The following is a 57,198-nucleotide window of genomic DNA, read 5'->3' as shown; positions in this document are numbered from 1 at the left end:
GGTTCAGACCGTCCAGGTCTTCGACACCGAGGAGGAGGCAGTGACCCTGGCGAACGGCACCAAGTACGGGCTGTCGGCGTCGGTCTACAGCCGCGACGTCGACCGGCCGGCGCGCCTGGCACGGCAGCTCGACGCGGGCCTGATCTCGGTCAATTCCTGGGCCAATCTGACCATCGAGTTCGAAGAGGGCGGCTACAAGGCCAGCGGCCTCGGCCGGCTCGGCGGCACGGCCAGCATGGAGGACTTCCTCGAGTACAAGCAGATCGTGCAGGACTACGTGCCGGCTCAGCACTGATCGCCAGGCGGCACGCCGTACCCGGCCCCTTGAGACCGGGCACCCCGAACAGCGGAAAAAGGAGCAGTCCATGAGCAGCCCGTCCACCCACGCCGACCGCGTCGCCGTCGTCACCGGCGCGGCAGGCGGGTTCGGTACCGCCATCTCCACCGAACTCGCCCGCCGGGGCGCCGACATCATCGCGGTCGACCTGAACCCCGCGGACAAGACGGTCTCGGCAGTGCAGGAGACCGGCCGGAAGGCGCTCGCGTTGCAGGCGGACCTCACCGACCCTCAGCAGGTCGAAGCCATCACCGCCGACATGCTCGGATTCGCCGGGCACGTCGACATCCTCGTCAACAACGCCGGCGCCTTCCCCTTCCGGGACATCTGGGAGCTGGACTTCGCGGAGTGGAAGCGCATCCAGGGCATCAACCTGGACTCCCAGTTCCTCATGGCGAAGGCCGTGATGGGCTCGATGCGCGACGGGTCCTGGGGGCGGATCGTCAACATCGCCTCGAACTCGCTCGGCCTCGCGGTGCCCGACATGGTCTCCTACATGGCCGCCAAGGGCGGGGTCATCGGCTTCACCCGGGCCCTGGCCACCGACCTGGCTCCGCACGGCATCACCGTCAACGCCGTCTGTCCCACGGCGTCGAGCACCCCGGGCGGCCAGGCTTTCATCGGTGACGAGGTGCTGGAGATGGTCGCCGGCATGCAGGCGATCAAGCGGGTCGGGACGGCCGCCGACATCGTGGGCACCGTCTGCTTCCTCTCCAGCGACGATTCGGCCTTCGTGACGGGTCAGACCATCGTCGCCGACGGTGGCTTGATGCGGGTGTGAGTGGTCTTCTACATCGGCGAGGAGCGGTCATGAACGACACCACCGAGATCACGCAGGTGATCCTCAAAGAGCGCCAGGGGCGCGACCGCGGCTGGTTCGACCAGGAAGGGTCCTGCTTCCACCCGCATTCGCGGGTCCGCATCACCTGGTTCGACGGATCCGGGGCCGAGTTCGTCGAGCTGTCCCGGGCGAGCTTCGCGGAGGGGCTCCGGCCCAGCCACCGGCTGTCCCCGCCCGTGGTGCACACGGCGGCCGACCGCGCGGTGGCGGAGGTTCCGGCCGAGATCTCGATCGTCCAGAGCTTCGGCGGCGTCGACGCCTACGTCATCTCCTCCACCCGGCTGCTGTACCGGCTGGAACGCATCGAGGACAGCTGGAAGATCTCCCGCCTCGACTGCATCTACGACCGCGACACCCTCGTACCCGTGGTGTACGGGACGTCGCCGAAGATCGACCCCGAGGTCCTGACGCGATTCCGCAGGCCGTTCATGTACCTCGCCTACCACCTGCACGAGATCGGCAAGCCGCTTCGGGACGATCTGTACGGAAGCGATCGCCCGGAGCAGGTGGACGAGCTCTACGAGGCCGCCTTCGGCTGGCTGCACCAGGTGCCCGCCACCCGGTGAGACAGCCGGCCCCGCACGCGACACCCTCTGACAACGTCGAAGGAAGAAGGACATGAAGGCTGCCGTACTGCACGAGCTGGGTTCCGCGCCCGCGTACGACGAGTTCCCGCCGCCGACGGGCGGTGGCGGGAACTCGGTGCTGCGGGTCACCGCCGCTGGAGTGCACCATTTCGTGCTCCTGCGCGCGTCCGGTCGGTTCTACGGCGAAGTGCCCCCCGTTCCGCACGTGGTGGGAACCGACGGGGTCGGCTTCACCGACGACGGGGAACGGGTCTTCTTCGACGAGACCGTGGGACCCTACGGCGCCTGGGCTGAACAGACCCTCGTACCCACCGACCGGCTGATGCCGGTGGCGCCCGGCATCGACGACCTCGCCGCCGCCGCGCTGGGCAACACCGGGCTGGTGGCCTGGACCGCCCTGACCTGGCGCGCGCGGCTTCAGCCGGGTGAGACGGTACTGGTCCTGGGTGCCACCGGAGCGCTGGGACGCATCGCCCATCAGGCGGCCCGCGCGCTGGGCGCCGGTGCGGTGGTGGCCGCCGACCTGCCGGGACCGGCTCTCGACCGGCTCGCGGCCGAGCCCGGCCTGTCTGCCGTTCCCCTCACCGACGATCCGGACAACTTCGCGCGGACGGTGATCGACCGGGCCGGCCCCGCCGACGTGATCATCGATCCGCTGTGGGGCCTCCCCGCACTGGGGGCGATCAAGGCGGCACGGCACGGCGCCCGGTTGATCCAGATGGGGCAGGTCGCCGCTCCTTCGCTCGATCTTCCGGCCGCCGAGCTGCGGGCCCGGGCGATGGACCTGCGCAGCTATGCGCTTTTCCACTGCCCGTTCGAGGAGCGCCGCGCCGCCTACCTGGACCTCACCCGGAGTGTCGCGGCCGGCCAGGTGGAGGTCGACGTCGAGGCCGTACCACTACGAGAGGTCGAGGCCGCCTGGGCGCGGCAGGCCGCCGGAGCGCGCCGAAAGCTCGTGCTCGTCCCCGGATAGCGTGGCTGACCGCGGTCGGCAGCACGCCTTCGCCGGCGACCCTCGTCGGTCGATGACCTCGCGACTTTTGTCAGTGAATAGAGTGAGGACGTGACCGCCTCGCAGCTGCCGCCCGACCCGAGTGACGAGCCCGGGACGTCGCCCGCGCGACAGGGCATCCAGTCCGTCGAACTCGCCATGACGGTGCTGCAGGCGCTGGAGCAGGGGCTCGGCCCCATGACGCTCAGCCAGATCGCCGTCGCGAGCGGGATGCAGCCGAGCAAGGCGCACCGCTACCTGGTGAGCCTGGGGCGCGCCGGGCTCGTAGCCCAGTCGGCCCGGTCGGGACGCTACGACCTCGGGCCCGCCCTGCGCAGGCTGGGCATCGAGGCGCTGCGCCGGATGGACGAAGTCTCCTTGGTTTCCGAGCACCTGCCGGCCGTGCGCGACCGGACCGGTCACGCGGTCAATCTTGCCGTCTGGGGCGACCACGGACCGGTCGTCGTCCGCTGGGAGTACGGGTCGTACGCGCTGCCCATCACCGTCCGGGTCGGCGCCACGATGTCGCTGCTGACGTCGTCCATCGGCCAGGTCTATCTGGCCCACCTGCCGAAGACGCTCACCGGACCGCTTCTTCGCGGTCAGCTCCGGACGCCCGGTGCCCCCAGCCGGGACGAGGTCGAGGGGTTCACCGCCGAGGTCCTGCGCACCGGCGTCGCGGTCACCTCCGGTGGCGTCGTTCCCGGGGTGGTCTCGGTCGCTGCGCCGGTGTTCTCCGCGGCGGATTCGCTGCCGCTGGTGGTTGCCGTCGTCCTGCCCGCCCAGCAGGCCACCGATGCCGAGCTGACTTCCGTTACGGCGGAACTGCTGAGCTCGGCCCGGCTGATGTCGCAGGAGCTCGGGCACTCCTAGCCAGAGCGGCCCTCGCGCTGCCGGGCGGGCCGCTCCGGCTCATCCGGCTGGCTCGAAGCCGGCACCGTGGTCGCCGGTCGTGCGCCCGTGCCACCCGTGACCGGCCAGGACGTCGGCCAGCTCGTCGAGCACGTCCGGCAGGTCGGTCACCGAGCGCGCGGTACCGAAGACGTATCCGTCGGGTCGCTGCACGAAGGCCCGGGCGTCGTTGGCCTGGAACCACTGGTCGTACTCGGCGTCGAGGTCGAGGTAGTAGCCGGGGCCGGGGCCCCGCGACACGTGTGCGATGTCCATGTCCAGCCTGGCGATGAGGTCCCGCTGCCGATGGTCGAACAACTCGGGCGGAACGGCGTGCCGGGCTATGATGCGCCACCCGGACCCGGAACCGAACTCGTCGAACCGGTCGACCCTGCGATCGAGCGCCACCCGGGCCTGGGGGGAGAGCCGGCCGACGGCGCTCCCGAGTTCGTCCTCGGAGCCCCTGGCCACGATGCCGGGTCCCAGCCGGGGAAAGATCGGCGGGGTGGGGACTTTCCCGGCGCGCAGCATCTCGTCGCGCTGCCGGGCGGCCTCGGGATCGCGCATGAGCACGAGCTCGCCGAAGGCCATCGAAATCTCGGTCAGCCGGCGTACGTGCGGCGCCCGCTCCGACTCGTAGGTGTCCAGCAGGGTCTGGTCCGCCTCGCCGCGGAAGACCGCGTCGAGCTTCCACGACAGGTTCAACGCGTCGCGGATTCCGGAGCACATGCCCTGGCCCATGAACGGGGGCATCGTGTGGGCAGCGTCGCCGGCGAGCAGCACCCGCCCCTGTCGCCAGGGGGTCGTCAGGGAGCTTTCGAAGGTGTAGACGCCTCGCCGTTCGATCCGGCCGATTTCGGGAGTGATGTCCCAGTGCTTCAGCAGCTCCCAGCAGCGCTGCTCGTCCATCAGCTCGGTGCGGCTCTCGCCCTCGTTCAGGGCGAATTCGAACCGGGAGTGGCGCGGACCCGACCAGCGGCCCGCCAGCAGCGGCCGGTTGATGTCGAGCACCTGGTACACCTCGGGCAACTGGGGCAGGTGGACGTCGGGGTCGGTGTGCTCGATGTCGATGACGAGCTGGTCGAGGGCCGGGAACCCCAGGTCCGTCCGTTCGCTGCCGATGCAGGAACGCACCCAGCTGCGCGCTCCGTCGGCGCCGATGACGTAGCCGGCGCGGACGGTACCCGGCTCGGCGCCCGGCCGTGGTTCGGCTTCCGGGCCGTGGCTGGGGACGACGGTGAGCGTGACCGCGTCGTCATCCTGCACGAGCCCGGTCGCCACGGTCCCCATGCGCACCTCGACCCCCAAGGCGCGAACCCGGGCATCGAAGATCGCCTCGATTTCCGGCTGGTAGGAGAGGTAACTTTCCTTCCAGCCCGCGCCCCCCTTGCCCAGCATGACGGTCGCCAGGATGTCCATGTCCGCCGAGGTCAGGCTCCACTCCACCATGGGGCGGGCCACCAGCTCGACGTCTTCCGCCACGCCCAGCTTCTGGAAGGTGCGCATCGTCTCGCTGTCGAGGTGGCCCGCCCGGGACAGCGAGTACCGCTGGGGCCAGCGCTCGAGGACGACCACGTCCAGTCCGCGCTGGGCGAGCAGCCCGGCGGTGATCATGCCGACCGGCCCGTAGCCCACGATGGCGACGTCGCAGTCGGTGTGCGGAGCCGGCGTCCGCTCGGTGGCCTTGCTGGCAGGGGTCACGTCGTCTCCTGGTGGATGCTCTCGATGACCGGACCGTCGGTTCGCGGCTCGTCAAAGGAAACGAACCGCGGCGCAGCCCGTGCGACGCGGTCGTCCAGTTCCGTAAGGAACGTTCTAGTTAATTCGGTCACGGTAAATGGGCGCGCGTCGTCACGTCAAGCCGGGCGGCGGGGCAAGAAGCACGTTCACCTATATGCAGTCGATTCACTCCAGTGGTACGTTGCTGGCAAGACGACCCCCCGTTGTTGAGGAGTTGGCATGGGTGTCCACCGCGTGATCAGCCTGGTCCGGGAGGTGCCGAACCTCCCGTTGACCCGCGCCTTCTACACCGAGTTCGGCCTACGGGAGACCTCACCCGGCGCCTTCGCCACCGAGGTGGGCGGCGAGCAGTTGTTCCTGCGCAGCGGCGACGTGCCGCGCATCGCCGAGCTCAACATCGCCGCGGACGCGGAGGCCGACCTCGATGCGATCGCGCAGCGGTTCGAGGGGCTCGGCATCGCTTCGGTGCGCTCCGCTGCCGGTCTGGAGGCGACGGAGCCGGTGAGCGGCGTCCTGGTCCGGGTTTCGGTGGCGGATCGCCTGCCGAAGGACCCCGCTCCGAGCGTGCCGACGTCGGTGGACCGGACCGATCTCGTCCAGCGGGAGCCGGTCCGGCCACTGCGGCTCGGTCACGTGGTCATCGGCTGCACCGACGTGGAGGAGGCGAAGCGCTTCTTCCTCGACGGCATCGGCATGCGGCTCAGCGACTACGTCATCGGCGGCCCGTTCATGCGCTTCGAAACCGACCACCACAACATCGTCCTCCTGCCGGCTCCGATGACGCTGCTGCACCACACGGCGTGGAAGGTGCGCGGTGTCGACGAGATCGGCTACGGCGGTTCGCGGATGATCGAGAACCACCCCGAGCGGCACGCCTGGGGGCTCGGCCGGCACGCCGCGTCGGCGAACTACTTCTGGTACCTCAAGGACCCCGCGGGGGCCTTCTCCGAGTACTACTACTCGGAGATGGACGGGCTGGCGGACTCGCCGTACTTCTGGGACCCCGATCCGGACAGCGAAGAGCTGCCCGTCGCCGCGTGGGCGTCCCCGGCCCTGCAGGACCAGCCGCTGGTCCCGGAGGCCATGCGGGCACCGATCCTGACCGCGGACCAGTGAGCGGGCCGGCGAGCCGGCCGGCGGAGGACTACGACGTCCTGGTCGTCGGCTACGGCCCGGCGGGCATGGCGCTCAGCGCGCTGCTGGGCAGACAGGGACACCGGGTTGCGGTCATCGAGCGGTACGCCGGGCTCTACAACCTGCCCAGAGCCGCGACGTTCGACGACGACGTCATGAGGTTGCTGCAGAAGCTCGGCATCGCCGGACGAGTCGCCGTCGGCACTCGGGTGCAACGCAGGTACGACTGGTGCAACGCCGAAGGGGAAACCCTGATCGGCAACGAGTTCTCCGACTTCGGCCGTTCCGGCTGGCCGGAGTTCAACATGATGTTCCAGCCGGTACTGGAACGCGAACTCGACGCCCTGTGCCGACGCACCCCCGGCGTCGAAATCATCCGGGGCCTCGTGGCCACCGACTTCCGGCAGACCGGCGACGCGGTGGAGGTCGCCGCCCGGCCGGCCGACGAACTGGGAAGAGCCGCAACCGGATCGGAGGACCGGGCACGGAAGTTCACCGCCCGGTTCGCCGTCGGGTGCGACGGTGGGAACAGCTCGCTCAGGTCGAGCCTCGGCATCGAGATCGACGACTACGGCTTCCAGGAGCCGTGGCTGGTCTGCGACTTCCGCCTCACCCGCGAGGTCGACCTGCCCATGGCGCTGCAGTACGGCGATCCCGAACAACCGACCTCCATCATCTCCATCGGGCCGCACCACCACCGCTTCTCCTTCATGCTCGACGAAGCCGTCCCCTCGGCCGAGGCCGTTGACCCCGCGCAGGTGTGGCACCGGGTCAAGCGCTGGATCGCCCCCGAGGACGCCGAACTCATCCGGGTCGCGCCCTACACCTTCCGCTCGACGGTCGCCCGGGAGTGGAAACGGGGCCGGTTCCTGCTGGCCGGCGACGCCGCCCACCAGATGCCCCCGTTCCTGGGCCAGGGCATGTGTTCCGGCTTCCGGGACGCTCACAACCTCGCCTGGAAACTCGATCTCGTCCTGCGGGGAGCGGACGACGAGCTCCTGGAAACCTACGCAGCCGAACGCTCGCCGCACGTCCGGGCCATCACCGAAAAGGCGGTCGAACTCGGGCGGCTCCAGACCATCCGCGACAAACGGGCGGCCAGACTGCGGGACGAGGAACTGCTCCGGCGCCGGCGCTCTGGCCAGCTCCCCGAAGGCTTCCGCTTCCCCGGCTACCGCACGGGCTTTCTCGCGGCGGCCGCACCGGGCGACACGGCCCGCGGACAGCTGTTCCCGCAGGCGTGGGTCGCGCAGCCGCCAGGCCGCAGGCAGCGCTTCGACGACGTGTCCGGCGGCGGGTGGCTGCTCGTCGCCTGGGACGCATCGGCGATCGCCGGCCGCGACGACGACCTGGCAGCGTGGCGCACCGTGGGCGGCTCGGTACTCGTCCTCGGCGCCCCGGCGAACGGCGAGCCCGGAGCCGTAACAGCGATCGACGACGTCGACGGCGTGTACCGGCGGTGGCTCGACGAACACGCCTGCGCGGCGGTCGTGGTCCGGCCCGACTGGTACGTCTACGGCTCCGCCGTGTCTGCCGGCTCGCTCGGCTCACTCCTGCGCGCGTGCGTGTCGGGCCTGTACCGGCGCCCCGGGGCTGGGACGTCGCAGGCGTAGCGCGAGTTGTCCACTGTGGCCGGGCTGAAGCCAGCCACCCCGTCACCTACCCACCCGAACGAGCGGAGCAAAAGCTATGCGGATCGCCAATGTCGCCGGGCGCACCGTCCTGGCCCACGACAAGGAGCCGGTCGACGTCTTCGAGGCGAGCGGAGGCCGATTCGGCCCCAGTCCCTCAGCGGTTTTCGAGCGATGGGCCGAGTTCCGGGCCTGGGCCGACACCGAGTACGGGACGGTCCCCGCCGTGCACGATGCGGACTGGCCGGCCGCCGAGCACGTCGGGGCGCCCAGCCCGCATCCACGGCAGGTGTTCGCCATCGGGCTGAACTATGCGGAGCACGCGCGAGAGTCCGGCTACGACTTGCCGACGACTCCGGTGGTCTTCACCAAGTTCCCCTCGTGCATCGTCGGGCCGCAGCACGAGTTGTCCCTGCCACACGGCAATGTCGACTGGGAGGTCGAGCTGGTCGTCGTGATCGGTGCGAACGCCTACCGGATCGACGAGGAGCAGGCGTGGGCGGTGGTCGCCGGCCTCACGGTCGGACAGGACCTGTCCGAGCGAGTCCTCCAGCGTTCCGGCCCGGCTCCTCAGTTCAGCGTGGCCAAGTCGTTCCCGGGCTTCGGGCCCACCGGCCCGGTCCTGGTCACCCCCGACGAGTTCGCCGACCCGGACGACCTCGAGATCGGCACCCGTCTGGGCGATGAGGTCCTGCAGCTGGACCGAACCTCCGGGATGGTGTTCGGAGTGCCGGCCCTGGTCGCCTGGCTTTCCCACATCACCCCGCTCTTCCCCGGCGATCTCATCTTCACCGGCACACCGTCCGGCATCGGGATGAGCCGGACGCCGCCGCGCTTCCTCCAGCTCGGTGACGAGCTCATCAGCCACATCGAGGGCATCGGCCAGATCAGGCAGCGGGTCGTCGGTACCTACGCCGTCCCCGCCCCGCCCCACAAGACGGCGGCCGCCCTCGCCGCCGGAGGGTGAGGCTCCTGGATGCGCCCAGCCGCCGGCTCCGTTCTTGCAGCCGGTGGCCGGGCGCAGGCCGCTTTGATCTCCGGCTGCCGGCAACGGAGATCGCGGGAGACCGGCGTGCCGATCCGGTATGCTTGCCGGCTTGACCACCGCAGCCATCGCGAGGTCAGGCCGAGGTCAGCTCGATGCCGCCGCACCAGGTACGGACGATGTTCCGGGTCGCCGTGATGTCGGTGGTGGGGTCGCCGTCGACCAGGACGAGGTCGGCGCGCAGTCCCGGGGCGATGGCACCGCGATCGTCGAGCCGGAAGTACCGGGCGGGCAAGGCGGTGACCGCGCGGAGGGCGTCGATCGCCGGCAGTCCGGCCTGAACCAGGAGTTCCAGTTCGTGGTGGAGGCTGCTGCCGTGCTCGACATGAGCGGGCGCGCCCGGCGCGGCGTTGGCGTCGGTGCCGGCGAGGACGGGCACACCGGCGGCGTGCAGCGTGGCGACGCTCAGGGAGGCACCGGCGAAAGCCTCGGGGCGGCCGACGTTGCCCGCGATGGTCTCCATCATCGACAGCGTGGGAACGATGACCGTCTTCGCGGACACCATCCGCCCGACGATGTCCGCGCCCAGCGGAGCGCCCAGCGGGACGTGGGTGAGGACGTCGGCGCCGATGTCCAAGCCGAGTTCGAAGGCCCCGGGCGTGGCTGCGTGCGCGACGACCAGCTTCTTCCGCCGGTGTGCGGCCTCGACGTAGGCCCGCGCGGCCGCTTCGCCCGGGCCGCCCTCGCCGGGGGCCTCGAGCACGATCTTGAGGTAGTCGGAACCGTGGGCGATTCGGGTGTCCACGAAGGTCTGCGCTTGGTCGGCGGTGCGCAGAACGGAGTCCGCGGGCCGGCCTGGCATCCGTGCGTGCGGGCCGCCTGGGCCGATCGCGGGGGTGCCGGCGCTGCGGATGTCGGTCAGCCCGGGTGCGTCGCGCAGCGCGGCAAGCCGGCTGGCGGGCCAAGTCGCCATGTCGAGCCCGGTGGTCACCCCCCAGCGAGCCAGCTGCTCCAGCGTTTCCCGGCTCTGCAGGTGGATGTGGGCGTCGATCAGACCGGGCAGCAGGACTGCGCCGCCACCGTCGACGACCCGTGCCCCGGCCGGGTCGCTGCCGATGGTGGGGCCGTCGATGACGACGGTGGACGGCTCCCGCAGCGTCCGGCCGTCGAAGACCCGGACATCACGGACGGCGATCTTCTCGGTCATGCGGCCTCCGTGGGCAGTCGGACGAGTCACGGTCACGCGGTGGCCGCGACGGCACGCTCGTAGGCTTTCCGGACCGCGGGGACCAGGGCGGTGGCCGCGGCCGGGTCGACCAGGTCGGGTACGAGTTTGAGGATGTCGCCGGAGCGGCGGTGCGGCGGGACGTCTTCGCCTCGTGCGGTGACGACTACGTGGAAGTGCGGATGGTTCTCACCGAACACGAGCAGATAGGTGGCCGGTGCCCCGGTGACTTCGGTGACCGCGGCGACGAGGTCGCGGGCTCGCCGGGCGAAAGTGTCCAGCTCGTCATCGTCGAGCCCAGTGATCCGCTCGGCGTGCCGCCGGGTACGCAAGATGAACCAGCCCGGCACGGCGAAGGGGGGCACGACCTCGGCGGCCCACAGCTCGTCTCGGAAGACGACAGACGCCCCATCGATGTCGTCAAGACGGCACATCAGGCACTCGGGCGTGGCGGGATTCGTCACCATCGGGCTCGTTCCTGCTCAAGGAGCGCCGACGAGCACGGACATCGGGTTGGGCAAGTCCGCCTTCGCCGACCAAGTCCGGTTCGTGAGCTCGCCGACCTCCGCCCCGTCACGGCGGGCTTCGAGCATCGCCTGCGGGTCGAACGCCGGACCCACGGAGTCGGCCGCGTACTCGGGACCGTTCATGTAAGCGGTGGCGTCGTCGGGTTCGGCGAAGTTGTCGACCTGCATCTCGACGAAGTTGCCGTCCGGGTCCTGGTAGTACATCGACGTGGTCACCCCGTGGGCGATGCACACGGCCGGGGAAACGCCCTTGTCCCGCAGCGACTCGTAGCGGGAGAGCAGGTCGTCGAGGTGGTCGAAGGTGTAGGCGACGTGGTGCATCGCGGCGGTCGCGGGAGTCTTGCGTTCCAGCGGAGCGGGCGAGTTGAGCAGCGCGATGCGGTGGTGTTCCTCGTCGAAGGTGATGAAGGTCAGGTTGTCGTCCTCGTAAACGACGTGGGCGTCGAGGACGGTGCAGTACCAATCCCGCATCTGCGGGGCCTGGCTGGTCTGGAACACCACGTGGGCGAACTTGGGGGTGGTGGACATCGTGCTTCCTTTCTCGGCATTGAGCGAAGGTGATGCGCGGCGGTCGGGTCTACAGCGGTGAGGTGAACCGGGTGCGCATCGAGCCGATGACTTCGGCGAAGGTGACCAGCTCGTCGCCCGGACGCAGGAACCGGGCGGGGTCGCGGGCCATGCCGATGCCCGCCGGGGTACCGGTGAAGATGACGTCTCCGGTGTACAGGCGGACAACCGAGGACAGGTAGGCGATGATCTCCGACACCGGGAAGATCATGTCGCTGGTGCGCGACTTCTGCATCTGCTCGCCGTTGAGCCGGCAGCCGGGACCGATGTCGTCGCGGTCGGGGAACTCGTCGGGGGTGACCAGTTCCGGTCCCATCGGGGCGAAGCCCGGGTAGGACTTGCCGAGGTTGAACTGCGGTACCGGGGGCTTCAGTTGCAGTCCCCGCTCCGACAGGTCCTGCCCGAGTGTAAGCCCGGCGACGTGGTCCCATGCGCGGGAGGCGGGGATGCGGTAGGTGTCCCGGCTCAGCACGACGACCAGTTCGGTCTCGAAGTCGACGGAGCCACGGGGAAGCTCCACGACGGCGGACGGGCCGGTGATCGACGCGGGGAACTTCGTGAACACCACCGGGGAGTCCGGGACGTCCATGCCGGACTCGGCGGCGTGTCGCGGTAGTTCAGCCCGATCGCGAACACCTGCCGCGGCCGGGGCGCCGGCGCGTCGAACTCGTGAACGTCCGAGGGTGCCGTCGGGCCGCCGTTGTAGCCGATCGCCCATGAGCGGAGGTCGTCCCAGTGATGGTAGAGGGCTTGCAGGTCGGCGGGGAAGGCGCCGCCGGAGGCGGACTCGATGTCGATCAGCGCGTCGTCGGCGACGATGCTCGCGCGCCCGGCCGCGTTGACGATGCGCATGGTGGCTCCTTACCCGTGCAGGACGATGGTCTCGCACCCTAGTCTTTATATGTGATAACAGCAACGGGTGAGCATGTCGACGTCCGGCTGGTCGTCTCTATAGTTGATGCACTCGGGGCAGGCGCCCGGACGACAGACGAGGGAGTTCACGTGGCATCACCGTCGACCGGCGTGCGCCCGATCGAGTCGCGTTCGGTGGCCGAGCAGGTCACCGTGGAACTGCGGCGGTCGATCCTGTGCGGAGACCTCGAGCCCGGACGCGAATTCTCGCTGCGGGAGATCGCCGGGATGCTCAACGTCAGCTTCATCCCGGTCCGGGACGCTCTGCGCAACCTTGAAAGCGAAGGGCTCGTCATCACCCGGCCCGGCCGCAGCGCGCTGGTCGCTCCGCTGGACCTCGACGACCTGCATGCCATCTACCGCCTCCGGCGCACGATCGAGCCGGAAATAGCCAGCCGTGCCTGTCTGCTGCTGGCCGATGGTGAGCTCGACCGCCTCGAGCAGCTGGCCGCGGGATTCGGGGACGAACAGCTGGGGATGGATGCGATCTACGATGCCCACCACGAGTTCCACATGGCGTTGCTGGCGCCCGCCGCCAGCGCATGGGATGTCCGGCTGTTGAGCACGCTCTGGCGTGCGGCCGAGCGCTACATCCGCATTGGTTTCGGGGCTCTTGACCCCGATCCGCAGGAGCATCATCGCCGCGAAGAGGCTCACGAAGCCCTGATCGACGTCTTCCGGCGGCGCGATCCGGATGCGGCAGCTCGCGCTGTGCGCGACCATCTCGAACGCAACGAGCGGATCGCGCTGCGGGCGCTCGGTGACGGCGAACCCGCCGACGCGCCGGCGCCTCAGCGTGATCGAACGGCCAAGGACGGGCGTCGCCCGCGGCGCTGAACCACCGCGACCTCGGTGCGGCGATTCCGCAGCATCGTCCCTCGACTCTTGCCGTTATCACATATAGCGCTTAAGGTCGCCTGATTCCTTCACCGTGGCAGGAGGTCGACGATGGCCAAGCAGCGCATCGATCTGACGTTCGACGTCGAGGGGCACAAGATCACAGCCGTGGCAGCCAAGCCTGCCGAGCCGACGGGCAAGCCGCTGATCATCGCCTTGCACGGCGGGACCTACACCGCTCACTACTTCGACGTCGCAGGATCGCCCGACGGTTCGTTCCTCGACGTCGCCGTCGCCAACGGGCACGAGGTCGTGGCATTCGACCGCCCCGGCTACGGAGGCAGCACCCCGCTCGCCCCAGCCGCCAACACCTTCGCCCGGCACGCGGAACTGCTGACCGGCGCCGTCATCGCGGTCACGAAGGAGCTCGGCAGTGACGACGTCTTCCTGGTCGGCCACTCGATCGGGGGGATGATCGCGTTGATGATCGCCGCGAACCGTCCTCCCTTCCGGCTCATCGGCGTGTCGGCCACCGGCATGGGGGCAGTCATCCCGGCGGGCGGCGCGGCCGAGGCGCTGGGATCGCTTCCGCCGGACGATACTGTCGACCTTCCCCACGACCAGCGTGACCAGGTGATGTTCGGTCCGGTGGGGACCTACGCCGCGGCCGGCCTCGACCAGGCGCACGACGCCTACGCACCCGTGCCGGTCCGGGAACTGGTGCAGGCGCCCGCGTGGCCTCGGGAGCATCTCGGCGCCGTAGCGCCGAACGTCCACGTGCCGGTGCACAACGCGCTCGCCGAATTCGACGCGCTGTGGGACAGCAGCCCCGAGAACGTCGCCGGGTTCGCCGCCATGTTCACCGCCGCGCCGTTCGTCGACGCCGGTGTGGCCCGGGGCACCGGGCACAGCATCGACCACCACCTCCTCGGCCATGCGCTGCACCTGCGTCAGCTGGCGTTCGCCGACGAGTGCGCCGCCTGGGCCGAGCGCGCCGCGGTGAGCGCGCGGTGACGTCGGCCGGAAGGCTCGGCGCACTGCCCGACACGATCGAGGTACTGATCGCCGGCGGCGGGCCGGTCGGCCTGGCGGCCGCGGTCGAGCTCGGCAACCGCGGCATCGACTGCATCGTGATCGAACCTCGCGACACGGTGTCGACGGCTCGTCCGCGATGCAAGACGCTCAACGTCCGCACCATGGAACACCTCCGCCGGTGGGGGCTGGCCGACCGCCTCCGAAAGCGTGCGCCGCTCCCGGTCTCGTGGTCCCAGGACGTCGTGTTCTGCACCTCGCTGGCCGGACGCGAGTTGTCGCGGTTCACCGGCGTGCTCGGGCTCGCCCCTGATGGCGACCGGTTCGCCGAACTCGGCCAGCAGGCCCCGCAGTACGTTCTGGAGGAGGTGCTGCGCGAGGCCGCCGGACAACTCGCCCCGTGCCGCCTGGAACTCGGGACGCGGGTGGTCACCCTCGATCAGACCGAGGACTTCGTCGACGTCACCGTGGAAACCGCGGCCGGCGAGCGGAAAATCATCCGAGCGTCCTACGTCATCGGAAGTGATGGTCCCCGCAGCGTGGTGCGCGCTCAGCTCGGTGCCGCCTATCGCGGAGGCCAGGCCCTGCGTCCCAACTTCGGCATGGTCTTCTCCTGCCCGGAACTGTGGGACCACGTGCGGCACGGCCCGGCGGTGCAGTACTGGATCGTCAACCGGTCGGCGCCCGCGCTGGTCGGACCGCTCGATCGCCACGGGACGTGGTGGGCCATCGCGTTCGGCGTCGACCGGCGGACGGGCGAGCGCGCGGCACGACGCCTGATCGACGACGTCGCCGGGGTGCCGGTCGAGGCCACCGTGCTGTCGACCGATCCGTGGACCGCCCGCATGCAGATCGTCGACCGGATGCGCGACCGCCGCGTCTTCCTCGCCGGCGACGCCGCTCACCTCAACCCGCCGTTCGGCGGCCACGGCCTCAACACCGGCCTGGCCGACGCCGTCGATCTCGGCTGGAAGCTCGCGGCCGTCCTCGCCGGATGGGGTGGACCGGCCCTGCTCGACAGCTACGAGGCCGAGCGGCGTCCGGTCCAACGGCGCGTCATCGACGAGGCGACGGCCAATATGCGCGTGCTCTCGACCGACCTGCTCGCCGATGATCTCGACGACGATGACGAGGCCGGAGCCGCCGCACGCCGAGCGGCTGACGCCCACATCCAGGAGACCAAGAAGCCGGAGTTCCATGCGCTCGAGCTCGTTCTCGGCTTGCGGATCACGGAGTCGCCCGTCGTTCCGCCCGGCGACCGCGCGGACGACGGCCTCGTCGGGGCGCGGCTGCCCCATGTGTTCCTGGACGACGGCCGGTCACTCTACGACGTTCTGGGACCGGGCCTCACGTTGCTGGTGCTGGGTGACGTAACCGGCGGGCAGGCGATCGAAGGCGCCGCTCGCGCCCGAGGTGTTCCGTTCGATCGCGTCGACCTCACCGGGTCCGATGTCGCCGCCCGCTACGCCGAACGGGTGGGCGCAGAGCTGATCCTTACGCGTCCCGACCAGGTGGTCGTGTGGTCAGGACGCGCGGGCCCGGCCGACGCGCCGGCCCTGATCGACGCGGTGCGGGGATGCGGGCCCGGCTCGGCGGCGCGACGATCATGAAGCGTCGCGTACGGATGTCTCGGAAGAGGAGGACGATGCCGTGAAGATCATCACCCTGGAGGAGCACTACCTCGACGTCGACGTGGCCCGGGCGAGTGCGCCCGCGGCTCGGGCACTGAGCCCGCACTTCTCCGCGAGCTTCGATCCGGACAGCGGCCTGCCCTATTCGCCGAGCGCGGCGGTGTTGCGCGACCTCGACGAGGGTCGCCTGGCGGACATGGACCGCCACGGCATCACGATGCAAGTCCTCTCGAGCCTCTCGACGCAGCAGCTTCCCGCCGACGTCGCGGTCGATCTGGTGCGGACGACGAACGACACCCTCGCCGCCGCCGTGCGCCGGCATCCGACCCGGTTCGCCGCGTTCGCCGCGCTGCCGACGTCCGTGCCCGACGCCGCGGCCAAGGAGCTTGAGCGCTGCGTCGGCGAGCTGGGGTGCGTCGGCACCATGATCATGGGGCGCACCGACGACGAATTCCTTTCCGCGCCCCGTTTCGACCCCATCCTGCGCAGGGCCGCTGAGCTGCGGGTCCCGGTCTACCTGCACCCCGGGGTGCCGCCGCGGGCGACGAGCGCCTCGAACTACGAGGGGCTCGATCCGCTGGTCACTGCCCGGTTCCAGACCGCGGCCTGGGGGTGGCACCAGGAGACCGCGGTGCACTTCCTGCAACTCGTGCTGACGGGGGTGTTCGATCGGTATCCGGATCTGCAGGTGATCCTCGGGCACTGGGGCGAGATGGTGCCGTTCTACCTCGACCGCCTCGACGAGGCGCTGCCGCCGCGCGTCACGAAGCTGGAGCGGACGATCGGTGACTACGTGCGGCAGAACGTGTACATCACGCCCAGCGGGATGTTCAGCCAGGCGCAGCTGCGGTATTGCGTGGAGCTCCTCGGAACCGAGCGGATCATGTATTCGGTCGACTACCCGTTCATCGGCAACGAGGACGCGCTGTCCTTTCTCGAGCAAGCCGACCTGCCGGTTGCGGCGAAGGAGGACATCGCGCACGGAACAGCGGAGCGTCTGCTGAATCTGCGGATCGTTTGAGGTGCAGGAGCCCGCTAACCCAGTGCGACGTGGAAGATCTTTTCATTGCTGTTGTCGGGAATGCTGTCCTTATCGCCGTTGTTGGTCGTGGTCAGCCACAGGGCACCGTCGGGCGCTGGTTCCACGGTGCGCAGCCGCCCGTAGGTGCCGTTGAAGTACGCTTGGACGTTCGTCAGGTCGCTGCCGCTGATCACCTCGCGGTACATCCGGGTGCCGCGTTCGCAGGCGACGTAGAGCACGTCGCGGACGATGGCGATGCCGGAGCAGGAACCGTCCGCTGTGGGGTACGTCCGCTTCGGGGCGATGAAGCCAGCGGTGCCGCAGGTCCCGGAGGTGCCTTCGCACGCGGGCCAGCCGTAGTTGCCGCCCTTGGTGATCAGGTTGGTCTCGTCCATGATCGCGTTGCCGAACTCCTGCTCCCACAACCGGCCCTGGGAGTCGAACGCGAGCCCTTGCGGGTTGCGGTGGCCGTAGCTCCAGACGTAGTTGCCGAAGGGGTTGTCCGAGGGCACGCTGCCGTCCGGGTTCAGGCGCAGGATCTTGCCGTTGAGGCTGGCTTTGTTCTGCGCGTTGTCGCCGTTCTGGGCGTCGCCGGTGCTGGCGTAGAGCTTGCCGTCGGGGCCGAAGCGCAGCCGGCCGCCGTTGTGGAACTTGTTGCGCAGCAACCCGCTGAGCAGCACCTGCTCGGTGCTGGTGCTCAGCTTGTCGTTCTCCAGCTTGATCCGCACGATCCGGTTGTCCGACGGCGAAGTGTGCATGATGTAGAGCCAGTGGTCGCTGGAGAACGTCGTCGAGACGACCAAGCCGAGCAGTCCGCCTTCGCCGTCGGTGTTGTCGACGCCGGGGACCGTGCCGACGCTGGTTTTGGCGCCGGTGGCGGGGTTCAGGTGGACGATGTCGTGGGCGTCGCGCCGGGTGTAGAGGATGGTGCCGTCGGGCAGGGTCACCAGGCCCCACGGGATGTCGGTGTCGGTGGCGATCTGCGTCACCGCGCACACGGAGTCGCCGCAGGCCGCGCCGGTGGTCACGGTCGTCGACGCGCTGGGCGGCGATACGTTCGCCTGGGCGTCGCGCGCGACGACGTAGTACGAGTAGGTCGTGTTCGCCGTCAGCCCGCTGTCGACGAAGGTGGTAGCGGGTGGCGCGGTGGCCGTGCCGGTGACGGTGCCAGCCTTGGCGCCGCCACGGTAGACGTCGTAGGCCCGAACGGCAATGTTGTCCGTGGCGGCGGTCCAGTTCAGGGTGACGGTCGTGCCGGAGGCGCTGCCGGTGAGCTTCGTGGGCGCGCTCGGTGCCTGGGTGTCGGGCTGGCACTGCGGCGGGGTGACCGGCACGGTGGCGCTGGCTTGCGAGACGTTGCCTGCGGCGTCGCGGGCGTTGACGTACAGGCCCCAGGTCACGCCGCCGACGACGGTGAGGCTCGTCGACAGGGTGCTTCCGCTCACCGACTTCATCAGCTGGCCGTCGTGGTAGACGTCGTAGAACGCGACGCCCACGTTGTCGGTGGAGGCGTTCCACGAGAACGTCACGGCGTCGCAGACCAGGTCGCTGATCCGGGGGTTGCCCGGCACGCTCGGCGGCTGGGTGTCGCCGAGGGAGGTCCGCCACTTCTGGTTGTCCCCGCCGGTGCAGGTGTACAGCCCGACCAGGGTGCTGTTGGCGGTGGCCGCCCCGGTGACGTCGAGGCAGAGGCCCGACTGCGCGCCGGTGATGGTGCCGTCGGCGTTGATCCGCCACTTCTGGTTGGCGCCGCCGTTGCAGGGGTAGATCTGCGCGTCGGCGGGGGAGGTGGTGCTCTGCCCGGCGACGTCGAGGCACATCGCGCCGTTGTACACCCGTAGCTCGCCGGCCGCCGTGAACGTCCACGCCTGGTTGGTTTGGCCGTTGCAGTCGTAGATGTTGACGCGCGTCTTCGCCGCGGTGCTGTTGCCGACCACATCCAGGCACCGCCCGGAGGCCACGCCGACTACGGTCGAGCCGACGGCGGCGGTCGCGGTGGTGGCGGCAGGTGCGATGACTGCGGCGGCGGCGATCACCGCGGTCAGGACACCGAACCGCAGGCGGCGGACGTTCGAGGAGAACATTCTCCTACCTTTCGCGAGGCATCGGCTGGAGTCATCGGAAGGGGCGGAGTGCCGCACCACTGTCCTGGGCTCGCGGCCCGAACGTCAAGACTTGTCCGGCTGCTTGTCCGCTTGGTCGGCCTCCGTCATTGTACGGTGTGTCATATATTAGATCGGATCCAGGAGGACTGGTGGACGTCACTCGTCGTCAGGTTTTGGCGATCGGCGCGGCCGGTGTGGCCGCCGCGGGATTGCCGACACCGGAAGTTGCTTCGGCCGCCGGATCCGGTACGGCGCTCGCGGGTCCCGTGACCGAAACCATGCTCCTCACCGGCGCCGATGCCGACCACACGGTCGACTGGGACTTCCAGGTCACGGCAGGCCGGCGCGCGGGGGAGTGGGCCACGATCCCGACGCCGTCGAACTGGGAGTGCCACGGCTTCGGCAGCTACCACTATGGCGGGGACCTCGTCCCGGCGGAGAAGGGCCACTACCGGCACTGGTTCACGCCGCCGGCGTCCTGGGCCGGGCGGCGGATCTTCCTGGTGTTCGAGGCGGCCATGACGGATGCCGACGTGCGGGTCAACGGCGTTTCGGCGGGGCCGGTGCACCAGGGCGGCTTCTACCGCTTCCGCTACGACGTGACGTCCCTTCTGCGGCTCGGCGAGGCGAATCTGCTCGAGGCGACCGTGAGCAAGGAATCGGCCGACAACTCGGTGAACGACGCCGAGCGCCGCGGCGACTTCTGGAACTTCGGGGGAATCTTCCGGCCGGTGTCGCTACAGGCGTACCCGGCGGCCCGGATCGACCGCGTCGCGATCGACGCCCGCGCGGACGGGACCTTCGCCGCCCACGTCACGCTCGCCGGGGTGACCACGGCGGCCCGGCTGACCGCGCAACTGCGCCGGCTCGACGGCACGGCCGTCGGCGGCGCGTTCTCGGTCGCCGTGGCGAGCGGGGCCACGGACGCGACCCTGACGACCACCGCGGCCCGGCCGGCGCTGTGGACGGCCGAAACGCCGAACCTCCACCAGGTCGAGCTGACGCTCGCGAGCGCCGCCGGGGGGCCGCTGCACAGCACCGTCGAGCGCTTCGGCTTCCGCACGATCGAGGTTCGGACCGGCGACGGCATCTACGTCAACGGGAAGCGGATCGTCCTCAAAGGAGCGAACCGGCACACGTTCTGGCCGACCTCCGGCCGGGCGTCGAGCCCACGGCTGGCCCGGCTGGACATCGGGCTGATGAAGGACATGAACATGAACGCGGTCCGGATGTCGCACTACCCGCCGGACGTCTACTTCCTCGACCTCTGCGACGAGCTCGGGCTCTACGTCCTGGACGAACTGACCGGCTGGCAGCGCCACTACGACGAGGGTGTCGGAGCGCCGCTGGTCAAGGCCCTCGTCGAGCGCGACGTCAACCACCCGTCGATCCTGTTCTGGGACAACGGGAACGAAGGCGGCTGGAACACCGCGCTGGACGACGACTTCGCCCGGTACGACCCGCAGCGGCGGCCGGTGCTGCACCCGTGGACGACGTTCGGCGGCGTCGACACCAGCCACTACCAGTCCTACAGCAGCACCGCGAGCAAAGCCGCGGGCACCACGGTCTTCCTGCCGACGGAATTCCTGCATGGGCTCTACGACGGCGGCGCCGGGGCCGGCCTGAACGACTACTGGAAGCTCATGGGCGGCGCCCAGCGCTCGGCAGGCGGGTTCATCTGGGCGCTCGTCGACGAAAGCGTCGCGCGCGACGACCGCGGCGGCACCCTCGACACCAACGGCAGCCGCGCCCCCGACGGCATCCTCGGCCCGTACCGGGAGAAGGAAGGCAGCTTCTTCACGATCAAGGACATCTGGTCTCCGGTCCAGCTCGCCAATCCCGCCTACTACGACTCGGTCTTCCCGGCGTCGTTCGACAAGACCGTGAAACTGGTCAACCGGTACGACTTCACGAACCTGCGAGCGTGCCGGTTCACCTGGCAAATGCTGGCTTTCCCCCTGCCGGGTGCGGGAACCGGCCACCAGGTGCTGTCTCAGGGCCAGGCCGCCGCGCCGGACGTCGCCCCAGGCGCCACCGGCGCGGCGACGCTCGGCCTACCCGCCGACTGGACCGGCGCCGACGCGCTGCGGCTGAGCGTGACCGACCCGACCGGCAGAGACGTCGGCGGCTGGACGTGGCGCATCCGCAAGGCGCCGGACTTCGCGGCGAGCCTGGTCAAACCGGCGACCACGGGCAGCGTCACCGCGACCGAGACCGCCGACGGCGTCACGCTCGTCGCCGGAGCCACCCGGGTCACCATCGGCAAGTCCGACGGGCGGCTGACCGGCGTGCGCCGCGGCAGTACGCCGGTGTCGCTGGCCAACGGTCCCGCGCCGGCCGGCGGGGCGGCGACGCTCACCGGGTTCGGCCACTTCCGCGACGGCACCGGCTGGGTCGTGCAATGCGACTACAGCGGCGACCTGACGTCGGTGCGCTGGCGCCTGGACGCGAACGGCTGGCTGCGGCTGGAGTACCGCTACCGCGCCACCGGCGACCACGACCACCTCGGCGTGAACTTCGACTACCCGGAGGCGAACGTCCGGGGCCTGACGTGGCTCGGGGACGGGCCGTACCGCGTCTACAAGAACCGGCTGCGCGGCGTGTCTCCAGACGTCTGGAGCAAGCCCTACAACGACACCGCGACCGGGGCGAAGGGCTTCGTATACCCGGAGTTCAAGGGGTACCACGCGCGGACCTGCTGGGCGGTGCTGGACACCATCGAAGGCGCGCTCACGTTGGTAGCTGCTGAAGAGGGCCTGTTCCTGCGATTGTTCACCCCAGCCTCGGGACCCGATCCCCAGAACGCGGTAGCCACCTACCTCGCGGGAAACATTTCGTTCCTGGACGGCATCGCGCCGATCGGGAACAAGTTCCACGGCGTCGCGGCGCTGGGCCCGGAGAGCCGGCCGAACGCCGGCGCCGGCGACTACCACCGCACCATCTACCTCCGCTTCGACGCTTGACCAATTCTCGCCGATCGACCCTTATCGATTCTGTACGGGCAGCTGCAGGTACGAGGCGTGTTCGCCGCCGGTGTGGATGATGTGCTGTCCGTTGTTGGCGGGGGTGTACTCGACCAGCCTGGGCATCATCGGGCCCAGGAGGTGCCGGCCGCTGATGACGAAGCGGAGTTGTTCGCCGGGGTGGAAGGAGAGGCCGATCGGGAGCAGGTCGATCTCGACCTCGGCTATCTCGCCCGGTGCGAGCTTCTAAACGCGGTCGAAGCTGTGCACAGGCACGGCGTCGGTCGAGAGCGTCTCGTCGAGACGGCGTAGCGAGACGCGCAGGCGTCCGTCGGATCCCTTGTAAAGCAGGATCGACGCTCCGCGTTCGGTGAGGTCGTGCACCATCGCGCTCTGGTTCGGCACGGTGAACTGCTGCAGCGGCGTGCCGTACGTGTCGAGCTTCTGGACGAGGACGAACAGGTCGATGTCGTCGGCGCCCTGCGCTTCGACCCACAGGTGTGCCTTGGGGTAGCCGACCAGCACGGTCTCCTCGTCGAACCGTGTCACGAACGACACCGCGTCCGGATTGGACGCGACGTCGTAGGCTGCCGTCGTTTCGTCGGTCGGTGCCGTCGTGGTCAGGGCGCGCGAACGGCCGTCGAGGTAGTACTTAGTCAGGGTGACGTCGTTCGGCGGGAACTCGTCGGCTGCGACGTCGACCAGGTCACCGCCTTCGAGGTCGAGGACCGAGTAGCGGACGCGGGGCGTCTGCTCCCAGCCGTTGTCCTCGTCCTTGAGGTAGCGGTCGAAGAACCGGCGCAGGTCCTCCCGGTTCGCCTCGTCGTAGTAGTCGGGCCACTCCTGGGTGTTGTGGATGCGGAGCCACTTCTCCTCGGACGCGATCCGCCGCCAGGCGCGGAACTGCCCGCGGTGTGCAGGGTGTTCGAGTAGCTGGCCACGACATAGGCGGGCACGGTGATCCGGTCGAACTGAGGGATCTTGTTCTCCCACAGCTCGGTCATCAGCGGATAGCGCTCGGCCTCCGCGAGGACGTCCTCCTTTTGACCTCTGCCCCAGAAGCTGAAGTCCCGCAGCTGCCGGGCGAACCCGGTGTCCGGCATGCCGCCGCGCAGCACCAGGTCGCGGTAGACGTCGCTGACGCCCTCCCAGGGGTTGATCGCCGCCAGGTGCGGGGGTTGTTCGGCCGCGGTGAACCACTGCGAGACCGCGAGGTAGGAGGTTCAGCTCATCGCGACCTTGCCGGTGCACGACTCCTGGGTGGCCAGCCATTCGACCAGGTCGTGGCAGTCCCGGCCGTCTGGGCGGTTCCACAGGACGCTGTCACCGTCCGAATTGGCCACCCCGCGGATGTCGGGATTGCAGATCGCGTAGCCGCGTGCGCACCAGTAGGCCGGGTCCGGGCCCTCGAACTTCGCCAGGCCGGAGAGGATTCCGTTGTCCAGACCGACCAGGCCGAACACGCCCATCACGCTGGGGGAAGTGCCCTGCCCTTTGCCGTACGGGCTGTAGGCCACGATGACGGGGACTTTCTCGGTTCCCGCAGGGCGGAAGACGTCGACGTAGGTCGTCACGCCGTCTCGCAGGGTGACCTCGACATCCTTCTCGAACACGATGTCGACCGGCAACGGCCGGAACGGCGGCGCGATCTGAAAGCCCGCCGACAAGGTGCGCGTGCCGGGGCGAATTCACTCAGCACCCCGTACCGGTCGTTGCCGTCTACCCGACTCCATCCGCGAAGCGGTGGTCCTCTACCCCGACAAGCGCGACACCGCAATCCCGGCCAGCCGGGAGGTCTTCGGCGACGAACTGCACCTCGGTGGCATGTTCCAGGACAACCACGTCATCCCCTACGAAGGAGTCTGCGCTGCCAATTTTCCGCCTTGCAGCCGGGATCTGCTCTGCCGGCTCGCCGGGACCTTCCTCGAGCACCTTCCGCCCGGCCCCGATCACGCGCGGCTCAACGACATCCGCGCGCACCTCGACGAGACCTGGTGGTGCTGGATCGGGGGATCCGGACCGGACAGCCCGTTCTACTTCCGCATCCAAAGCCCGGGGGTGCTCATCGAGTACGAACCCCACGCCGGGATCATGCTGACCAACGAGCACCCGGCGAAGTTCCACACCCACACGATCACCCGCACCCCGAACGGCAACGACTACGGAGTCGCACTCGTCGCGCAAGAAAATGGAAAGCAGCTGACGCTTACCGACGGAGCCTGATCGGTGCGTGTGTCCCACGAACGCCGCAATCGATCGCGGGTTAGGCGGTGAATGCGTCGATCGCGGCGTAGCCGCTGATGGCGTCGGGCGCGACGACCTCCGCCGGGGCGCGGCCCTGGAGGATCTGCTTGATCGGTTTCTCCAGCTTCTTGCCCGTCAATGTCCGCGGGATCGCGGGGACGGCGTCGATCCGGTCGGGGACGTGCCGCGGGGAGAGCTGCTCGCGCAGGGTCTGCCGGATCCGCTGCCGCAAGGTGTCGTCGAGCTCGGTGCCGGGTGCCGTGGCGACGAACAGCAGCAGCCGGCCGGGGCCGCCGTCCGGGTCCTCGAGGTGCACGACCAGCGAGTCCGCGACACCGGGCAGCTCCTCGACGACCGCGTAGAACTCGGCGGTGCCGAGGCGGACGCCGCCGCGGTTGAGGGTGGCGTCCGAACGGCCGGAGATGACGAAGCTCCGTTCCGGGGACATGGTCACCCAGTCGCCGTGGCGCCAGACACCGGGGTAACTGTCGAAGTAGGCGGCGCGGTACCGGTGGCCGCCCGGGTCGTTCAAGAAGCCGATCGGCATCGACGGCATCGGCTGCCGGACGACCAGCTCGCCGACCTCTCCGGTTACTTCGTTCCCGGCGGGGTCGAACGCGGTGACGTCGACCCCTAGGCAGGGCGCGGTCAGCTCGCCGCGGCGGGGGGGCAGCCACGGGTTGCCCGCGATCAAGGCGGAGCAGATGTCGGTGCCACCCGACATCGAGTTGATGTGGACCGGGTCGCCGAGATGCTTGGCGGCCCAGTCGAAGACGTCGCCCGGTAGCGGCGAACCGGTGACGCCGAGGGTGCGCAGGGCAGGAAGCTCGCCGGGCTCGATGCCGGCCGTACGGCAGGCGGCGAGGTAGGACGGGCTGGTCCCGAACAACGACACCCGAGCGTCGGCGGCGAGCCGCCACTGCGCCGCGAGGTCCGGGTACTGCGGGTTTCCGTCGGTCAGCACGACGGTGGCCCGCCGCAGCAGCGCCGAGACCAGGATATTCCACATCATCCACGCCGTGGTGGTGTGCCAGAGGAACCGGTCGCCGGGGCGGGTGTCGAGGTGCAGTGCGTGTGCTTTGAGGTGTTCGAGCAGGATGCCGCCGTGGCCGTGCACGATCGCCTTGGGCAGCCCGGTCGTCCCGGAGGAGAACAGAACGTAGAGCGGATGGCCGAACGGGACCCGGTCGAACTCCGGCAGCGCGGGCTCGTTCAGCAGGTCCGGCCAAGAGAGCGTGCCGTCCACTTCATACTGTCCATAAGGGACGGAGACAGTGTGGCGCACAGTCGATAGGCCCGCACGGATCGTCGCCACGTCGGCTCTCTTGTCGATCTGCTTCTCGCCGTAGGTGTAGCCGCCGACGGTCAGCAGCACGGTGGGTTCCACTTGGGCGAAGCGGTCCAGGACGCTGCGGGCCCCGAACTCCGGCGCGCACGCTGCCCAGACGGCGCCGAGCGACGCGCAGGCCAGGAACGCGACGAGGGTCTCGGGGATGTTCGGCAGGTAGGCGACCACGCGGTCGCCGCGCCCGACGCCGAGGCGTTGCAGGCCGGCGCGGGCGCGGCCGACCTGGTCGGCCAGCTCGGCGAAGGTCAGCGAGGTCGGGGCCCGGGTCTGGGAGTACGCGAGCACGGCGAGCCGCTCGGCGTCGCCGGGTTCGCCGAGCATGTGCTCGGCGTAGTTCAGCTCCGCGCCCGGGAACCACTCCGCTCCCGGCATGTCCGTCGAGCCGAGCACGCGGTCGTAGGCTCCGCCCACCTCGAAGTGATTCCAGATCGACGTCCAAAATCCGGCGAGGTCGTCGACCGACCAGCGCCACAGCTCGCCGTAGCTGGTGAATTCCTTTCCCTGTGCCGCCAGCCAGCTGGTGTAGTCGTCCAGTCCGGTCACCGTCACGCTCCGTCGTGCGCGTCGGTCATGAGGTCCGCCAGGTCCTCCGGCGCGAGGAACGAGGGCGGGGGCGGCGGGCCCCAGGCGTAGAGGCTCTTCTCGCCGGCGACGACGCGGGGTTCCCAGAGCTGGTCTTCGAGGATGCAGTCGATGTCGGAGTAGTACTCGGAGAAGTTGCCGGCGGGGTCGCGCAGGTACCAGAAGAAGTTCGAGCCGATGTAGTGCCGGCCGAGGCCCCAGGTGTGGCGTTCCGGGTGGTTTTCGAGCATGGCGGTGGCGCCGCGGCCGACCTCGTCGACGTCGTCGACCTCCCAGGACGTGTGGTGCAGGAAGCTGACCGGCGCCTGCTGGACAAGCACGTTGTGGTGGTCGGTGGAGCAGCGCATGAAGGAGGCGAAGCCGGGGGCCTCGTCGCTGACCTTGAACCCGAGGCCCTCGGTGAAGAACCGCTGGGTCGCGGCCTGGTCGGTCGAGCCGAACACGACGTGCCCGAGCTTGCGCGGCCGGACCACCGGTTCCCGGTCGATGCCGGGCGCGCGGGTGTTCGCGCGCTCGATCCGGCCGGGTCCGTTATAGGCCACCGGTTCCGGCGGCTCCTGCGTCAGTCGGGGTGAGACCGACACGACGACGTCGAGCCCGGTGATCGGGTCCTTGGTGTGCAGCGAATCGCCGTTGATACGGCTCTCGACGTCGAGGTGGGCCAGGGAGGCGGTGATGCGGCCGAGGTCGTCCGGGTCGTCGGCGCCGATGCCGAGGGTGAGCAGCCGGCGGTGCGGGGTCCGGCGGAGTTCGAGCTGTTCGCCGCCGTCGGCGGTGGCGAACCCGGTGGCGGTTGGTGTCAGGCCGAATTCCGTGTAGTACTTGGCGGTTTCGTCGAGGTTCGGGACGCCGATGGTGATCTTGGTGAGGCGGTGCAGGCTCATGGCGAGGTCCTCCGGGTCAGATGAGCGGGGTGATCTGGTCGTCGCGCCCGAGCAGCGCCTTGCCGTAGACCTCGTAGTTGACCGCGGGCAGCACGATCGCGTGCCTCGCGGCGACGGCGGAGTCGCGCCAGATCCGCTGCAGCGGGTTGACCTCGGCGAAGCTGCCCGCACCGTGTGCGAAGAGCAGGATGTCGATGGCACGCGTGATGTTTTCGACGGCCCAGCCGGTGTCGGCGCGGGTACGGGCCCGCGCTTCGACGCCGGGGTAGCTGCGGTTCGCGGCGGCGGTGTCGATGTCGTCGGCGGCGCGGTAGGCGTGCAGGTGGGCGGTGTCGATCCGCATCGCGGCTTCGGCGAGCTGCAGCTGGAAACCGACGGAATCGGCCTGCGCCACATAGCTGGTGTAGGAGATCGCCTTGCGCGCGGCCTTGTCCCGGACGATCTGCAGTGCTTTGCGGCCGAGGCCGAGCTGGGGGCCGGCCAGCACGAGGGTGAACACCGGGACGAGCGCGGCGCGGTAAAGGTCTTCCTCGGGTTCCTCCACGGCGTACTGGCCGCCGATGGCCGGGGGCACCGACATCACGCGGTGCTCGGGCACGAAAACGTCGTCGGCGATCAGGCAATTGGACCCCGACGAGCGCATCCCGGCGACGAACCACGTCTCCTCGAAGCCGAGGTCGGTGCGGGGGATGAGGGCCAGGCCCTGGTCGACGACCTCGCCGCGCTCGTCGGTCAGCGGGACACCGAGACCGGCCCAGTCGGCGTGCCAGGAGCCGGAGTTGTAGTACCAGCGGCCGGTAACGCGCCAGCCACCGTCCACTTTGGTCGTCTCGGCGGTCGGGGCGAGGACGCCGGAGACCTTCGCGTCGGGGTTCGCGCCCCAGATGTCGTCCTGGGCCTGCCGGCTGAACAGCCCGGCCATCCAGGCACAGACGTTACTCAGGGCGACGACCCAGGCGGTGCCGCCGTCGGCCTCGGCCACCGCGGCGGAGACGTCGAGCATCGCGCGGACCGGCAGCCCGTAGCCGCCGTAGCGGCGGGGCTGGGCGATCTTGAACACGCCGGCCTCGGTCAGCGCGGTGATGCTCTCCTCGACGACCCGTCGGTCGGCTTCACCTTGGGCGGCGTTGCGTTCCAGCAGCGGCCGGATGTCGGCGATGCGGGCGAGAATCTTTTCGGTGGTGACCGCAGGTTGTTCGGTGGTGAGGGTCATGACGTCGTTGTCCTTTCCGGGCGGGTCAGCGGGCGCAAGCGGCGATCTGGTCGGTGATGGGCGGGCGGGGCCGCTCGGTGAAGCGGGAGTGGGTGCCGAAGGTGCGGCGGGCGTAAACCAGCGGCGGCTGCTCCGTGCCGCTCAGGCCGGTGACCAGGCCGAACAGCAGCAGGTGGTCACCTGCGTCGACGGTGCGCTCCAGCGCGCACGCGACCCAGCCCGTCGCGTCCGCCAGCCTGGGTAGCCCAGCGTCGGTGAACCACGTGGTGTCGGCGGTGAAGCGGTCGGCGCCGCGGGTGGCGAACCGGACGGCGAGGTCGTCCTGGCCGTGGCCGAGCAGGTTCACGCCGAATCTCCCGGCGGCCAGGATGTCGGCCAGCAGGGCCGAGCGCCGGTCGAAGGCGACGCCGACCAGCGGCGGTTCCAGGGACAGCGAGGTGAACGAGCTGACGGTCGCACCGCGCGGGCCGCCATCGGCGCTGATGGTGGTGACGATGGTGACCGGTGCGCAGACCGCGCCCATCACCGCCCGGAACCGGTTCGGGTCCACAGTGCTCACGACGCCTCCACGAACCGGTGGCGCATGACGCCGATGCCTTCGATGGAGCTGACGAGTTCGTCGCCGGCGGCGAGGAACCGCTGCGGGGTGCGGGCGACGCCGACACCGGCGGGGGTGCCGGTGAAAATCAGGTCACCCGGGAGCAGCGGCAGGACGGCCGAGAGCTGGGCGACGAGTTCCGGTATGGAGAAGATCAGCTCACTGGTGCGGCTCTTCTGCACGGATTCGCCGTTGACCGTGCAGCTCAGCTCCAGGTTGTCCGGGTCGGCGAACTCGTCGGGGGTGACCAGCCACGGCCCGGTCGGGCCGAACCCGGGGCGCGACTTGCCGAGGCTGAACTGCGGCGCGGGGCCGGCGAGCTGCAGGGCGCGGTCGGAGAGGTCCTGGCCGGCGGTGAGCCCGGCGACGTGGTCCCAGCCGTGTTCGGCCGGCACCCGCCAGGCTCGCCGGCCGATGACGGCGACCAGTTCGACTTCCCAGTCCACGGTCGTGCCGTGGAGCGCGACCTCGCCGTAGGGACCGGTGAGGGAACTGGCGAACTTCGTGAAGACGGTGAGGGAGTCGGGAAGGTCGAGACCGGCTTCGGCCGCGTGGTCCCGGTAGTTCAGACCGATCCCGAAGATCTGCGCCGGGTTCGGCGCGGGGGCTTGCAGGTCGGCGTCGTCGAAGGGCGTGGCGTTCGCGTGCTCCGCGTCGCGGGTCCAGGCGGTGAACTCGTCCCAGCGTGCGTACACCGCTTGGGGGTCGGGGGAGAAGCGCTGGTTGCTGGCGCGCTCGACGTCGACGGCACCGGCCTCGGTGATGAGGACGAGCCGACCGGCGAGATTGGCGATCCGCATCGCGGCACCCTTTCGGTCGATGATCCGACGGTGTTCTGGGTGGGCGGGCCGCGAGGCGGCTCGCCGCCGGCCCACCAACGTCGGTCGCCTCCATACTCTGCTCAGCAAAGGCGACTGTCAATATAAGAATCGATTCTTTGACTGAGAGTGTGTTACAGTGCGAGCATGGCGAAGAGAGCGGGTGGCGAGAGCCTGGCCGTGCTGGTGTATTCCCGGCTGCGCTCGGAGATCCTCAACGCGGACCTGGCCCCGGGAGAGCGGCTCAAGCCCGCTGAGCTCGGTGACCGGTTCGATGTCAGCCTCAGTGTCGTGCGGGAAGCCCTCGGGCTGCTGGCGGCCAAGGACCTGGTCCAGATCGACCGCAACCGCGGATTCCGGGTCATGCCGCTGTCCCTGCAGGCGCTGACCGACCTCACCGAGGCCCGCGTGGTCAACGAAGGGGCTGCGCTGCGGTTGTCGGTCCGGCGCGGCGGCGTGACGTGGGAGTCCGAAGTGCTGGCCGCGCACCACCGGCTCGCCGGCCAGCCGATGTTCCTGCCCGGGGATCCTCAGCGCCGCAACGAGGAATGGGCGCGGGCGCATCTGGAGTTCCACCACACGCTGATCCAGGCGTGCGGCAACGCGGTGCTGCTGGACATCTGCACGCGCCTGTCCGACGCCGCCGAGCTCTACCGTGCCTGGTCCGGCCCCGGCACCCTGGAGAACCACCGCGACGTGGCCGGTGAGCACCAGGGCTTGGTCGACGCGGCGCTCGCTCATGACGCCGACGAGGCGGCGGCCCGTTTCGAGGCGCACGTCAACCGCACCCGGCAGATCCTGATGGACACCAGCCTCGCGGTCCTCGGTGACAGTGCCACGGAGCCGGCGCCGTGACCGGTGCCGACGTCGTCGTCGCCGTGACCCAGCTGATCCTGCGGGAACGCCAGGCCCGCGACCGCGGCCGGTGGGATCGGTTGCAAGCGTGCTACGCGCCGGACGCGACCGTCCGGTTGAGCTGGTTCCGCGGCAGCGGGGAAGAGTTCGCCGCGCGGTCGCGGGAGATGGCCGGGCGCGGCGACGTCGCCCGGCACCGGCTCGCCCCACCGGTCGTCGACCTCGACGGGACGCGCGCGGTCGTCGAGGTGCCCACCGCGATCGAGGTGCGGACTGCTCTCGACGGTATCGATGTCGACCTCACCTCCTACACCCGGCTGCTCTACCGCGCCGAACTGAGGGCGCGGCGATGGCAGATCCGATCCCTGGACCCGGTCTACGAGCGCGACGTCATCGTGCCGGTTCTGCCCAGGGCCACCTTGGCGATACACCCGAACGTGCTGATCGGCCTCCGGCCGCCCTACCAGTTCCTCGCTTACGTTCTCGAAGGCCGCGGCTACCCCATCGCGGACGACCTCTACGGCGACGACCGCCCCGGCGAGGTCGCCGAACTCTACGAATCCCTCTACGCATGGCTGTCCAGGAAGGGCTCATGACCACCAAGACGGTTTTGACCAACGTCCGTGTCTTCGACGGCACCGGACTGACCGAACCCACCACAGTGACCATCGACGGGGCCGTGATCGGCGACGAACCCTCGGGCGGGCAGGTCGTCGACGGCGGTGGCGCCACCGTGCTGCCGGGCCTGATCGACGCCCACGTCCACCTGATCTTCCCGGACGACCTGCGCAAGCTCGCCGAGCACGGCGTCACCACGGCCCTGGACATGGCGTGCTGGCCGAAGGAGCGCGTGGACTCCTTCCGCGGCCGGGTTCCCGACATCCGCAGCGCGGGCGTACCGGCCATCGGCCCGGGCGGCAACCACGCCCGCATGCCCGGCATGCCGGCGGAGGCGATCTTGACCGCCCCCGGGCAGGCCGCGCCGTTCGTCGCCCACCGCGTGGCCGAAGGGTCGGACTACATCAAGGTCGTCATCGAAGGGGACCTGCTGGACCAGCCCACGATCGACGCCGTCGTCGCCGAAGGAAAGAAGCACGGGAAGCTCACCGTCGCGCACGCCTCGTCGGTCGACGCCTACCGCCGCGCCGTGCGGGCCGGAGCCGACGTCATCACCCACGTCCCCCGCGACGGCGTCCTCGACGCCGACACCGTGGCCCGCATGGCCGACCGAGGCCAGATCGCGGTCCCCACCCTCGCCATGATGGAAGCGGTGATCACCGGCCTGCACCCCGAAGGGCAGGACTACGCCTACAGCCGCGACAGCGTTGCCGCACTGCACGCGGCGGGCGTCCCGATCCTCGCCGGCACCGACGCGTTCTCCGGACCGGCGCCGCTGCCCAACCCCGTCACCCACGGATCGAGCCTGCACCACGAACTGGCCCTGCTCGTCGAGGCCGGGCTCACCGAGAGCGATGCGCTGCGTGCGGCGACGGTGCTGCCCGCCCACCACTTCGGCCTGCCCGACCGGGGCAGCGTACGGCCGGGATTGCGGGCGGACCTGGTGCTCGTCGACGGAGACCCGTCCCAGGACATCAAGGCCACGACCGCGATCCGGCGGATCTGGGCCGCCGGCGCCGAGGTCGAAGTGACCCACCGATGACGAATTCCGCCCTGGTGGACGTGCATGCCCACTTCCTCACCCCGGAGTACGTCGCCGCCGCCCACGCCGCCGGCCACCAGGCACCGGACGGCATGCCCGGCTGGCCCACCTGGGACGCCGAGAAGCACCTGACGCTGATGGACCAGTGGGGCATCGCCACCTCGCTGTTGTCGATCTCCTCACCGGGCACGCACTTCGGCGGCGACGAGGCGGCCCGCCGGCTCACCCGGCACGTCAACGACACCGGCGCCAAGATCTGCCGGGCCCACCCGGACCGCTTCGGTCATTTCGCGTCACTGCCGTTGCCCGATGTGGACGGTGCACTCGGCGAGCTTGCCCACGCCGTCGACGACCTCGGCTGTGACGGCGTGACCGTCGAGACCAACACCGCGGGCGTGTACCTGGGCGATCCCCGCTACGCCCCCCTGTGGGCCGAGTTGGACCGGCGCCGGATCCCGGTGTTCGTCCACCCGACGTCGCCACCGCACGCCGAAGCCGTCGCGTCCGGCCGGCCACGGCCGATGCTGGAATTCCTGTTCGACTCCGCCCGTGCCGTGAGCGACCTGGCCTTCGCCGGTGTGCTGCAGCGATACCCCGCCGTCCCGTGGATCTTCACCCACGGTGGCGGGGTGCTGCCGCTGCTGGCCGAGCGCATGGAGCTGTTCCGCGGCATGCTCGGGCCCTCGGAGCCCGATGTCCCGCCGCTGCCGGAGCAGGTGTCCCGGTTGTGGTTCGACATGGCGGGAACTCCCTTCCCGCACCAGGTCCCGGCGCTGGACCGCGCGTTCGGCACCGAACGGCTGCTGTACGGCAGTGACTACTGCTGGACCCCGCCCGCCGCGGTCGAAGCACAGCTGGCCGGCATCGACGCGGCACCGCAGCCGGCGGGCACCACCTGGCGCGCGCTCACCACCGGCAATTGCGCCCGGCTGTTTCCCCGGCTGGCCCAACTCGGCTGACCCGCGCACGAGCCGGCCCGGCGCGGGCGTGGAAGGCGGCGACGGTGACGATGAACCTGCGGCAGCTGGAGTGCTTTCTCGCCGTCGCCGACGAACTGCACTTCGCCCGCGCCGCGGACCGGTTGCACCTGAGCCCGGCCAGTGTGAGTGAAGCGATCGCGGCGCTCGAACGCCGGGTCGGCGGGCCGCTGTTCGACCGCTCGAGCAGGCGGGTGAGTCTCACCGCGCACGGACTGCGGTTCCTCGGCGACGTACGCGAGCCTTTCACGAGCCTGGTGCGGGCGCATGAGAACGCGCGCACCCGCGCGTTGGGCAGCTCGGATCTCGTGGTCGCGCACACTCCGGAACTCGGCCAGCTGATGTTTCCCCCGCTGCTGTCGGCGTCGTGGCGGCGCCGGCTGCCCGGCCTGCGGTGGCGCCCAGTGCTCATGCACACCCCACAGCAGATGGCCGCGCTGGAGGACGGTCGCGCGGACCTCGGTCTGTGCTGGTCTGCCGCCACCCGCTCACCCCTGAACACCGTCGTGCTCGGCCAGGTTCCGATCGTCGCGATCCTGCGTGCCGAAGATCCGCTGGCTACGGCGAAGGAGGTGCCGCTGTTCGCGTTGCGGACCAGATCGCTCCTGATGACCCCGCGCAGCGACAACCCGTTCGTGGACTCCGTGATCCACACCGAACTCGTCCACGCGGGTGTGTCCACGGCCAATGTGGAGGAAGTTGGGCGGTTCGACGAATTGACGGTGCACGTCGCCGCCGGACAACGCATCGGACTGCACCCCGCCACGATCGCCGCAACCAACCGGGTTCCCGACGTGGTGTTCCGCCCGATCGCCAAGCCGGGCATCCAGGTCACGATCTGCCTCGTACACCGCGAGGATCGCGCGACCGCCGTCGAACCGCTGCTCACGGCTCTACGTGAGATCGGTGACGGCCTCGACCTCGGTGCCGCACACCCAGGTTTGAGCGCAGGCCTCACGTCCTTCGTGTCGTGATCATTCGGCTCTGCCGAACTGACCGGCCGGCCGTTGGCGATTGATCACCGGCAGGCCGCCGACGAGCATCGTCAGTAGCCAATCCGAAGTCCTTTCCCGACGACCCGGAGGAACCGCATGCCCTACCGCACGGACGACATCCGCTCACGGATGCCCACGACGGCTCCGGCTGCCGCGCCAGGGGCGGGTCCGGCGGCCCAGGCGCAGTTCATCGATCTCACGGCCACTGAACCCGACGAGGTCACCGAACGCGGCAGCCGGATCTGGTGGGTGCGCGGACAGAACTTCGCCGTGTCCTACGCCGTAGCGTGCGCAGGGGAGGTGTTCGAGCGCGAAGCACAGCCCGACGAGTACGTCGCGCTCTTTCCCACTGACCCTGTCGGGGCGGTGGTGCAGTCCGATCACGGATCGGCCTCGGTGGAGGAAACTGCGCTGGTCGTTGTGCCGCCGGGGGCATCCCGGATCGAACTGACCCGCGACACCCAGGTGGTCCGCCTGTTCTCGGCCGCTTCCGCCGAGCTGCTGGCCCGCTGCCGGAACAACGACGCCTACCGCGAACCCGACCCTCACGTGGCCGGGTTTGCTCCATGGCCGCCGGCGATCGATGGTCCTCGCCTGCGGACCTACTGCGTCGCGGACTACCCCTACGCGCCCGGGCGGTTCGGCCGGCTGTTCCGCTGCAGTACCTTCATGGTCAACCTGTTCGACCCGGACCTCGGCCCCCGCGATTCCGCTGCCCTCTCGCCGCACCACCACGACGACTTCGAGCAGTGTTCGCTGACAGTCGACGGACAGTGGTGTCACCACGTTCGCACGCCATGGACCGCGAACCTCGCCGACTGGCGCCTGGATGAGCACGTGACTGTCGCAAGCCCATCGGTGACGATCATTCCTCCGCCTTCGGTACACACCAGTCAGTCCACCGGTCAGGCCCGCAACCAGCTCATCGACATCTTCTGCCCGCCCCGCCACGACTTCTCCGCCCAACCGGGCTGGGTCATCAACGAGCGCGAGTACCCCATTCCCGACGCGGAGAACGCACGATGAAGGCCTTCACCGAGCTGCTCCGGTCGCTCGGGCGTACCGCCTTCGGAACCTGGGCCAAACTCCCGACCTGCGACAGCGTCGAGCTGCTGGCCATCGCCGGATTCGACTTCATCGCGATCGACATGGAACACGCGCCGCTGGACATCCGCGATGTCCACCAGCTGATCGGAGCCGCACGAGGACGGGACCTCCCCGCTCTCGTGCGTGTCCCCGACCGCAGCCCCACCGTCATCGCCCGGGTCCTGGACTCCGGCGCGGCCGGTGTTCTGGTACCCCACGTGGATCACCCCGGCGATGCGGTCAACGCGGTCGCGGCCGCACGATTCCCGCCGCTGGGGACGCGCGGGTTCGGCCCCACCGTGCGGGCGGGCGGCTGGGGCACCGACACCGCCGCCTACCGCGCCTCGGCGGCGTCCGCTGCCGTCATCCCCCAGTTGGAAAGCCGCGCGGCGATCGCGGCTATGCACCGCATCGGCGCCACCGACGGGCTGGACGCCCTGTTCGTCGGCCCCGCCGACCTGGCCGTCGCCACCGGCCTCACGGCCGACGCGCCGGAATTTCGTGCCCTGCTGGACACCGCCGAACGAACCGCCGCGGAACTCGGCATCCCGCTCGGCACCGCGACCGGCGCCTCCGCGGCCGCCGCCGCCGCGCTGGCTCGTCGTTACCAGTTCGTCCTGCTGGCCAACGACGCCACTCTGCTCACCGGCGCGGCATCGGAACTGCTTACTGCCACCAAGAAATCACTGACGGCCTGAACGACTGCCGTTCCACCGTCGCCTACCCCATCAGCCGGCTGAACGCTCAAGGAGGAGCTATGCCCATCAACCGCATCGACCATGCCGCCATCAGGGTGACCGATCTCGGGCAGTCGCTCGAATGGTACGAGGGGGTGCTCGGGCTCACCGTCCTGGAACGCACCCCGCAGCGCGCGTTGCTGGCCTGCAGCGGCGACGCCGCCGACCTGACCCTCATCGCGGGCGGCCAGAGCATCGACAGCTTCACCTTCGGCGTCGACCACGCCGATGACCTTGAGGAGATCCAGGCCCGGCTCGACGACGCAGGTGTCGCCTGCGAGCGCTACAGCGAACCGGACCGGCCGGGCCAGGGGACACTGCTGGGACTGGACCTGCCCAGCGGGCACCGGATGGAGTTCGCGGCCGGCTCGGGCGACCGGGTCGCCGGCCGAACCCACACCACGTCCGACGGGACGTTCCGCCCGACCGACATCGACCACATCAACCTGCTCGGCGAAACCGACCCGCAGGAATTCTCGGACTTCATGAAGATGGTGCTGGGCTTCAAGCAGTCGCTGGTCATGACCTTCGCCGGCAAGTGGGCCGCGTCGTGGTTGCGCGCCACCCGGATGGACCACGACCTCGCCTACATGCAAGCAGTGCGCCCGACCGACCGGCTGCACCACGTCGCCTTCGCGGTCGAAGACGGCAACCACTACTTCCGCCTCAGCGATCGTCTGACCGAAACGGGCCACCGCTGGGAATTCGGTCCCGGACGGCACATGGGCAGCCCCCGCGACACTCAGGGTTTCGGCACCAACAACTTCGCCTACGCCTTCGACCCGACCGGGAATCGCAACGAATTCAGTTCAGGGATGAACGAGTTCGACGACACCGAATTCCTCGTCGCCGAGGTGCGTCCGGACCAGCTCACCGAAGTGATGAACGGTTGGGCCAGCAACATGCCCGAATCGTTCATGACCATCGGCTCCTGAGCGGGCCGAACCGGTGTCACCGATCGAACAGGGCATCACCGACGCTGTGCATGCCAGCTGGTGGAATGTCGACGCCGACGCAGGCGTCGGTGGAGAGATGGGCTACACCGAAGACGCGGTGTGCCGGATGCCGGGGCTGACCATGCACGGCCGCGACGACATCGCGCGGGGGTACGCTCGCCGCCAGGCCAACGGACCACGACTGTCGCGGCACCTGGTGTCCAATCTCATTCTCGACCTGCGCGCCGCCACCGAGGCCACCGCGCACTACGTGGTCACGCTGTATGCGGCCAACGGTGTCGCTCCGTTGCCGTTCTCAGGCCCCTCGGCCGTCTGCGATGTGGTCGACCGGTTCGTCGCGGTACGGGGTTCCTGGCTGATCAGTTCACGCGAGGTGACCGCGGTGTTCGTGGCAGCGGACAACGACTCGGTTCTGCTCGGGCGAGGCGATGCCGATGCCTGAACCGCAGACTGGTTTCCTGCCGTCGGCCGGCGAGCCACCTGTCGTGCTGGTCCACGGGTGGGGCGGTACCTATCGCAGCACCTGGAGCGGGTCCGCATTGGAACGATCGCTGTTCCAGGCGCGCCGCACCGTCCTCGGCGTCGATCTCCCCGGCCACGGTCGCACACCGGCAGCACACGACCCGCGGGCCTACGCCGACATCGCCGAACAACTGCACGCCCGGCTGCCCGCGGGCCGGGGCATCGACGCGGTCGGTTTCTCCCTGGGCGGGAAGCTGCTGCTACACCTGGCCGCACGCGATCCCGAACGGTTCCGGCGCCTGGTGATCGCCGGCGTGGGCGCGAACCTGTTCCGCCCGGAGAACGGGCAAGCGGTGTCGGCGGCCTTGCTCGGCGGCCTGCCCGACGGGGCCCCGGCGTCGCTACGAAACGTGATCACTCACGCCTGGGGATCGGGTAACGATCCGCGAGCACTGTCCGCGGTGATCCGCAGGCCGGCACGCGTCCTGGATCCGGTGGAACTCGCGGGCATCCAGGCGAAGCTGCTGCTCGTGACCGGTAGCGACGATTTCGTCGCCCAGCCGGTCAAGCCCCTGGTCCGCGCGTTGCCGTCGGCCCACGTGGTGGTCGTCCAAGGTCTCGACCACCTCGACACGCCCCGGTCTGACGCGCTGGCCGAGCTTGCCGGCCCGTTTCTCACCCGGGCAGCCCCGTGACGCGGCTGTGCACACTGCCCACCACGCTGCCGGCTCCGGCCCGGCGGAGTCCGAAACGAGGAACACCTCATGACCCGCGCTCGCATCGACGTCCACGCTCACTACGCCGGAGGCGTAGTGGCGCAGCGGCTGCGTGACACTGCACTCGCCGGCGGCTTTCGCGTGTCACCGTGGAGCGTCGACGCTGCCCTGGCCTTCATGGATCGCCACGACATCGCAACCCAGATCCTGTCTCTGCCCATCGAATGGCTGCCCACCACCGGCCCGGCCGACGCTGTCCGGACCGCGCGTTTGGTGAACGAGTCCTACGCTGAGCTGATCAGCACCCATCCCGGCCGGTTCGGTGCCTTCGCCACCCTGCCGATGAGTTCCGTCGACGCCGCTCTCGCGGAAGTCGAACATGCCATGGACACTCTCACCCTCGATGGGGTGATGCTCGGCACCAACACGTCCGGGAAGTATTTCGGGCATCCTTTCCTCGATCCCATACTCGCCGAGCTCGGGCGCCGGAAGACACCGATATTCGTTCATCCCGCCGAATGCCCGCACATCGATGTACTCGGCTTCGGACGTCCGAGTTCGGTCATCGAATTCCCGCTCGACACCGCGCGGACCATGACCAACGCCATCTACTCCGGTGTGTTCCGGCGTTACCCGACCCTCACCGTGATCCTGGCCCACGCCGGCGGAGCGCTGCCCTCCCTCGGCTGGCGCATCGCCGAACACGCCCAGGTCAAGCGAGGCCCCGACGACGCCGACATCGATCCCGGCCACGTCGGCGAAGCACTGCGAAACCTCTACTACGACACCGCGCTTGCCGGCAATCCGTACTCACTCCTACCCACGTTGCAGGTCACCACACCGGAGCACGTCCTGTTCGGCACCGACTGGCCGGCTGCTCCCGAAGCCACCGTTCAACGCAACAACAGCAACCTCGTATCGTTCCAGGAAGTCGCTGGCAGTGACCTGTCGGGAGTCGATCGAGCGAATGCGGTCCGGCTGTTCCCGCGTCTGGGTCCGCGAACCAGGCCCCTGCCGGATTGACCAGCCTGTCAACCCGGTGACCGGCCCGGCCACCGGGCTGACCCGCTTTCAGAAGCCGGAGTTGCCGGCACCTCGCACCAGCGTGTAGCCACCGTCATTCAGCAGACCGCCGGCTGCCGCGCCCGTCACTGTCGTGTGTGCGATCGAGGCACTGCCCGTGGCGTTCGTTTCGATGCCGTACGTACCGGCTCCGGCAATCGTCACGCGGTCGAAGCTCAGCTGCGTGATCGACTTCTGGAAGCTCAGCAGGACACCTTGGTACGTGCTGTCCGACACTGTCAGATCCTCCACGACGATCGGCGCCGCGATGGGTGCCGAGTCGGCGTAGATCCAGAGTGCGCCGATCGCCGAGTTCCAGTTGTCCTCGAAGCCGCCGGTACGCAGGAGTGTGTTGCGCCGGATCGACGTCGTGCCGGACAGCGGTACCGGGTTGAAGCGGGTGCCGACCGTGATGCCCGAGCCTGCGGTCACGGTGTCTGCGACGATGTTGTCCTCGACGCGGTTGCCGGTACCGCCGAAGATGCCGATGCCGTTGGCCAGCGCCGGTGCCTGGACCGTGTTGAACGTGTACGCGCTGCCGGTGACGGCGCTGCCTTCGGAGAACATCGCCAGCCCGTCGTCACCGGTGTTGCGGACCGTGGACTGGTCGACTCGCACATTGGCCACGTTGGCGTGGATGTTGACGCCGTCGGCGAACGTGTCGCGGATCCGGGTTCCGACCACGTAGAGGCCGTTGGTGCCGGAGTCGGCCCACAGCCCGACCTTGGTGTGCTCGATCCACAGGTTCTGGACCAGTGACCCGGACCCGAAGTTGCCGTCCAGCGCGCCGTCCGAGCCGTTGTCGTCGCGGACCCGGACGTCACCGAAGATCGCGAAGTCGGCCAGGGTCACGTTGCCGCCCGTGCCGAAGAAGCCCCCTCGGGGACCGGTGCCCTGGATGACCGAGTACCACGGCCCGGCGCCGTAGACTTTGACACCCGCGCCGTTGATCTTCGCTGTGATCCGGAACGTCCCGGCCGGGATCCACACCGGCTTGTGCTGAGCCGCGCCCGCCGCGATCGCGGTGTTGATGGCCGCGGTCGCGTCCGAGCCGTTGTTCGGGACGGCGCCGTACGACGTGATCGACAGCGCCTCCGCGGGAGCTGTTGCCGCGGCCGGCGCCTGTTCGGCGTCGAGCAGGTCGATATCGTAGTACGCGGCTGTGCTCGAGGCGTCTTTCTGCAGCTTGAGCACCGTGCCCGCGGGCCAGTCGCCGATCAGCGCGCGCGTCTCGTCGTAGAATCGGTGCGGGCTGCCCTGCGACGGCACGTTCGTGTACGGATACGAGCCGTAGATCCAGCTGTAGTTGGAGGTCAGGGTCAGGTCTCGGACCTTGGTGCCGTTCGCGTAAAGCGCCAGGGGCGCCGTCTGCCCCGCACCATCGGCGGTGTCCGGGATGGAGAACCGCACGGTGACGGCGTTCGCGGGCTTCGCCAGGGTGAAGCTCACGGACTGCCCGGTAGCGCCCAGCCGCACCGCGCGGCGCCCGCTCGATTCGGCCTGAACCGTGTGGAAGGCCCGGCCGGCCGTGAGCACGGTCCCGGTGGTGGGCCCGGCTTCGGCCTCGTACTCGGTGTACGGCGTCGTCGCGCCCCGCGCCGCCAAAGCGGTTTCGTTCGCGAGGACGACGCTGTCGACCAAAACGTCGCTGCCGGTGCCGGCCAGCTGCAGTGTGTTGACGCCGGCGCGGACCGGTACCGACACTGTGGCCGTCCGCCAGCCCGTGCCTGACGGGAAGGACGCGGTTCCGGCGTCGCGGCCGTTCGCCGACACTGCGAGGGTGCCCGAGTTCGCGAAGCGGATCGTTGCGGTCGCCGTGCCCGCCGCGGCCATCGCGAAGGTGCGGACGAGCCGTGCGCCGGGAACTGCGAAGCCCGTGACGTAACCCGGCCCGCTGTATCCCGCGGTCGCGGTGCCGACGGTCGCGCCGCCGGAGAGGAACGCCGCCTCCGCCTCGCCCGGGCCCGCGGGCACCGAAGGTGTCACGGTGAGGCTGTCGAGGTTCACGTTGCCGGAATCGGTGCTGTCGAACGCGTACGCTACCGTGTGGTCGCCTGCGGTCAGCGTCACGGACTCGGTCGCCGACGTCCAGGTGTCCCAGTTCGCCGACGCGGGTAGCGACAGCTGCCGCTGGCGGACGTTGTCGACGTAGAGCGAGAGCGTCATGACGCTCCCCGTGCCGTTGGCGTACCGGAGGGCCAGCGACTGAGGCCCGGCGGTCGTCACCTTGACCGCGAACGATGTCCGCGCCGCGCCTTTGTTCCCGTCGGTGTACCCGCCGACGAACCCCGTCCCGCTGTAGCCGGGGTGGTCGGTTTCGACGGTGGCGCCGCCGGACAGTGCCGCGTTTTCGGCTTCGAACAGCGGGCCCGCCTGCCCGGTCGCGGACGGCGTGACATCGAGGCGGTCGAGGTTGACGTTGCCGCTGTCTGCCGAGCCGAAGGAGTAGGACACGTTGTGCGCGCCCGAGCCGAGGGTGACGGCCACGCTCGCCGACCCCCAGTTGTCCCAGGTCGCCGTGGGGGGCAGCGAGACCTGCTGTGCGGCTCCGGAGTCCACGGTGAGGGTGAGGGTCCGGGGCGACCCGGTGCCGTTCGCGTAGCCGAGGGCGAGGGTGTACGAACCCGCCGAGGCGGCCGTGACGGCGAACGTGGTCCGTGCGGTGCCACGGTGGCTGTCGGTGTAGCCGCCAACGAACCCGGTACCGCTGTACCCCGGATGGTCGGTCTCGACGGCAGCGCCGCCGGACAGTGTGGCCTTCTCGGCTTCCAGGCGGGTGGTCGCGGCGTGCGCCGGGACGGTGGGCAGGAGGGCGGTGAAAGTGAGCACCGCGACGGCCAGGACGCGGCCGCGGTGGGATGGGGACGGGGACATCTGATTTTCTCCCAACCGGAATTCCGGACGCGTCATTGCGTCCGTGGGACTTCGCGGCGGTCAGCCTTTGACGGCTCCGCCGAGCGCGTTGCCGCGCAGGAACATCCGCTGGAACACGAGGAACAGCACGACGGGAATGACCGTCGAAATGGCCAGGGCAGCGAGGAAGACGTCCAGCTCGACGAACTTCTGCAACGCCGGCAGCCGGACCGAAAGGGGCTGGACCGCCGGGTCGGGCAGCACCAGCATCGGCCACAGGAAGTCCTTCCAGGCGGCCACGATCGCGAACACCGAGACGACGCCGAGGATCGGGCGCGACATCGGCAGCACGACCGACCAGAACAACCTCAGTGGCCCGGCGCCGTCGACCCGGGCGGCTTCGAACACCTCACGGGGAAGGTTGTCGAAGAACCGTTGCACCAGGAGGATGTTGAACGCGCTGGCGCCCGAGGGCAGCCAGACCGCCCAGAACGAGTTGATCAGCGAGAAGTCCACCATGGACAGGTAAAGCGGCACCAGCAGCACGATCGCCGGCACGAACAGCGTCGTCAGGACGACCCCGGTGAGCACCCGCCGGTAGCGCGGTCGCAGTACCGACAGCGCGAACCCGGCCGTCGTCGCGACGATCAGCTGCACCAGCCACGACCCGGCGGCGACCCACACGGTGTTGAGGAAGTACTTGTCGATCTGCACGCGGGTCCACGCTGTCGAGAGGTTGGCGAAGTCGATCCCGTGCGGCCACAGGGCGAGCGGGTCACGCAGCGTGTCCTGCGTCGGAGTCACGGCCGCCTTCGCGAGCCACAGCATCGGACCCAGGCCGGCCAGGAACAGCGCCGCGAGCAGGAGCGCGTGCAGCGTGCGGGTCGTGCGGCGGACGGCGGGCCGCCGCCAGTCCGACGGCGAGAGCAGGGCGCGCGTCATGACTTGCTCCAGGACCGGGTGAGGCGGAAGTACACCGCGGAGAACAGGCCCAGGACCAGGGCGAGCAGGACGCTCAACGCGGTCGCCGCGCCGTAGTCGCCGCCGAGGCTGTCGGCGAAGGCGTAGCTGTAGACGAGCAGCAGGATCGTGGTCGTCGAGTGCGCCGGGCCGCCGCCGGTGAACAGGAACGGCTCGAGGAACACCTGGGCCGTGCCGACAATCTGCAGGATGAACGTGATCAGCAGGACCCCGCGCAGGTGCGGCAGCGTGACGTGCCAGACCTTGCCCCAGACCGACGCGCCGTCGATCTCGGCGGCCTCGTACTGCTCGGGCGGGACGCTGGTCAGCGCGGCGAGGTAGATGATGATCGTCGCGCCCGCCGCCGCCCACGTCGCCTCCGCGACCAGCGAAAACATCGCCGTCGACGCTGACTGCAGCCACGGCGCCGGGCTGATCCCGACGGCGCCGAGCACGGTGTTGAACACCCCGTTCGGGCTCGCGTCGTAGAAGAACTTCCACAGCAGCACGGCCACCACCGGCGGGATCACCACCGGCAGGTAGGCCAGCGCGCTGTAGAGGCCCTTTGCCCGCCGGACCTCGCTCATCAGCACCGCTGCGACCAGCGGGATCGGGTAGCCGAGCAGCAGCGCGAGCACGGCGAACCAGAGTGTGTTGCCGACGGCGTTCCACAGTTGCGGGTCGCTGAGCACGGCCTGGTAGTTGTCCAGCCCGACGAACACCGGGTCGGAAACGAGGTTGGTCTGCTGGAAGCTCATCACGACGGCCTGGCCGATCGGCCGCCACGAGAACAGCCCGAATACCACCAGCATCGGCAGGAGGAACAGCGCCGCGCCGAGGCCGCCGCCGCGCACCCACGTGAGCGGGGTGCGCCGGCGGCGGGCCCGGGCCGGGCGCGGGGTCACCGTCGCCGGCCGGGCCGCCGTGAGCGTCACCGCTTGTCCAGCAACGCCTGGGCCTGCGTCTGCGCGTCGGCCAGCAGCGCGGGGATGTCCGCGCCGCGGTCGGTCAGGACCTTCTGGGCGACCGGGTCGAGCAGGCCGTAGACCTGCTGCGTCGACCGCGTCGGTTCGGGGATCAGCGGCTGGCCGAACATCTTGTCCGTGTACGGCGTCATCTGCTTCACCGGTACGTTGACGTACTGCGCGATCCAGCTCATCCGCTGGTCGTAGGTCGCCTTGTCGAACACCGGCAGCTCGGGCGAGCCGACGGCCTCCCCGGAGTCGGCCGTCGTCTTCGCGTCGGCGACCGCGGCGGCCTGGTCGGCCTGCTTCTGCAGGTAGTAGAAGTCGATCCACTTCACGGCCGCGGCCTTCACCGCGTCGTTCGCCTTCGCGTTGACGCCCGCGAGCGTGCCGCCGCCAAGGACACCGGCGTTCGCGCCATCCAGGGGGAGGGCCGTCACGCCGTAGTCGTCCGCCTTGATCGCGTTCTGCGCCTTCAGCGAGCCGTAGTTGCCGCCGCCGGAGACGTACATCCCGATCCGGCCGGCGGCGAAGTCCTGGTTGATGCCGTTCCAGTCGTAGAGGAAGTTGGCGCCCATGCTGTTGTCGTCCCAGCGCATGGTGTGGATGGTTTGCAGCGCGCGGGTCATCTGCGGGGTGTTCAGCGTGGCCGTCGCCTTGTCGCCGGAGAGCTGTTCGGTGCGGCCGCCGAAGGCGTAGTCGAGCGTGGTGAGGATCCAGCCGCCGGTGTTGTCCGTGGTCAGCTGGGCGTAGCCGGCCTGGCCGGTCTTCTGCGCGATCTGCTTGGCGTCCGCGCGGATCTCGTCCCAGGTGGCCGGCGGCTTGTCCGGGTCGAGGCCGGCCTGCTTGAAGAGCGTCCGGTTGTAGTGCAGGGCCTGGCCGTGCGCGGCGATCGGGACGGCCCACATCTTGCCGTCGGCGGCCGAGCCGGCCTTCGCGACTTCGGGGTTGAACTTCTTCGCGTACGGCAGCCCGTCGACCAGGCCGCTGATGTCGGCGAGCTGACGGCGTTCGATCAGGCCGCGGCCGTCGGTGAAGGGCATCGTGATGACGTCGGGGAGCGTGCCGCCCGCCAGCTGGGCGGTGAACGTCGTCGCGTCCCACTTGAACTCCTGCGGGACCAGGTCGATTGTCGGGTTCGCGGTCTCGAACTGCGTGACCCGGGCGTTGAACGCGGCGACCGCACCCTGGTCGAGACCGGGTTCGATGGACACCTTCACGACGGTCTTGCCGTCGGCGGTCGTGGTGTCGCCGGTGCCGGAACAGGCGGTCAGCGCGACGGCGGCGCTCACGCACACCGCAGCGATCTTCGAGGACTTCATCGTCACTCCTGGCGGGGTTTCAGACTCGCAGCCAGACGGCTGTGTCGGTGGGCAACTGGGAGCCGGTCAGCTCGTCGCTGGCGAGCAGGACTTCGAGGTGGGCGGGCAGGTCGATCGGGGATTCGCCGAAGTTGACCAGGCAGAGCAGGTCGTCGCCCCGGCGGAAGGCGAGGACGTCGGCGGCGTCTTCGTCCGCCCAGGCGAACTCCTCGCCACGCAGCGCGGGCTCGGACCGGCGCAGCGCGATCATGGTGCGGTAGAGCGTCAGCATCGACCGGGGATCGCCGTCCTGCCGCTCGACCGAGTAGTCACCCCAGTTCGTCGGCTGGGGCAGCCACGGGGTTCCGCCGAAGCCGAACGCGCTGGCCGCGTCGGACGTCCAGGGCAGCGGGACGCGGCAGCCGTCGCGGCCGGGGTCGGTGCCGCCGGAGCGGAAGTGCATCGGGTCCTGGAGCACGTCCAGGGGGAGGTCCTCGACCTCGGGCAAGCCCAGCTCGTCACCCTGGTAGACGTACAGCGAACCCGGCAGGGCCGCCGACAGCAGCGCGGCCGCACGGGCTCGCCGTTGAGCCTTCGCCAGGTCGGTGGGAATGCCGAAGGCGCGGGCGACGAACCCGAACGAGCTGTCCTCACGCCCGTAGCGAGTGGCCGCGCGGGTGACGTCGTGGTTGGACAGCACCCACGTCGGCGGCGCGCCGACCGGGCCGTGGGCGTCCAACGTGGACACGATCGCGGTGCGCAGCTCACCGGCGTCCCACGGCCGCATCATGAAGTCGAAGTTGAACGCCGTGTGCATCTCGTCGGTGCGCAGGTAGCGGGCGAAGCGGTGCGGGTCGGCCAGCCAGACCTCGCCGACCAGCACGCGCGGCTCGGCGTAGGAGTCGGCGACGGCCCGCCAGCCGCGGTAGATGTCGTGGATCTCGTCGCGGTCGACGAACGGGTGCGCCTCCGGCGTCACCTCGTTGGGCAGCGCGGGGTCCTTGACCGGCATGGTCGCGGAGTCGATGCGGATGCCCGCGACGCCCCGGTCGAACCAGAACCGCAGCACGCGCTCGTGCTCGGCGCGGACGTCCGGGTGGTTCCAGTTGAGGTCCGGCTGCTCGGGCGCGAACAGGTGCAGATACCAGTCGCCGGGGGTGCCGTCCGGGTTCGTGGTGCGGGTCCAGGTGCCGCCGGAGAAGCTGGACTCCCAGTCCGTCGGCGGCAGCTCGCCGTGCTCGCCGCGGCCCGGGCGGAACCAGAACCGCTGGCGCTCCGGCGATCCAGGTCCGGCCGCCAGTGCGGCACGGAACCACTCGTGCTGGTCCGAGACGTGGTTGGGAACGATGTCCACAATGGTCTTGATGCCCAGCGCGGCCGCCTCGGCGATCAGCTGCTCAGCCTCGTCGAGGGTGCCGAAGGCCGGGTCGATGACGCGGTAGTCGGCGACGTCGTAACCGCCGTCGGCCAGCGGGGACGAGTACCAGGGCGTGAACCAGATGGCGTCCACGCCGAGGCTCTTGAGGTAGGGCAGGCGAGCGCGGACGCCGGCGAGATCACCGGTGCCGTCGCCGTTGCCGTCGGCGAAACTGCGGGGGTAGATCTGGTAGATGACCGCGCCGCGCCACCACGGTGCCGCCTGGTCGGCGGGTGCGGTCAGCGGGCTGGTCGAGAGGTCGGTGGTCACGGGACTCCCGTTCTGGCTCAACGGTTTCCGGAGCGCGGCGAAGGGTACGGTGCAGTGTCCGCAGGGATTAGGTTTAGCGCTATACTTCGAGAGACGGTAATGTCGTGCCCGGCCGCTTGTCAACGGCCGGTCCCGTAACCTGGGGCCCGGGTGAGCGAGAGGAGACCGAGGGTGCGCGTCACGCTGCGGGAGGTCGCCGAGCATGCGGGCGTGAGCATGATGACCGTGTCGAACGTGATGAACGGCAACCGCGCGCGCGTCTCGCCGAGCACCATCGAGAAGGTCCAGCGCATCGCGGATGAGCTCGGGTACGTCCCGAGCGCGTCGGCCCGCAGCCTCGCGACCCAGGCGTCCCGGCTGGTCGGCCTGCTGGTGCCGGCCGCCGACGAGGACAGCCTGATGATCAGCCCGCACACGATGGCGATCGTCGGGCTGATCGAGCGCGAGCTGCGCAAGTACGGCTATCACCTGCTGCTGCGCGGGGTGGCCCACCCGGATGAGGTCGCCGAGGCCCTGCGGTCGTGGAGCCTCGATGGCGCGATCCTGCTGGGCTTCCTCGACGAGGAGGTCGGCAAGCTGACCAAGAAGACGATCGGCGCGGTCCACGTGGTCGCGATCGACAGCTACTCGGCGAACCGCCTGACGACGGGCCCGCGCTCCGACGACTTCGCGGGCGCCTGGCTCGCGGCAAAGCATCTGCTGAACCTCGGCCACCGCCGGATCTTGTTCGCCGGCCCGGCGTTCAGCGGTGTCGGCGTGGTCCACGAACGCTTCGAGGGCTTCTGCCAGGCTTTCGTCGACGCCGGGGTGTCGCGTCCGGACCTGGTGGAGACGGTCAACACGACGTACGCGGAAGGCCACGAGCTGGGGGTGGTTCTGCGGGAGCGCCACGCCCTGACGGCGGTGTTCGCGACGGCGGACATCCTCGCGGTCGGCATCGTCCACGGCCTGACCGAGGCGGGGGCACGGGTCCCGGAGGACGTCTCGGTGGTCGGCTTCGACAACCTGGACCTGTGCGACTACGTCACCCCGAAGTTGACGACGGTGTCGCAGGACATCGCACGGAAGGCATCGACGGCGGTATCGATCCTGCTGGGCTCGATCGAGCGGGGCGAGCGGCCGGAGCAACCGGTGACGATCGACGTCTCCCTCGTCCAGCGCGAGTCGACCGCACCGGTCACCTCGGCGCAATAGTGAGCAGTCCTTACCTCGGGAAGTCCCACGCACCCGCACAGCAGAGTTTGATCGACGGGTTCGGAGACATCGCCGGACGAATGGGTTTGCCGGTCGTTTCGATCGCCGGCTCGCGCTGCGCCAAATGGACGTACTACCGGTGAGGGTTCACGCCAACGACGTCTATCCAACGTGCCGGCGATGACCGACGATGGCGATCATGGTGGGTGGGGAAAGCGGCCGGTGGACCAGCGTCGCCACGTTGGACGCGAACCGGTCCAAGTCACGGTTCGGCGTGGCCTATGTACGTGCGGTGTGCAGCCAGGCTGGCGTCGGTTTTCAAGAGACCAGCCCGGACGAAGACGTGCTCGCTGTCGATGGGTGTGTCGAATTCGAAATCGCCGCCGCGCGCGTCCAGGTCAAGTGCACCGGGCAGTTCAGGCTCAGGGGTGGCTCGACGGCGACTTGGCCGATTGACGAGGCTTGGCGCCAGCATTGGAAGCGTTCCGGCGTTCCGGTCTACTTCGTCCTGGTGATCGTCGACCCGGACGACCAGACGTCCTGGCTGCATCACCAGGACGAGGCAACCCTCCATCGCGCGGCCGCCTTCTGGGTCCGCGTCGATACGTTGCCGGATGGCCGGAACATCAAAGTTCCCAAGACGCAGCGCTTGACGGCGGAAACGTTGCGGTTGTGGTCGCGCGAGGTCGAGGCTAGCTTCGACGGCGCGAGAGGAGGCGGGGTGGTTGCCTGACACTGTCCTTCTCCCGGCGCTGCCTGACCTGCTCAGCTACCTCAAGACGCGCGGGTGGGTCGCCAACCCGCCCGGCCAGGGCGGAACATTGTGGCTGAAAGACGAGCACCGGATCGGTGTGCCGCACGATCCGGACGCTGTGTCGATCGGCTCAGTGCTGAACAGACTGGCTCGGGCGGAGCGACGTCCCCCGAAGGCCACCGCTGATGCAGTGCGCAACGTCCGATTCGACGTCACCAGCCTCCGCGCGGTCAACGACTACCGGATCATCGACAAGATCCCGCTCGAGACCGCGACGAAACTTCTCGGCTCGGCCCGGAAGATGCTGCGTGCGACCGCCACGACGGCCCGATGGGAACGGGCGCAGATCGCCGGCAGCTACTCGCGGATCGGGGATGAGGTGATCCGCGAGGCGTTCATGGGGCACACTGAGCGTGGTTCGTTCATCATTCCCGTACTCGTGCGGGTGCCGGAGCCCGAAGAACCCGATCCGAAGCAGCCGACGTTGTACGACGCGCAGGAAGAGCCCGTCCTGCACAATGCTGCGCCGGAGCCGTTCGAGCGTCGTGTCGTCCGGACGTTCGCTCAGTCGATGCAGGCGGTGCACGACCTGGTCGTGGAGCCCGGTGTCATGCCGGGTGCCGACGACATCCACGAGCTGGTGTATCGGGGAGTCAGCCGGGAGTTCTGCACGGCGCTCGCGAACGTCCTCAACGAAACGGCGATCGGCGAATTCGAGACGAGCGTCGATTGGGCTCCGGTGGTCCCCGGGCCGGACACGATGCCGCGGAAAGTCTCGATCACCGCGGAGGCCGGTGACCTCGTTCAGTTCGTCGCCGACAGGCTTCGGCAGCAGAAGGCGCCCTCGAAACAGGTCTTCTCGGGGACCATCGTTCAGTTCCGGCACGAGAACCCGGACGACCCGTTCGGGGAGATCGCGGTATCGACCATCCGGCGGGGCCGCACGTCGGAGGTCAGAGTCAGGCTCCCTCTCGACACCTACCGGGCGGCCTGGGAATGGCATAACGCCGGCCGGGCCGTTCTGGTGGAAGGGCTCATCCGCCGCGCGCCGGGCAAGCCGGGCATCGTCGATGACCCCGTGAGGTTCCAGCCGCTCGACGAGCTGATGTTGCCAGGATCGGCGTCTTGATGCTCTGATCGCAAACAGCCGGTGGCGGATCCGGGTTCGCGGCGGTGCAGTGGGGAAGGGGACGGAGCTGAGGAAGTAGGGTGCCCGGCCTGGTGCGCGTTCGTTGCCCAGACCCGGTTTCAGGATGGCGAATCTTGAGTTCGTCCGGGGCGTGGTCGAGGTAGACGCTGAACCGGGCGCTGAGGACGGCCATGACGCAAATGGGATGTCGCGTCATGCGGGCATGTATTCGTAGGAGAAGCCGGGAGCGGTCCGGCTCCACAGCACTTCGGCTCACCCCGCGATCGCCTTGGACGTTCGCCAGCGGCCGGGCGGGGTGCCGTGGTGGCGCTTGAAGGCGGCGGCGAAGGAGAACTCCGAGGCGTATCCCAGGGAATGCGCGATCGCGGCCAGGCTCGCGTCGCCTTCTCGCAGTTGCTCGCGCGCCAGCGCCATGCGCCAGTCGGTGACGTAGGTCAGCGGGGCCACGCCGAGCAGTGAGGTGAACCGGCGCGCGAACGTTGCGCGTGACAGGTTCGCTTCGACGGCGAGGTCGGCGACCGTCCAGGCGCGGGCCGGGGTTTCGTGCACGGCGCGCAATGCGGCTCCGACCGCCGGATCGTGCATTGCGCGGAACCACGCGGGTGCGGCCTGCACGTCGGTGGTGAGCTGTTCGCGCAGCGCCTGGACGAGGACGACGTCGAGCAGGCTGTCCAGCAGCGCCTGCTGGCCCGGTGCGTCGCGGAGGATCTCGGCGGAGAACACGTCGAGGATCGCGCGGAGGCTCGATCCGGCGTGCGGGCGCACCACGGTCAGGTCCGGTAGCCCGGAGAGCAGCCCGGCGCAGAGTTCGCCTTCGAAGGTGTACGCGCCGCAGAAGAACGTGGTCGGGTCACCCGACTCGTCGCCGAACTTCATCCGCCGCGCACCTCCCGCCGTGGTGGCGCAGCGCTCGTAGGCGAAGGGAACCACGTCGGCGCCCGGCGTGTGGGCCATGTACTGCCGGACCGGGCCGCGGATGAGGACGACGTCGCCGGGCAGCACCCGGCGGGACCGGCCGGGGTCGCCGGTCCACGCGAACGCCTCGCCGCCGAGGATGCCGTGGATCGCGAGCTTGGCGCCCGTGGGGAACTCGACGCCCCATGCTCCGCGCGCCGTCGAGTGCGAGAACGCGGCACCGCGAGCCCGCGAGCGCTGCAACAAGTCGGTCAGAACGTCCACGCATGAGACGATCGCATATTTTTTCGCGCGATTCCAGCATGGATCATGCCTTCCGGCTTCGGTTTGCTGGTTGCCGGAACAGGGAGCGCGGAAGGAGGGGCGACATGCCCCAGGCAGTGCGGTTCGACAACTACGGCGACATCGACGTGCTGGAGGTTCGGGAGGTACCCAGACCGGTACCGGCGGCCGGCGAGGTGCTGGTGCGCGTGCGGGCCGCGGGGATCAACCCCGGGGAGAACACCATCCGGATCGGCGCGCTGCACGAGCGGTGGCCCGCGGCGTTCCCGTCCGGTGAGGGCAGCGACCTGGCCGGGGTGGTGGAAGAGGTCGGCGACGGGGTGCACAGCTGGTCGGCCGGTGACGAAGTGATCGGCTGGGTGGACACCCGGGCCAGCCACGCCGAGCTGGTCGTCGTCCCCGCCGGGCAGCTCGTGCCGCGAGACCCGGCCGTGCCGTGGGAGGCCGGCGGCTCGCTGTTCGTCGCGGGCACCACCGCGCACGCGAACGTGCGGGCCGTCGGGGCCGGTCCGGGCGACACGATCGTCGTCGCGGGTGCCGCCGGCGGGGTCGGCACGCTGACCGTCCAGTTGCTGCGCCACGCCGGAGCCACCGTCGTCGGGCTGGCGGGCGAGTCCAATCACGCCTGGCTGCGCGAGCACGGCGTGATCCCGGTGGCTTACGGCGACGGCGTGCTGGATCGGATCCGCGAGGTGGCGCCGGAGGGGGTCGACGCGTTCGTCGACAACTTCGGAGACGGCTACCTCGACCTGGCGCTGGAGCTCGGCGTGGCGAAGGACCGGATCAACACCATCATCGACTTCGCCGGCGCGGCGCGGACCGGGGTCAAGGCCGAGGGCATGACCGGCTCCGCGACCGTCGAGGTGCTGACCGAACTCGTGAAGCTGGTCGCGGCGGGCGATCTCGAGGTCCCGATCGCCGCCACCTACCCGCTCGCCGAGGTCCGCGAGGCCTATCGCGAGCTGATGCGCCGGCACACGCGCGGCAAGATCGTGCTCATCCCTTGAGAATTCGCCGAGTCCGCCATCACCAGCTTCCCTGGCGGAGCTGATCTCGCCCGGGACGCGCGTCCCGGGCCGAGATCGGCGATCGTGCACGCCTCGCTGATGCCCGTTTACTCAATGCCTACGCCGGATCTCCGCCCGTTACCCGGGCGTCCGGCCGCAGCATCTCCATCACCCGCAGGGGCCGCAAAACGACCGGCGATCGCGGTCACCAGCACGTCGGCCCCGAACGCAGGACCCAGGACGTCGATCGTGATCCCGAATGGGGCGGCGAACTCGTCGTAGTAGGCCGCGACCTCGTCCCCGCTGGGAAGCCCCGGCAGCCAGATCGGATGGTCGGCGAGCTGACGAGGGGTCACTGAGGACGCATCGGCAAGCTGGTGCATCGGGCCGACCAGCAGCTCGTGACGGTCCTCGATGACCAGGGCGCTGGAGAGCCCCGTGCCGGAGAGTTGCCCCCTCGGGTCGGTCAGACCGCGGGACGTGGCGTCCACGGCACCGCCCGCGACCACGGCGAGCGCCGCCTCGAGGTTGAGGTCGGGCAACGCGACGACGTCCAGGGCGAGCCCGCGGCGTTGCCGATCGAAGACGTGCAGGAGCGTCGCCGACGCGGTCCGCCGGTTCCGGACGTCGACTCGCAGCGCCCGGTGTCCGGGCATCACCGAGGCGAGGGCACGGTCCGCAGCCTGTACCAACTCGCGGGCGTGTGGCAGGAACGCCTGGTCGTCGACCGTCAGCGTGGCGCCTCGGGTCCGCGAGCGAGGAGAACCACGCCGAGCTCGCGCTGAAGGGCGCCGATGCGCTTAGAGACGGGCCTGCTGGGTGACGCCCATCTCGTCGGCTGCGCTTTGGAACTGTCCTTCTGACGAGATCGTGAGGAAGGTCCGTACCGCGTCGAGGTCCACCCAATCACCGTAGTAACACAACGAGTAGTTGTGGCACGCCGCTCGACCGGTTGTTACCTCCCACGTCACCGCCAGGGATTGCATGACCAGAACAGAACCGGCGGTTGTGGACGCATCAGATGGAGAACGACGTGGCGCACAGGAAGCTCGGGCGGCAGTTCGAGTGGTCCACGGACCGCAGCCGGTCAGATGAACGGCGTGCTCACCGCCGCACGGAAGATCGGCATGCCGGGGTTTCACTGGCGACAAACTCCAGATGGCGGGCCCGAGTCCGCCGGCCAGGTGTCGGTGGCGGATTCGAACTTGCCGGCGCCCGCGCCGAGCGTGCCCGGCCGACCTACTCTGGAAGTCAGGATCAATCGCCGATGCCGCTGCCTGGTACGCCGAGCATCAGCCCGAGACCGACGAATGCGACTACCTCGACCGGCCCTTCCTCATCTGCCATGACGGTGCACTCTGCATCCACCAATGCGGCCCTCGGTGGCCGCGCTCTTGCCGGGGACGTAATTGGGAACTCTGTCAGGGCGCCGCTGCTGCGGGCATCATCGCCTCCAACGCGTCGGCGTTCCCCAAGTTGGCTACCCGCTGCTTCCGGTAGTGACGCTCCGCGACTGCTGGGGTGTTGCCGAGCTGGTCGGCAATCGCTGTGATGGGTAGGTCGGCTTCGTCGAGCACGGTGCCGACCGTCTTCCTGAACACGTGGCTGGTGACCCACTTGTAGCCGACCGCGGTCGCTGCCTCGGTCAGGCGGTTGATCACGTTCGAGGGGTCGAGGAGCTCGCCGGTGAACGAGGCGAACAGGGCGTTGTTGCCGGCGGCTTCTTTGCGTCGTTGCCACATGGGCACCGACCACTGCGGTACCGCAAGCAGCAGGCCACCGACGTTCCCCTTAGGAAGCTCGCGCCTATCGAGCCCGGCGCCGGGTACGCGGACGACGTGGTGAGTCACCGCGACGGTGGGCGCCGCCGGCTCGACGTCAGGTCCGAGGATGGCGAGTACCTCCCCGATCCGCGCTCCGCTCGACAGCATGGCCTCCATGAGATCCGGCAGATCGAGCCAGATCCGGCCGCGTGCCCCCAGCGATCGTCCGCGGGCGTCGACTTGCCGCGTCGGCGCGTAGGCGCGCAGCTTCGCCAGAAGGTCGGCGCGCTGCGGGGCGGACAACGTCACGACTTCCTTCTGCTTGCCCCGTGACATGCGCCCGACCGAGCGAATGGGGTTCGCATCCATGCCGCCGTGGCGCACGGCATAGTCGCAGGCGCCCGAGAGGGCTGCCTTGACGGTCTTGGCGGTGTCATAGCTCGCCTTGGCGCGTGCCTTCTTGACGACCTTGTCGCATCGGGTGACGAGGACTTCGCGGCATCGCAGTTGGCCGAGTGAGGGGAGCGCCCAGTTCTTGAGGGCTCGCCGGTACAGGCTGACGGTGGTGGGGGACAGGTTGCCCAATTCTGCCTCCTGGGCGATCTCTTCGAGCCACAGTTCAACCACATGGTAAAAACGTGTGTCTTTTTCGATGTCGCCGTCCTGGGTTTCGGTTGCCAGTTCGCGTAGCGCTTCTTTCAGGCGGGTCGTTGCCTGCCCTTTCGTGGGCGCCTGCCGGCGAACGAGGCGAAGCGATCCGTCTGCCATCCTGAAGTAGGCGCTCGCGCGATGACGCACCTTGCCAGCTCGGGTCGGAGGCAACTGCTCGACGTTGATGACGCCGTATGTGCCTACCGGTGTTGCTGGTCGCCCCATGATGCCGACTCCGTCGCTGGAAAGATGAGGTGATTGCGGCTATTCCGCATTCGATTTGCGCAATCGATGTTAGGGCAACTCTTGTGTGCGCAGGAAATTTTCTATTTCAAAATCGGGAATCAGGTAGTAGCGTCCGGCTGTGACGGCGCCGAGCTTCTTCTTGTGGATCAGGTCAAGCACGGTCTCGTAAGGAATTCCCAGCTGCGCGGCTACTTCCTTGGGCGTCCATGCTCGTCGTGGCAGTGACTCGGTCATCTTCGTTGTCCTTACGGGCTTGAAATGGAGCTTCGCTGTTGGATTCCTGGCGCGCTCTTGGGCCGCCCCTGTCGGTGTTGCCTGGTTGCGGCGGGGCGCAGGGTCCCGCGTGGTCGCGATCGGCGCGCTGACGGTCGCCTGCGGTCCGCAGAAACCATCTGTGGACCGGTCGTGGCGCTGCGACGTACCGACGCCGGTCCTGCCTCCGATCGGATCGCATCCCGGGGCGGCCGTGACGCAGCACCGGCCACGGCAAGTCACCCGTTGGTGAGGAGTTGTCATCCCGGCGCCTGCGGGCCGGGGTTGGCCGGACTGCCACGAGGCTCTGGCTGCTGAACGGGATAGCCCTCCCGTCGGAGTTCGTCGTTGACTTCACGCTGCAGGTCGGTGATGACGTCGATCGTCAATCCGTCCGGGTGGTGGTTCGCGGCCATCACGCCGCCTGCCGGTGATCGGATGGCAGCGCATTCGCCGGGTCGTCTTTGGTTTTGACCGAGGACGGGACATGCCACGAGCGTCGGTCGGCGGAGGCGAACTCTTCGGCGGTTACGGGCGGCGGGTGCGCCCACGCCTCCGACCAGATCCAGGCAGTTCGTGGAGTCGGTTTTCCGTGGTGGGTGCGTCCCCAGACCTGTCGGCCGAGGTACTTTGGGTCGCGGAGGATGGCCCGCACCATCGCCACCGTCCATACGCCGGGCTCGCCCGTCTCGGGGTCCAACGGCGCGGGGTAGCGGGACGCGGTGAGTCGGCGACGGATCTCTGGAGTGGACAAGCGTCCTTCGCCCTCCACACGAAGATCATCCGTACCGTGGAGGCTTCGACCGGTTCGATCAGCAGCCGGGTGCGCCAGCGCGGCCTTCGGCCTTCCGGATTGACCCGGACCCGCCGGGCGCGGTAGCCGTAGGGCACGTCTCCGCTGTTGAAACCGGCGCGCACCAATTCCTCGGACGCGGAGCGCGCTGCTGCGAGGTTCGCGGCGTGGTAGTCGCGCAAGACGTGCCGCCGCACGCGCCACGACGGTGTGGCCTCGCCGTTGTTCGGCTCTGTCGCCGAACCGAACAGCCGGGCGCCCATCGCGGCGAGGCGCTGTCCCGAAGGTCTGGCGGCCGACGGTCGCAGCCCAGTGCGGAATACGGTCGCCGGACTCTTCCCGCGCGGTGTTGTCTGAAGGCATGGCGATTCTCCGATTCCGTGAAGGCCTACGAGGCGCGCAAGATCTGCGTGCGAGCGGCCGCACGCGCGCCGGCTTGGCGCGGGCGCTGCGAGCCAGGCCGGGTGCGCCCGGTCCTTTGGCTACTTGCTCGCGGTCTCTTGCCGCGCGCGGAAGTCGGCCCGCGATCGGGCCGGTAGCCAGGTTCTTCAGCGCGCAATGAGGTCAGAAGCCGGGTATGCCAACCCAGCGCGAAGCGCAGGCAGTTGGATTCGCTGCGGTGGCTGGGCGAGCAGCCGGGGACATATCGCCCGCGGAAACTCCACGATGCCGAGTCGCTGCTCGAGATCGCGTCGGCGTAGCGCCCCAGCCCCAGAACCTTTGCCCCGAATGCGTGCAAGCGGTATCCACGAGCCGACAGCGACCGCATGATCTGCTCCACTTCTGCGGTGTGCTGACGTCGGCACACACTGCCCACACCGACCAGCGGCAACGCGGCGAGATCGACGTCGTGTCGTTCATAGAGATCCGCGCACCGGTTGTAGTCCGCGATGGACTGGCCTTGCAGCACAGGGATGATCGGCAGCTCGGGCGCGAGGTCCCGCAGCCGCAGGTAGTTGGCAACCGTGCGGTTCTGGTGGACGCGCACCGTCGCACCGGTGCGTGCCAAGACACGGGATTCCGTCATGTGGTCCATTGGTGCGGCCCATTCGAGGTGGCTGATCTCGATGGCGTAGCGGCGAAGCGCCGCGACGTAGCCGCGTTCGTCGATGCGCCACCGGCCGTGCATCGACAACTCCGTGAAGCCTCCGTTCCCCAGCTTCAGATGTCTCACGAGACAGCGAGCGATGCTGGTCGAGGTCAGGGTGGCTCCCGGTGAGCCGCCGGAGGCGTGCTTGGATGCGGGAGTGACGATTGCCGCCTTCGTGATCTCCT

General features: G+C 69.4%; 52 protein-coding genes and 2 pseudogenes (1 of these 54 only partly in view). 29 read left to right on the top strand and 25 right to left on the bottom strand.

Translation table 11 applies throughout. The features are described from left to right. From ACLJPY_RS16120 to ACLJPY_RS16100, 5 genes are all read left to right on the top strand, one after another. Positions 1-295 carry the final stretch of an aldehyde dehydrogenase family protein gene (locus tag ACLJPY_RS16120; protein ID WP_410589312.1) on the top strand. Its footprint begins 1,166 nt before the window's first position, so the window shows 295 of its 1,461 coding nt (coding positions 1,167-1,461); its start codon lies off the left edge, out of view; the stop codon is at positions 293-295. Between the two features lie 70 nt (positions 296-365). Continuing rightward, a complete protein-coding gene (locus ACLJPY_RS16115; RefSeq protein WP_410589311.1) occupies positions 366-1,118 on the top strand; it encodes an SDR family NAD(P)-dependent oxidoreductase in 753 nt (250 codons plus the stop codon). 29 nt (positions 1,119-1,147) lie between these two features. Then, entirely contained in the window at positions 1,148-1,744 is a 597-nt protein-coding gene (locus ACLJPY_RS16110) for a nuclear transport factor 2 family protein (RefSeq protein ID WP_410589309.1), read from the top strand. Positions 1,745-1,796: 52 nt separating this feature from the next. Continuing rightward, on the top strand, positions 1,797-2,738 hold the full coding sequence (locus ACLJPY_RS16105) for a hypothetical protein (RefSeq protein WP_410589307.1): 942 nt from the start codon (positions 1,797-1,799) through the stop codon (positions 2,736-2,738). A 90-nt stretch (positions 2,739-2,828) separates the two neighbouring features. Next, entirely contained in the window at positions 2,829-3,629 is an 801-nt protein-coding gene (locus ACLJPY_RS16100; protein ID WP_410589306.1) for an IclR family transcriptional regulator, read from the top strand. A gap of 39 nt (positions 3,630-3,668) precedes the next feature. Here ACLJPY_RS16100 and ACLJPY_RS16095 read toward each other — a convergent pair whose 3' ends face one another. Further along, positions 3,669-5,348, bottom strand: coding sequence for a bifunctional 3-(3-hydroxy-phenyl)propionate/3-hydroxycinnamic acid hydroxylase (locus tag ACLJPY_RS16095; RefSeq protein WP_410589304.1), 1,680 nt, complete (start codon positions 5,346-5,348; stop codon positions 3,669-3,671). A gap of 258 nt (positions 5,349-5,606) precedes the next feature. Between ACLJPY_RS16095 and ACLJPY_RS16090 the strand changes: the two genes are divergently transcribed. From ACLJPY_RS16090 to ACLJPY_RS16080, 3 genes are all read left to right on the top strand, one after another. Next, positions 5,607-6,503: a VOC family protein gene (locus ACLJPY_RS16090; RefSeq protein WP_410589303.1), complete on the top strand. Its 897-nt coding sequence runs from the start codon at positions 5,607-5,609 to the stop codon at positions 6,501-6,503. Beyond that, the gene (locus tag ACLJPY_RS16085; protein WP_410589301.1) at positions 6,500-8,134 is read left to right on the top strand and encodes a bifunctional 3-(3-hydroxy-phenyl)propionate/3-hydroxycinnamic acid hydroxylase; all 1,635 of its coding nucleotides are present in this window, start codon (positions 6,500-6,502) and stop codon (positions 8,132-8,134) included. Before ACLJPY_RS16090 ends, ACLJPY_RS16085 begins: the two co-directional genes overlap by 4 nt. A 76-nt stretch (positions 8,135-8,210) precedes the next feature. Beyond that, complete coding sequence (locus ACLJPY_RS16080; RefSeq protein WP_410589300.1) at positions 8,211-9,119, top strand: fumarylacetoacetate hydrolase family protein; 909 nt, start codon at positions 8,211-8,213, stop codon at positions 9,117-9,119. A 154-nt stretch (positions 9,120-9,273) separates the two neighbouring features. Here ACLJPY_RS16080 and ACLJPY_RS16075 read toward each other — a convergent pair whose 3' ends face one another. The 4 genes from ACLJPY_RS16075 to ACLJPY_RS16060 are packed head-to-tail and all read right to left on the bottom strand — an operon-like array spanning position 9,274 to position 12,045. Continuing rightward, the gene (locus ACLJPY_RS16075; protein ID WP_410589299.1) at positions 9,274-10,344 is read right to left on the bottom strand and encodes an amidohydrolase family protein; all 1,071 of its coding nucleotides are present in this window, start codon (positions 10,342-10,344) and stop codon (positions 9,274-9,276) included. Positions 10,345-10,376: 32 nt separating this feature from the next. After that, entirely contained in the window at positions 10,377-10,829 is a 453-nt protein-coding gene (locus ACLJPY_RS16070) for a hypothetical protein (RefSeq protein ID WP_410589297.1), read from the bottom strand. Between the two features lie 15 nt (positions 10,830-10,844). After that, positions 10,845-11,417, bottom strand: a complete 573-nt coding sequence (locus ACLJPY_RS16065) for a VOC family protein (RefSeq protein WP_410589295.1) — start codon at positions 11,415-11,417, stop codon at positions 10,845-10,847. Positions 11,418-11,466: 49 nt separating this feature from the next. Further along, positions 11,467-12,045 carry a fumarylacetoacetate hydrolase family protein gene (locus ACLJPY_RS16060; protein ID WP_410589293.1) on the bottom strand — a complete coding sequence of 193 codons (579 nt, stop codon included), beginning with the start codon at positions 12,043-12,045 and terminating at the stop codon, positions 11,467-11,469. A 413-nt stretch (positions 12,046-12,458) separates the two neighbouring features. On the opposite strand from ACLJPY_RS16060, the gene ACLJPY_RS16055 reads away from it, so the two are divergent. From ACLJPY_RS16055 to ACLJPY_RS16040, 4 genes are all read left to right on the top strand, one after another. Continuing rightward, entirely contained in the window at positions 12,459-13,205 is a 747-nt protein-coding gene (locus ACLJPY_RS16055) for a GntR family transcriptional regulator (RefSeq protein ID WP_410589291.1), read from the top strand. A gap of 111 nt (positions 13,206-13,316) precedes the next feature. Continuing rightward, positions 13,317-14,219: an alpha/beta hydrolase gene (locus ACLJPY_RS16050; RefSeq protein WP_410589290.1), complete on the top strand. Its 903-nt coding sequence runs from the start codon at positions 13,317-13,319 to the stop codon at positions 14,217-14,219. Next, positions 14,177-15,847, top strand: coding sequence for an FAD-dependent monooxygenase (locus ACLJPY_RS16045; protein WP_410589288.1), 1,671 nt, complete (start codon positions 14,177-14,179; stop codon positions 15,845-15,847). Before ACLJPY_RS16050 ends, ACLJPY_RS16045 begins: the two co-directional genes overlap by 43 nt. Before the next feature lie 40 nt (positions 15,848-15,887). Continuing rightward, complete coding sequence (locus ACLJPY_RS16040) at positions 15,888-16,889, top strand: amidohydrolase family protein (protein ID WP_410589287.1); 1,002 nt, start codon at positions 15,888-15,890, stop codon at positions 16,887-16,889. Between the two features lie 14 nt (positions 16,890-16,903). On the opposite strand, the gene ACLJPY_RS16035 is transcribed toward ACLJPY_RS16040, so the two are convergent. After that, positions 16,904-18,973 (bottom strand): PQQ-dependent sugar dehydrogenase, encoded by a 2,070-nt coding sequence (locus ACLJPY_RS16035; protein WP_410589285.1) that lies wholly within the window; start codon positions 18,971-18,973, stop codon positions 16,904-16,906. Between the two features lie 287 nt (positions 18,974-19,260). Here ACLJPY_RS16035 and ACLJPY_RS16030 point away from each other — a divergent pair, with 287 nt between their 5' ends. Further along, positions 19,261-21,957 carry a glycoside hydrolase family 2 TIM barrel-domain containing protein gene (locus ACLJPY_RS16030; RefSeq protein WP_410589283.1) on the top strand — a complete coding sequence of 899 codons (2,697 nt, stop codon included), beginning with the start codon at positions 19,261-19,263 and terminating at the stop codon, positions 21,955-21,957. 21 nt (positions 21,958-21,978) lie between these two features. Here the strand turns inward: ACLJPY_RS16030 and ACLJPY_RS16025 are convergent. Together ACLJPY_RS16025 and ACLJPY_RS16020 are read right to left on the bottom strand one after the other, a co-directional pair. Then, positions 21,979-22,950 (bottom strand): annotated as a pseudogene (locus tag ACLJPY_RS16025) (CocE/NonD family hydrolase C-terminal non-catalytic domain-containing protein). Between the two features lie 110 nt (positions 22,951-23,060). Further along, positions 23,061-23,570 (bottom strand): annotated as a pseudogene (locus ACLJPY_RS16020) (CocE/NonD family hydrolase); the annotation flags it as partial. A gap of 55 nt (positions 23,571-23,625) precedes the next feature. Here ACLJPY_RS16020 and ACLJPY_RS16015 point away from each other — a divergent pair. After that, positions 23,626-24,180, top strand: a complete 555-nt coding sequence (locus tag ACLJPY_RS16015; RefSeq protein ID WP_410589282.1) for a DUF3500 domain-containing protein — start codon at positions 23,626-23,628, stop codon at positions 24,178-24,180. 40 nt (positions 24,181-24,220) lie between these two features. On the opposite strand, the gene ACLJPY_RS16010 is transcribed toward ACLJPY_RS16015, so the two are convergent. From ACLJPY_RS16010 to ACLJPY_RS15990, 5 genes are read right to left on the bottom strand one after another with little or no spacing between them, the layout of a single operon-like run. After that, positions 24,221-26,092, bottom strand: a complete 1,872-nt coding sequence (locus ACLJPY_RS16010) for an acetoacetate--CoA ligase (RefSeq protein ID WP_410589280.1) — start codon at positions 26,090-26,092, stop codon at positions 24,221-24,223. A gap of 2 nt (positions 26,093-26,094) precedes the next feature. Next, positions 26,095-27,015 carry a VOC family protein gene (locus ACLJPY_RS16005; RefSeq protein WP_410589279.1) on the bottom strand — a complete coding sequence of 307 codons (921 nt, stop codon included), beginning with the start codon at positions 27,013-27,015 and terminating at the stop codon, positions 26,095-26,097. A gap of 16 nt (positions 27,016-27,031) precedes the next feature. Then, complete coding sequence (locus ACLJPY_RS16000) at positions 27,032-28,228, bottom strand: acyl-CoA dehydrogenase family protein (protein WP_410589277.1); 1,197 nt, start codon at positions 28,226-28,228, stop codon at positions 27,032-27,034. Between the two features lie 25 nt (positions 28,229-28,253). Then, a complete protein-coding gene (locus tag ACLJPY_RS15995) occupies positions 28,254-28,787 on the bottom strand; it encodes a flavin reductase family protein (protein ID WP_410589275.1) in 534 nt (177 codons plus the stop codon). Beyond that, positions 28,784-29,626, bottom strand: a complete 843-nt coding sequence (locus ACLJPY_RS15990) for a fumarylacetoacetate hydrolase family protein (RefSeq protein WP_410589274.1) — start codon at positions 29,624-29,626, stop codon at positions 28,784-28,786. Before ACLJPY_RS15990 ends, ACLJPY_RS15995 begins: the two co-directional genes overlap by 4 nt. A gap of 165 nt (positions 29,627-29,791) precedes the next feature. Here ACLJPY_RS15990 and ACLJPY_RS15985 point away from each other — a divergent pair, with 165 nt between their 5' ends. From ACLJPY_RS15985 to ACLJPY_RS15935, 11 genes are all read left to right on the top strand, one after another. Beyond that, positions 29,792-30,499, top strand: coding sequence for a GntR family transcriptional regulator (locus ACLJPY_RS15985; protein WP_410589273.1), 708 nt, complete (start codon positions 29,792-29,794; stop codon positions 30,497-30,499). Further along, on the top strand, positions 30,496-31,095 hold the full coding sequence (locus ACLJPY_RS15980; RefSeq protein ID WP_410589272.1) for a nuclear transport factor 2 family protein: 600 nt from the start codon (positions 30,496-30,498) through the stop codon (positions 31,093-31,095). The genes ACLJPY_RS15985 and ACLJPY_RS15980 overlap by 4 nt, the downstream gene beginning before the upstream one ends. Further along, positions 31,092-32,159, top strand: a complete 1,068-nt coding sequence (locus ACLJPY_RS15975; RefSeq protein ID WP_410589271.1) for an amidohydrolase family protein — start codon at positions 31,092-31,094, stop codon at positions 32,157-32,159. Before ACLJPY_RS15980 ends, ACLJPY_RS15975 begins: the two co-directional genes overlap by 4 nt. Next, on the top strand, positions 32,156-33,118 hold the full coding sequence (locus ACLJPY_RS15970) for an amidohydrolase family protein (RefSeq protein WP_410589269.1): 963 nt from the start codon (positions 32,156-32,158) through the stop codon (positions 33,116-33,118). Before ACLJPY_RS15975 ends, ACLJPY_RS15970 begins: the two co-directional genes overlap by 4 nt. A 50-nt stretch (positions 33,119-33,168) precedes the next feature. Then, entirely contained in the window at positions 33,169-34,110 is a 942-nt protein-coding gene (locus ACLJPY_RS15965) for a LysR family transcriptional regulator (protein ID WP_410589910.1), read from the top strand. A 117-nt stretch (positions 34,111-34,227) separates the two neighbouring features. Beyond that, entirely contained in the window at positions 34,228-35,157 is a 930-nt protein-coding gene (locus ACLJPY_RS15960) for a hypothetical protein (protein ID WP_410589268.1), read from the top strand. After that, the gene (locus ACLJPY_RS15955; protein ID WP_410589267.1) at positions 35,154-35,915 is read left to right on the top strand and encodes an HpcH/HpaI aldolase family protein; all 762 of its coding nucleotides are present in this window, start codon (positions 35,154-35,156) and stop codon (positions 35,913-35,915) included. The genes ACLJPY_RS15960 and ACLJPY_RS15955 overlap by 4 nt, the downstream gene beginning before the upstream one ends. Before the next feature lie 59 nt (positions 35,916-35,974). Continuing rightward, complete coding sequence (locus ACLJPY_RS15950; RefSeq protein WP_410589265.1) at positions 35,975-36,889, top strand: VOC family protein; 915 nt, start codon at positions 35,975-35,977, stop codon at positions 36,887-36,889. A gap of 13 nt (positions 36,890-36,902) precedes the next feature. Next, positions 36,903-37,352, top strand: a complete 450-nt coding sequence (locus tag ACLJPY_RS15945; RefSeq protein ID WP_410589264.1) for a nuclear transport factor 2 family protein — start codon at positions 36,903-36,905, stop codon at positions 37,350-37,352. Then, complete coding sequence (locus ACLJPY_RS15940; RefSeq protein ID WP_410589262.1) at positions 37,345-38,067, top strand: alpha/beta fold hydrolase; 723 nt, start codon at positions 37,345-37,347, stop codon at positions 38,065-38,067. The genes ACLJPY_RS15945 and ACLJPY_RS15940 overlap by 8 nt, the downstream gene beginning before the upstream one ends. 69 nt (positions 38,068-38,136) lie before the next feature. Beyond that, the gene (locus ACLJPY_RS15935) at positions 38,137-39,111 is read left to right on the top strand and encodes an amidohydrolase family protein (protein ID WP_410589261.1); all 975 of its coding nucleotides are present in this window, start codon (positions 38,137-38,139) and stop codon (positions 39,109-39,111) included. Between the two features lie 48 nt (positions 39,112-39,159). Here ACLJPY_RS15935 and ACLJPY_RS15930 read toward each other — a convergent pair whose 3' ends face one another. Genes ACLJPY_RS15930 through ACLJPY_RS15910 form a run of 5 tightly spaced genes read right to left on the bottom strand, consistent with a single transcriptional unit; the run spans position 39,160 to position 46,916 of the window. Further along, positions 39,160-42,024 (bottom strand): CBM35 domain-containing protein, encoded by a 2,865-nt coding sequence (locus ACLJPY_RS15930; RefSeq protein WP_410589259.1) that lies wholly within the window; start codon positions 42,022-42,024, stop codon positions 39,160-39,162. Positions 42,025-42,084: 60 nt separating this feature from the next. Continuing rightward, positions 42,085-42,945, bottom strand: a complete 861-nt coding sequence (locus tag ACLJPY_RS15925) for a carbohydrate ABC transporter permease (protein WP_410589257.1) — start codon at positions 42,943-42,945, stop codon at positions 42,085-42,087. After that, complete coding sequence (locus ACLJPY_RS15920; protein ID WP_410589255.1) at positions 42,942-43,898, bottom strand: carbohydrate ABC transporter permease; 957 nt, start codon at positions 43,896-43,898, stop codon at positions 42,942-42,944. The genes ACLJPY_RS15925 and ACLJPY_RS15920 overlap by 4 nt, the downstream gene beginning before the upstream one ends. Next, the gene (locus ACLJPY_RS15915; protein ID WP_410589254.1) at positions 43,895-45,250 is read right to left on the bottom strand and encodes an ABC transporter substrate-binding protein; all 1,356 of its coding nucleotides are present in this window, start codon (positions 45,248-45,250) and stop codon (positions 43,895-43,897) included. Before ACLJPY_RS15915 ends, ACLJPY_RS15920 begins: the two co-directional genes overlap by 4 nt. Before the next feature lie 19 nt (positions 45,251-45,269). Continuing rightward, entirely contained in the window at positions 45,270-46,916 is a 1,647-nt protein-coding gene (locus tag ACLJPY_RS15910) for a glycoside hydrolase family 13 protein (RefSeq protein ID WP_410589252.1), read from the bottom strand. 171 nt (positions 46,917-47,087) lie between these two features. On the opposite strand from ACLJPY_RS15910, the gene ACLJPY_RS15905 reads away from it, so the two are divergent. The 3 genes from ACLJPY_RS15905 (at position 47,088) to ACLJPY_RS15895 (ending at position 49,993) form a co-directional block, all read left to right on the top strand. After that, a complete protein-coding gene (locus ACLJPY_RS15905; protein ID WP_410589250.1) occupies positions 47,088-48,110 on the top strand; it encodes a LacI family DNA-binding transcriptional regulator in 1,023 nt (340 codons plus the stop codon). A gap of 190 nt (positions 48,111-48,300) precedes the next feature. After that, positions 48,301-48,843 carry a DUF4365 domain-containing protein gene (locus ACLJPY_RS15900; RefSeq protein ID WP_410589248.1) on the top strand — a complete coding sequence of 181 codons (543 nt, stop codon included), beginning with the start codon at positions 48,301-48,303 and terminating at the stop codon, positions 48,841-48,843. Beyond that, complete coding sequence (locus tag ACLJPY_RS15895; protein WP_410589246.1) at positions 48,836-49,993, top strand: hypothetical protein; 1,158 nt, start codon at positions 48,836-48,838, stop codon at positions 49,991-49,993. The genes ACLJPY_RS15900 and ACLJPY_RS15895 overlap by 8 nt, the downstream gene beginning before the upstream one ends. A gap of 273 nt (positions 49,994-50,266) precedes the next feature. Here ACLJPY_RS15895 and ACLJPY_RS15890 read toward each other — a convergent pair whose 3' ends face one another. Next, a complete protein-coding gene (locus tag ACLJPY_RS15890) occupies positions 50,267-51,193 on the bottom strand; it encodes an AraC family transcriptional regulator (protein ID WP_410589245.1) in 927 nt (308 codons plus the stop codon). A gap of 104 nt (positions 51,194-51,297) precedes the next feature. Between ACLJPY_RS15890 and ACLJPY_RS15885 the strand changes: the two genes are divergently transcribed. Then, complete coding sequence (locus ACLJPY_RS15885) at positions 51,298-52,218, top strand: NADP-dependent oxidoreductase (RefSeq protein ID WP_410589243.1); 921 nt, start codon at positions 51,298-51,300, stop codon at positions 52,216-52,218. A 107-nt stretch (positions 52,219-52,325) separates the two neighbouring features. Here ACLJPY_RS15885 and ACLJPY_RS15880 read toward each other — a convergent pair whose 3' ends face one another. From ACLJPY_RS15880 to ACLJPY_RS15855, 6 genes are all read right to left on the bottom strand, one after another. Beyond that, on the bottom strand, positions 52,326-52,877 hold the full coding sequence (locus ACLJPY_RS15880) for a hypothetical protein (RefSeq protein WP_410589242.1): 552 nt from the start codon (positions 52,875-52,877) through the stop codon (positions 52,326-52,328). A 762-nt stretch (positions 52,878-53,639) separates the two neighbouring features. After that, entirely contained in the window at positions 53,640-54,857 is a 1,218-nt protein-coding gene (gene xerC / locus ACLJPY_RS15875; RefSeq protein ID WP_410589240.1) for a tyrosine recombinase XerC, read from the bottom strand. Between the two features lie 69 nt (positions 54,858-54,926). Beyond that, complete coding sequence (locus ACLJPY_RS15870; protein WP_169524045.1) at positions 54,927-55,112, bottom strand: excisionase family DNA-binding protein; 186 nt, start codon at positions 55,110-55,112, stop codon at positions 54,927-54,929. 278 nt (positions 55,113-55,390) lie between these two features. Continuing rightward, on the bottom strand, positions 55,391-55,546 hold the full coding sequence (locus ACLJPY_RS15865; protein ID WP_157376799.1) for a hypothetical protein: 156 nt from the start codon (positions 55,544-55,546) through the stop codon (positions 55,391-55,393). Next, a complete protein-coding gene (locus tag ACLJPY_RS15860; protein WP_410589238.1) occupies positions 55,546-56,286 on the bottom strand; it encodes a recombinase family protein in 741 nt (246 codons plus the stop codon). The genes ACLJPY_RS15865 and ACLJPY_RS15860 overlap by 1 nt, the downstream gene beginning before the upstream one ends. A gap of 25 nt (positions 56,287-56,311) precedes the next feature. Next, positions 56,312-57,193: a hypothetical protein gene (locus ACLJPY_RS15855; protein WP_410589908.1), complete on the bottom strand. Its 882-nt coding sequence runs from the start codon at positions 57,191-57,193 to the stop codon at positions 56,312-56,314. Between the last annotated feature and the right edge of the window lie 5 nt (positions 57,194-57,198).

Source organism: Amycolatopsis sp. lyj-23 (assembly GCF_046549135.1).
GTDB lineage: Bacteria > Actinomycetota > Actinomycetes > Mycobacteriales > Pseudonocardiaceae > Amycolatopsis.
The sequence above is the reverse complement of the archived record's forward strand: the minus strand, read 5'-3'. Positions and strand labels throughout refer to the sequence as shown.

Bases quoted from the DNA above. Each gene is read 5' to 3' on its own strand.
- ACLJPY_RS15865 (WP_157376799.1), bottom strand. From the start codon at position 55,546: ATGGCCGCGAACCACCACCCGGACGGATTGACGATCGACGTCATCACC.
- ACLJPY_RS16060 (WP_410589293.1), bottom strand. From the start codon at position 12,045: ATGGACGTCCCGGACTCCCCGGTGGTGTTCACGAAGTTCCCCGCGTCG.
- ACLJPY_RS15970 (WP_410589269.1), top strand. From the start codon at position 32,156: ATGACGAATTCCGCCCTGGTGGACGTGCATGCCCACTTCCTCACCCCG.
- ACLJPY_RS16080 (WP_410589300.1), top strand. From the start codon at position 8,211: ATGCGGATCGCCAATGTCGCCGGGCGCACCGTCCTGGCCCACGACAAG.
- ACLJPY_RS15930 (WP_410589259.1), bottom strand. From the start codon at position 42,024: ATGTCCCCGTCCCCATCCCACCGCGGCCGCGTCCTGGCCGTCGCGGTG.
- ACLJPY_RS16075 (WP_410589299.1), bottom strand. From the start codon at position 10,344: ATGACCGAGAAGATCGCCGTCCGTGATGTCCGGGTCTTCGACGGCCGG.
- ACLJPY_RS16035 (WP_410589285.1), bottom strand. From the start codon at position 18,973: ATGTTCTCCTCGAACGTCCGCCGCCTGCGGTTCGGTGTCCTGACCGCG.
- xerC (WP_410589240.1), bottom strand. From the start codon at position 54,857: ATGGGGCGACCAGCAACACCGGTAGGCACATACGGCGTCATCAACGTC.
- ACLJPY_RS15950 (WP_410589265.1), top strand. From the start codon at position 35,975: ATGCCCATCAACCGCATCGACCATGCCGCCATCAGGGTGACCGATCTC.
- ACLJPY_RS16005 (WP_410589279.1), bottom strand. From the start codon at position 27,015: ATGAGCCTGCACCGCCTCACCAAGATCACCATCGGCGTCCCGAACCTC.
- ACLJPY_RS15960 (WP_410589268.1), top strand. From the start codon at position 34,228: ATGCCCTACCGCACGGACGACATCCGCTCACGGATGCCCACGACGGCT.
- ACLJPY_RS16115 (WP_410589311.1), top strand. From the start codon at position 366: ATGAGCAGCCCGTCCACCCACGCCGACCGCGTCGCCGTCGTCACCGGC.
- ACLJPY_RS15965 (WP_410589910.1), top strand. From the start codon at position 33,169: ATGAACCTGCGGCAGCTGGAGTGCTTTCTCGCCGTCGCCGACGAACTG.
- ACLJPY_RS15885 (WP_410589243.1), top strand. From the start codon at position 51,298: ATGCCCCAGGCAGTGCGGTTCGACAACTACGGCGACATCGACGTGCTG.
- ACLJPY_RS16050 (WP_410589290.1), top strand. From the start codon at position 13,317: ATGGCCAAGCAGCGCATCGATCTGACGTTCGACGTCGAGGGGCACAAG.
- ACLJPY_RS15940 (WP_410589262.1), top strand. From the start codon at position 37,345: ATGCCTGAACCGCAGACTGGTTTCCTGCCGTCGGCCGGCGAGCCACCT.
- ACLJPY_RS15990 (WP_410589274.1), bottom strand. From the start codon at position 29,626: ATGCGGATCGCCAATCTCGCCGGTCGGCTCGTCCTCATCACCGAGGCC.
- ACLJPY_RS15975 (WP_410589271.1), top strand. From the start codon at position 31,092: ATGACCACCAAGACGGTTTTGACCAACGTCCGTGTCTTCGACGGCACC.
- ACLJPY_RS15925 (WP_410589257.1), bottom strand. From the start codon at position 42,945: ATGACGCGCGCCCTGCTCTCGCCGTCGGACTGGCGGCGGCCCGCCGTC.
- ACLJPY_RS16110 (WP_410589309.1), top strand. From the start codon at position 1,148: ATGAACGACACCACCGAGATCACGCAGGTGATCCTCAAAGAGCGCCAG.
- ACLJPY_RS16105 (WP_410589307.1), top strand. From the start codon at position 1,797: ATGAAGGCTGCCGTACTGCACGAGCTGGGTTCCGCGCCCGCGTACGAC.
- ACLJPY_RS15915 (WP_410589254.1), bottom strand. From the start codon at position 45,250: ATGAAGTCCTCGAAGATCGCTGCGGTGTGCGTGAGCGCCGCCGTCGCG.
- ACLJPY_RS16065 (WP_410589295.1), bottom strand. From the start codon at position 11,417: ATGTCCACCACCCCCAAGTTCGCCCACGTGGTGTTCCAGACCAGCCAG.
- ACLJPY_RS15985 (WP_410589273.1), top strand. From the start codon at position 29,792: ATGGCGAAGAGAGCGGGTGGCGAGAGCCTGGCCGTGCTGGTGTATTCC.
- ACLJPY_RS16090 (WP_410589303.1), top strand. From the start codon at position 5,607: ATGGGTGTCCACCGCGTGATCAGCCTGGTCCGGGAGGTGCCGAACCTC.
- ACLJPY_RS16000 (WP_410589277.1), bottom strand. From the start codon at position 28,228: ATGACCCTCACCACCGAACAACCTGCGGTCACCACCGAAAAGATTCTC.
- ACLJPY_RS16070 (WP_410589297.1), bottom strand. From the start codon at position 10,829: ATGGTGACGAATCCCGCCACGCCCGAGTGCCTGATGTGCCGTCTTGAC.
- ACLJPY_RS15955 (WP_410589267.1), top strand. From the start codon at position 35,154: ATGAAGGCCTTCACCGAGCTGCTCCGGTCGCTCGGGCGTACCGCCTTC.
- ACLJPY_RS15900 (WP_410589248.1), top strand. From the start codon at position 48,301: ATGGCGATCATGGTGGGTGGGGAAAGCGGCCGGTGGACCAGCGTCGCC.
- ACLJPY_RS15870 (WP_169524045.1), bottom strand. From the start codon at position 55,112: ATGACCGAGTCACTGCCACGACGAGCATGGACGCCCAAGGAAGTAGCC.
- ACLJPY_RS15860 (WP_410589238.1), bottom strand. From the start codon at position 56,286: ATGCCTTCAGACAACACCGCGCGGGAAGAGTCCGGCGACCGTATTCCG.
- ACLJPY_RS15935 (WP_410589261.1), top strand. From the start codon at position 38,137: ATGACCCGCGCTCGCATCGACGTCCACGCTCACTACGCCGGAGGCGTA.